We start from the raw sequence: 57,671 nt of genomic DNA on the forward strand, positions 1-57,671 counted from the left end.
ACCACGGGAATTTCTGCGCAGTCGGGTATCACAACCCTAAGCGGGAAAAAGTGTCTGGACCTATGGGGTCAAATCCACAGGGACTTGTTCGCACCTTCCCTAAATACTAGCGAGAGATGTGTATTTACATCAAATTATACAGCGTTCTATCGTGATGATCTTGATGGAGTATTCGCAGTGCTTGATGAACTGGCTGCTGAATGTTCTATGTCATGATTGATTACTCGTTACAGTACCGTAGGGTGCAATGAAATTGCACCCTACGTGTCTCTTTGTCAATTCGATGGGAGTGACATAGCTGAGCGCCATGCCTTGCCAAAGCAATAAAAGGGGGTGATCTGCACCCCGATTCTTCTTATGTCCCCGTTTTATATCGCCACACGCTTATCTGGCGCAGTCGGATTGTCTGCTGACTCACTACCAAGATTCCTGTTCTCCTCATCAGGCCGGGCAGAAAAGGCCGAGTTCACTCATACCTTGCCGCTTCCCAGGCGTGTATCGCCTGTTTGCGGGTCTCGCCCCAGTGATAGCCGCCGAGCCTGCCGTTTTGCTGGATGACTCTGTGGCAGGGGATCATCAAGGCGACGGGGTTGGCACCCACCGCCAGCCCCACGGCGCGGGCGGCCTTGGGGTTGCCAACGGCGCTCGCCACCTGGGCGTAGCTCACCACCTTGGCGGGCGGGATCTGCAGCAGCGCCCGCCAGACGCTGATCTGGAAGTTGGTGCCGCTCACGTGCAAGGAGATGGGGCGATCCGGCGCCTTGCTGCCATCGAACATGGTGTGGATGACCCCCTGGGTGCGTGATGGCGCTTCTCGCAGTTCTGCCTCAGGCCAACGCTGGGCGAGGGCACTCAGCGGCGTTTGTGGGGCCTGCTCATCGAGAAACGAGAAGTTGCATATTCCCCGTGGGGTCAGGGCGACAAACGCCTGGCCGAAGGGGGTGTCGTGCACCCCGTGCTCGATAACCAGACCGGCCCCGCGCTGCTTGTATTCGCCCGGCGTCACCGCTTCGAGCTGTACGAAGTGATCGTAGAGCCGCGAGCCGCTGCTAAGGCCCAGGGTATCGGCCACCTCCAGCAGCGGGCGAGACTCCTGCAGCAGCGCCTTGGCCCGCTCCAGGGTCAGCACCTGCAAATAGCGTTTGGGCGTCACCCCGGCCCAGCGGCTGAACAGCCGCTGGAAGTGAAAGGGGCTTAAGTGCACGTGCGCCGCTATCTCGTCCAGGGTGGGCTGGTGCGCCACCTGGCTTGCGATAAAACGGATGGCATCGGCGATGCGGGCGTAATCAGACATAAGGCGCTCTCACGATAAGGTTGCGGTCGCAGGATCTTGGGGCGACAAGGTCATGTGCGACAAATAGATACCCCACCATCGGCCAGCAGAGCAATGCCGGTGGTAAAGCTGGATGCATCGGACGCCAGATAGAGGGCCGAGCGGGCGATCTCCTCCGGTTGGGCCAGCCGTTTGAGGGCGTGGAGTTGTTGCACAAAGGCGAGACTCTCCGGTGTATCGGTAAAGGCCCGCCCCATGGGGGTGTCGGTGCCCCCCGGCAGCAGGGCGTTGACCCGCACCCCTTGTGCCCCATATTCGGCGGCCAGCACCTGGGTCAGGCCGATGAGGCCTGCCTTGCTCGCGGCATAGGCCGCCATGCCGGGCAGCCCCAGGGTATGGCCGACGAAGGTGGAGGTAAAGATAAGCGAGCCGCCCCCGCGTGCCTGCATGGCGGGGATCTGGTACTTGGCCCCCACAAAGGCGCTGGTGAGGTTGGTATCCAGGGTCTCTTGCCACTGCGCGAGTTCAAGCCCCGGCACGCTGCCCGGTGTCCCCGTGGTGCCGGCGTTGTTGAAGGCGATATCGAGTCCGCCGAAACGGGTCAGTGCGAGATCCACCAGGGCGCGGGCATAGGTTTCGCTTTTCACATCTCCCGCCAGGCTCACCGCCTGCCCCCCCTCATGGCGGATCTCCTCCACCAGCGCATCCAGCTCGGGCTGGCGGCGGGCGCCGACGACGACGCTGGCTCCTTCCCGGGCAAACAGGATGGCGCTGGCGCGACCAATACCGGAGCTGGCTCCCGTGATGATGGCGACCTTGTTGGACAGTAATGACATGGCAGTTCCCTCGCGAGATGTACATGGCGCCAGGTGGCGACGCTCATGCAGGGTTGGCAGACAAGTGGATGGGTTCAACCCCCTCCTGGTTCAAACCTCCTTTGGTTCAACCCTCCTTTGGTTCAAAGCTTTGGGGGGGGTCGAAAGCACTGTTGGTTTGAAAGCACTATGGCGGCGAACCTTTGTCACGACGACCCGGATCTTGCTCACTTGTGCCATCGGCGATGGCTCATCACGGCATCAGGAGATATCCGCGTTTTATGAAGGGAGTGGGAAGGGAGCGGGGCTGTGGCGCCGCTTTCCCAGGTGGTGGTGACCTAGGTTTGCAAGGGCAGGGTATGGAAAACAGTGCCACCGGTGTCGGCGGCACTGACGCAAAGCCTGGTGGGGTAACGCTCTTTTAGGGGTTATCAGGCCTGGGCGGGGCTGGATGTGGCGGCGCAGGGCAGGGCGGCCAACTGTGCAAGGTGCTCGCCCAGGGAGACACCGGCGCCGGTGGCGTTGACCGTCTCGAAGTAGTCGTGCCAGCCCGATGCGGCTATTCCCTGGACGAGGGCCTCGATGGCTGCGGCATCCGGCCCGCGCCAGATGGCGAAGAAGGGGTGGGGCGCACCATGGAGGGTGGTAGCATCGGTCTCGCCCAGGGCGATGGGCTCCACCCCGAGGGCGGCGAGGTTGGCCATGCCTGTGCCAATGGCCTCGAAGAACTGCTGACGGGCCGTCTGGCTCAGTGCCAGCCAGGCGGGAGTGGGGGTGTAGAGCTCTGCCAGATAGTGGGTCATAGGGGTTCCTTCGGGAGTTGGCCCTTGCGCAAGGTGCGCAAGGCGTGTTGACAAATCCGGATTGTCGCGGGACTGGGGCTTTCGCGAGACCAGCGCGCGCAGAGGTCAGTGACCCACTGTGGCCTGTCTTTGCTCGCATCGTTCAGCCAGTTGGCAACGGAGTCCTGCACATAGGGGGCGGGATCGGCCTTGAGGGGCTCGAGCAGCATCAGGGCCTGCTCCGGTGCTTGTCGCAGGGACGCAAGATGGGTACACCAGACGCCGCGGGGCCGGGTCGCTTCGCTGGCAAAGCGTCGCAGTCGCTCGGACGGCTCCGCCGTCCAGGGCACCAGGGCGGCAATGGCCACCTCCAGCTGCGCAGCAATGGTCGTTCGCATTGCGAGCCAGGCCCACTCGCGCACCCCAAAGTGCAGGTCATCGGCGAGGGGGCGAATGAGGGCCAGGCGGTCGCTGAGCGACAGCCCCTCGCTCGCGCCCACCATGAAACAGGCCCAGCCCCGCACGGTATCGGAGGGATGACGGCTGAGCGCCGCAAGATCCCTCATGCCGTTCTCGGTCAGGAGCAGCCTGGCGGCCAGGGCCATGCGCCGGGTAATGCCCTCCCCGGATGCGGCGTGCATCGACGCCAGCGCCTGGGGCTCGAGCGAAGGCAGGGTGCACTGCATCAGGGCGGCAAAATCCACCGCCAGGCATTCGGTCAGGTTGCTTGCCTCTATCTCTCCCCGGTTGAGCTGGGCGAGGCGCGAGGGGGCGATATCCGTGATGCGGCTGCGTGTCATGGGTGCTCCTCTGTGGCGGCCTCTGTGCAGCCTGCCCGGGATGAGATGACGTTGAGCCAGGCCCGCTTGAGCAGGGTACTCAGGGTCTCTCGCTCTGCCTGATCGAACCCGGCAAACAGGGAGCCTATCCACTGGCTGTGCTCATCGAGCAGGTGCTGCGCCAGGGCCTGGCCCTGCTCTGTCAGGCGCACCGAGATCTTTCGCCTGTCCTGGCTGTCGCTGTGGCGAGCCAGCAGGCCGTCCCGTTGCAGCCCGTCGAGCAGGCCGGTGATGGTGGCCCGTGTGACCCCCGCCTTGTCGGCAAGCTCGTGGGGGGCCAGCCCTTGTGGCAGGTCGCGCAGCAAAAACAGCAGCACGAACTTGCCTTCGGAGAGGCGGTGAGGGGCCAGGCGCGCCGCGCACGCCTGATCGATGGCAGCGGCGAGGGTCAACACCTCAAAGCAGACGCGTATGTTTTGGGTGTCCGCGTGTCCGCGGCGCTCTGCATCCTCGAGCAGGGCGAGGTGTTTCTGTTCCAACGTGATCATGATAGTGAGTCTCGAATGACTTTGTATGGCGCCATACTATATGGCGCCAACCAAATGTTCAACCACCCAAGCGCGACCGGGATGGTTCATGGCAACGGAGAGCGGGAATGTGGCGATGGGGGGCCTTTGCAAGAGAAGGCGTTGCAAGAAAATCGGCCATCTTTGGCCGTCATTCCCTATAATGCCCCTCCTTTGTGGTCTGGGGGGAGTGCCCCGCAGTGAGCCACCGCAAGCCCGAATGTTGATAGAGACGATCCCATGCATACCCTGGAACAGCTTCGCGCAGGCGAACTCTGCGGCGCCCGCCACCTCAAACTTGCTGAAAACCTCGCGGTGTTCCCTCCCGAGATCCTGAGCCTCAAGGAGACCCTGGAGGTGCTGGATCTCACCGGCAACCAGCTGAGCGAGTTGCCTGACACGCTGGCCGAATGCAAGAAGCTGCGCATCCTCTTCTGCTCCGAGAACAACTTCACCGAACTGCCCGAGGTGCTGGGGCGCTGCCCAGCGCTCACCATGGTGGGCTTCAAGGCCAACCGCATCGCGACCGTCCCGGCCGCCTCCCTGCCCGCCAGATTGCGCTGGCTGATCCTGACCGACAATGCCATTGAACGACTGCCGGACGAGCTGGGGCAGTGCGACGCCCTGCAAAAGCTGATGCTCTCTGGCAACCGGCTACATGAGCTTCCCGAGACGCTTGCCGGTTGCCACCGTTTGGAGCTTTTGCGCATCGCCGCCAACCGCCTGCCAGCGCTGCCGAGCTGGCTGCCCTCGATGCCGCGTCTGTCCTGGCTGGCCTTTGCGGGCAACCCATTCTGTGATGAGCAGGCGTGTCTGAACGGCACATCGGAGCTCACTACCGAGATCCCCTGGCAGGCGCTCTCACTGGGGGATGTGCTCGGGGAGGGAGCATCCGGCGTCATCTATCGCGCCGAGTGGGCGGGTGCCGAAGGGCCCGGGGCGGTGGCGGTCAAGCTCTTCAAGGGGGCCGTCACCAGCGATGGCTTGCCCCTGAGCGAGATGACTGCGTCCCTGGCCGCCGGTCGTCATCCAAACCTGGTCGGTGTGATGGGGAGAGTGAGCGATCATCCCTCCGGCATCCCGGCACTGGTGATGCCCCTGATAGACCCCGCCTTCGCCACCCTGGCGGGCCCCCCGAGCCTGGACTCCTGCACCCGGGATGTCTATGGGGAGGATCTGAACTTCACCCCGGCCCAGGTGATGGCCATGGTGCAGGGGGTGGCTGCGGCCGCCCGGCACCTGCACGAGCGGGGCATCCTCCACGGCGATCTCTACGCACACAACCTGCTGTACTCCTTGCAGCCCGCGATGCCTCACTCGTCGCAGGAGGCGCCGGGCCGGGTGCTGCTCGGGGACTTTGGTGCCGCCTCCTGTTACGACCGCGCCGATGAGGTGCTGGCCGGGCGGCTGGAGCGCCTGGAAGTGCGGGCCTTTGGCTGCCTGCTGGCCGAGCTGCTGGCGCGCTGTAATGGGGGCGACGCCGACCTTGACCCCCTTCATCGACTGGCCAGAGAGTGCGGCTTTGAGGTGCCTTCCCGGCGACCCACCTTCGCGCAGATCCTGACCCGGCTGGCAGCGATGGCGACAAGCCTGCCTGGGGTCGTGGCCTGAGGCCTGCCCATCGTGGGCGTTCTCTTGCACAGGGGCGGGATCATGGGGCTTGCGCCACTTCGGTGAAGTTGTGATAGTGATGCACCATTGCAGATGACGAGAGGAAGATGATGGAAGCGGCATTTTGGCACCAGAAGTGGAAAGAGAACCGGATTGGCTTTCATCAGGCAGATTTCAACCGCTGGCTGCAATCCTGGTGGTCGGCCCAGCAAGGGAGCGACCCCGTGCTGGTGCCCCTTTGCGGCAAGTCCCGGGACATGCTCTGGCTGCGTGAGCAGGGGCATCCGGTGGATGGCTTCGAGCTCTCCGAGCTCGCCATTACCCAGTTTTTTGACGAGAACAACCTGAGTGCAGAGAGAAGCGAGGTGGGTCCCTATCAGTGCCACCGGCACGAGGATCTGCGCATCTATCAGGGGGACTTCTTCGCCGCTCCGGAGCTTGGTCAGCGTTATCGCCTGGTCTATGACAGGGCGGCCCTCATCGCCTTGCCGGGCGCCATGCGCCGCCAGTATGCCGCCCTGATGAGCCGCCTGGTGGAGGCGGGAGGGCAGGTGTTGCTGGTGACCCTCGAGTATCAGCCCGAGCAGCAGCTACAGCCGCCGTTCTCGGTGGGGGAGATGGAGGTGCGCACCCTGTTTGAGCGCGACTTTGGTGTCGAGGTGCTGGGCCGGGGGGCTGAGCTGGATCACCCCAGGGTGCTCTCGGGGCAGCTCTCCTATTTCGACGAGGTGGCTTACCGGCTTATCCGCCGGGGCTGAGGAGGGCGCGAGGCCGCTGCCAACGAGGGAAGTGGCGCTTGTTTTACCTCCTTTGACATAGATCAACGTGGAAAATCAGGGAAATGCCTAAGATGAGGCTGTTTCTCAATCACTGCTGGTGCCGACCGATGAGCTCTGGTTTGAACGCCGGTCGAACATCAACCCAGTGTCTGATTTTCACGCTCATGTTCACTTTTGGCGGCTCTGGTCGCAATTGATTATGGTTTTTCCAGCCGACCCCACAGGGTCGGCTTTTTATTGCCTGCGCGTTGCCAACAGGGGAGGTCAGCCTTCGAAGGTGGCGGCGTTGAGCCGAAATGCCCGTGGATCGTCGATAAACTGGCCGGTGATCCGCTCGTCATGTTCGTGCCCCTGACCATAGCTGCAGAGGATCAGCCGATCGGAGGTGCGCGATCGCAGCTGGGTGATAAAGCGCACCAGATCGGCGCGGCTCAACTTGCCCACCTCGTCGCAGACCCGTTCCCGCTGATCAAACCCCAGATCCTTGTTGCCGATGCTGACCCAGAGCCGCTGGCCGCGGCTGCGCAGGTTGGCATCCCGCTCGCTCAACTGGGCTTGCAGCCCCGCCTTGCTCTCTTGCCACTGTTGCTCGGTAAATTCGAGCATGGCGAGCGGGAAGAGGTCGATAAACTCCTCCACCGCATCGAGCAGGATCTGCGGTCCCGCCACCGGCGACTGGATATAGAAGATCAGCCCCGGATGGCGATTGAGAGGCAGGTTGCCGGCGCCCACCACATACCCCAGTTGCTGGCGGGTGCGCAGCTCGTGAAAGAAGGTAGAGGACATGATGTGGTTCGCCAGGGTAAAGCAGGCGAGATCCCGCGCCCGGGTGGTGCGGGACTGGTAGTAGACCAGCAGCGCCGAGTCCTCGTGATCGCACCCCTGCTCGCGAATGAGGGTGCCTCTGTCCTGGATGGAGATGAGGGGGCGGCGGGTCTCGGCGCTGGGCTGGCTGTTGGCACCGAGGTGGCGCTCCAGCAGGGCCGCGAGTTCGAGGGCCTCGGCGGCCGTCCAGTCTCCGTGTACCAGGGCCTCCAGATGCACCCTGGCAAAGAGCTCGGAGACGAAGCCGGGCATCTCCCCGAGTTCGACGGTGCGCAGGTGGCGCAACAGCTGCTCGAAGGGCGGGTTGTTGGGTTGCAGCAAACTGGTGAGCTGGTTGAACAACTGGGAGATGGGGCGGGTCTTGGACTGGTTCTCCCAGTTGCGGATAAGCTGCTCCTTGATCTCGCTAAAGCGGGCCGGATCCGGATACCCCAGGGTGCGGTTGCCGAGGATCATGTCGAGCAGCAGCGGTTGCTTGTCGGCAAAGCCGCTGAGGTTGATGGTAAAGCCCCCCTGATGGGCATAAATCTGGTAGCCAAGGCCCGCGAGCTCCGCCGGGTAGGTGAGGGCGTTGAGGTGATCCGTGAGCAGTTCCACGGCCAGACGCGCCATGGCGATGTGACGCGGGCTCTTGACCGCATGTTCGCTGTCGACGGAGATATAAAGGCTGCCCTTGGGCACGCTGAACTGATGCTCATGCAGGTGCCAGAGCCGGAAACCGGGCCTGTCGATGAGGCAGGACGGCATGTCGGCGGGCAGCGCCGGCAGACGGGCGTCGAGGCGGGTGCTGATGAAGGGGTTGGGCGCCGGCAGGTGCAGGGCGGGATCCGGTTCACTCTGCTGCCAGCGGATCTTCTCGGCCTCGCTGATGCTCTGGACGCTGTAGGGTGTCTGGTACCAGCGGGCGAGGCGATCCGTGCTCGCTTCCGGGGCCTGGATGGTCACCCGCAGGTTGTGGGGGGTCAGCTTGGCGAGGAAGCGCCGGATCAGCGGCTCATCGAACTCGCGCATCATGTAGTCGCCGTAGAGCAGATCGTCCGGCCCGTAGCTGAACAGGTTGAGCACGAGGCCGGAGACGGTGTCGAGGGCCCGGCCCCGCTCCTGGAAGCGGAAGGCGGATTCCAGCACGCTGCGCTTCTCCTCATAGCGCCAGGCCTGCACCCCGCCCCGCTCGATGAGCTTCAGATAGCCAAACAGGGCGGCGATGATCTCGTCTACATGCTCAAGCCCAAGGGGGGTGAGGCCAAAGCTCACGCCAAAGTCCTTGAAGTTGGCGCCGCTGATGCCGCCGCCGGCGGCGAGCTGATTGACCCAGCCCCGCCCCTTGAGCAGGGAGAGCAGGCTGCCTTCCCCCTCATAGCCGATGAGGTGGCTCAGGAAGGTGAGGGGTTTTTTGTCGTAATACTCATCCACGCACGGCAGCGGGAAGGTCAGCGCCAGCTTGCGGGTCTCCTTGACCGGGGTCAGCTGGATGCGAATGCCGAGATCATCGAGCCGATAGAGAGGATGGCTCAGTACCGGAGGGCCGAGGCGGCGATCCGGAATGGCACCAAAGAAGCGATCACACCAGGCCAGCTGGGTCTCGATGGGTGCCGGTGAAAGCATGACCAGCGCCATGCGATCCGCACTGTAGTGGGTTTCGTAGAACGCAATGAGATCCGAACGCAGATCCCGGCCGGGGAGATCCGCCAGGGTGTCGAGGTTGCCCACCGAGAATTTGGAGAAGGGGTGGTCCGGATTGACCGTCTCCTTGTGCACCTGGTAGCTGCGGCGCACGTCGTCCTGCAGCTTGAGGCGGTACTCGGAGTCCACCGCGTTGCGCTCCTTGTCGACCCACTCCGGTGCAAAGGTGGGGCAGATGAAGAACTGGGAGAACCGGTCGAGCCCCGCCTCGAAGAAGCCGTTGTCGATGTCGAAGAAGAAGTTGGTGAACTCGGTACCGGTCCAGGCGTTGTTGCTGCCCCCGTGACGGCTCATGAATTGCTGGTACTCACCGGGTTTGGGGTAGGTGCGGGTACCGAGAAACAGCATATGCTCGAGGAAATGGGCCATGCCCTGGCGATCGGCAGGATCGTCGAAGTGGCCGGTATTCACCGCCAGGGAGGCGGCGGATTTGTCGGTCTCGGGATCACAGATCAGCAAGACCCTGAGCCGATTTGCCAGCTCCAGATAGTGATACCGCCGATGGTCATTGGGACTGGCATATGGGCTCATTGGGGAGGGGCTCGCGGTGAATTTATTTGAATTTAAACATGATTATCGACCCCGCTATCTTGCGAGGCAAACCCTTTTCTGAGAGGTGGCGCAATTGTTTCCCCCGGCATGGCGGGGTAAGATCCCCCCGCTATTTAAACAGGCCCCCTGGGCGAGGTTGTAATGAAAATCTACATCATGCGTCATGGCCAGGCTGGCATGAACGCAAAGACTGATGAACAGCGTCCACTGACCGAGCAAGGCATCGAAGAGTCCATCCACATGGCGGGCTGGCTGGCTCCCCAATTGGCAGGCTCCCTGAACCTGGTGATCCACAGCAACTATCTGCGTGCCAGACAGACCTGGCAGGCCATCGCCCCCGTGTTGCCCAAGGCCCTCAAGGTCGAGGAGAGCGGCGACATCACCCCCTACGGGGATCCGGCTTTCGTGGCAAGCTACCTCACGGAGCTGGCGGCGGAGCATGACAACATCCTTATGGTCAGCCACCTGCCGCTGGTGGGGTATCTGGTCCAGAGTCTCTGCCCGGCGGCAGGGGCCCCCATGTTCGCGACGTCCGGGCTGGCCTGCATAGAATGGCAAGATGGCAAAGGAGTCTTGCTCTGGCTGGAAGGACCGCATACAATACGGTAAAAGTTAATAATAAGTTACAGTTTGGTTTTTTGGGGAAGAGAGAGTCGAATTTTCCGGTTTTTTATATAAATTTAACGGAATTATTTCGCATAAGCTGCTGTCATACGGATACAACTTCAAGAGGTTGCAAACGATGAGAGTGTTCAAGAAGTACCTGCCACTGATGGTGGCAAAACATGTCAAAACCTTCTTCAAGGGGCGGATTTACATCCACGGCAGGGGGCGCTTCGATTTCCAGTCGGGCTTGCTGATGATGCCATTGCAAGCCGACATTCCCCATCGCCAGACGGTGCTCGAGGTCAATGAACTGATTTCAAGGCTCCACATGGATGCCGCCTGAGGCGCCTCAGGCTGACCCTGGTCCCCCTCATGCCCGCCCCTGTGCGGGCATGATTGTTGATGGCGCCTGGGCGCGGTGCCAACCGTTCGCGTCATGGCGCTTCTTCCTGCGTTGGCAGGCTTGCTTATCCTGATTGCCTCTCTATACTCGCGCGCAATACCCGCCTTTTTATTCTGGATATCGCAATGCCCCTTGCCTTCCTGTTTCCCTTCTCCTGCATGGCCATCTGGGCCGGCAATGGCATCGTCAGCAAGCTGGCGGTCGGGGTGTTGTCTCCTGCGGCGCTCGCCTGGTCGCGCTGGATGGTGGCGGCCCTGGTGCTGACCCCGTTTCTGGCTCACCGGGCCTGGCGCGAGCGTCGCAAGCTGCGGGCCGGTTTCTCGAAGCTGGCGGTGCTGGCCCTGCTCGGCATGGTCTTGAACCAGACCTTTGGCTATTACGCGGCCCAGACCCTGGGGGCTACCGAGATTGGCCTGATGATGGGGCTGACCCCCTTGATGACAGTGCTGCTCAGCATCTGGTTGCTGCGCGAGCGGCCCACCTGGGGGGCGCTGCTGGGAGGCGCCATCTCCATTCTGGGGCTGGCGATTTTGTTGGGGCAGGGGGATCCGGCCCGGCTGCTGACCCAGGGCATCCATATCGGTTCCGTTTACATGCTGCTCTCGGCGGCCACCTATGCGCTCTACAGCGTGCTGCTCAAGCGCTGGGATCTGGGGCTGGACAACTGGTCCATGCTCTACGGTCAGGTGCTGTGCAGCCTCCTGTTCCTCACCCCCTTCTATCTGCTGGTGGACGGGCACTGGCCCGATGGCAGCGCCCTCTGGCTCATCTTCTATGCGGGGATCCCGACCTCGGCCCTTTCGCCCTGGCTCTGGATGCAGGGCATTGCCCTGCTCGGGGCGAGCCGCACCGCCATCTTCATGAACCTGTTGCCGGTCATGACGGCAGCCCTTGCCATCAGCTGGCTCGGGGAGCGGCTCACCAGCTATCACCTCATCGGTGGCGGCATGACCCTGATGGGGGTGCTGCTGGCGCAGTTGCTGGTCAGGCCCGTGACGGTGCGAAGGGGCGCCCGGCTTGCAGTGGCGGGCTGTCAGGAAAAGTAGGAGAAAAAGACCGCCCTCGAGGCGGTCTTTTGGTTCGGTGCCCAGCGTCACTGCGCCGTCAGATAGAGATCCTTGGCATAGACAAGGTCTTGCGGGTTCTGGTAGGGGTAGCCCTTGACGTTGGGTTTGAGCAGCCGTGATTTCACGTAGAAGTAGACAGGGGCGATGGGGGCCTCCTCGTCGATCAGCACCTCGGCCTGCTGATAGAGGCGGTTGCGCTCGGCGGGGTCCTTGGCGTCATGGGCCTTGGCCAGGAGGGCGTCGTATTCCTTGTTGAACCACTTGCCGCTGTTGGCGCTGCTGCTGGAGGTCATGATGTCGAGGAAGGTGGAGGCATCGTTGTAGTCTCCGTTCCAGGAGTAGCGGCTCACCCCGAAGTCACCCTCGTTCAGGGCCGACACCATGGTCTTCCACTCCATGTTGTTGAGCTCCGCCTTGACCCCCAGGTTGTGCTTCCACATGGAGGAGATGGCGAGCGCTATCTTCTTGTGCCCCTCGTTGGTGTTGTAGAGGATGTCCACCGTCAGCGGCTTGTCCGGGCCGTAACCCGCCTCGCCGAGCAGCGCCTTGGCCTGCTTGATGCGCGCTTCCTTGCTCATCAGCTCGCTGGCGGGGCGTTTGAGCTCGAAGCCGTCCACGCTCGGCGGGGTCAGGCTGAAGGCGGAAAGCTGCCCCTGTCCCAGGATCTTCTCCGTGATGGTGTCCCGGTCGATGGCAAGAGAGAGTGCCTTGCGCACCCTGACGTCGTCAAAGGGTTTGCGCTGGGTGTTGAACACGTAGTAGTAGGTGGCGAGCATGGGGGCGCTCACCAGCTCCTCCGGGCTCTGGCGCTTGATCTGCTGATACTGCTCCAGGGGATAGGTAGTGTAGTGCAGCTCGCTCGCACGATAGCGGTTGTAGGCCGCGGTATCGGAGACGATCTCTAGATATATCACCTTGTTCAGCACGGTGTGCTCGTTGTCCCAGTAGTGGGGGTTGCGCTCGGCGATGAGGCGCTCGTTCGGGGTCCACTCCTTGAGGGCGAAGGCGCCGTTGGAGACGATGTTGGCCGGTTTGACCCACTCATGACCGAACTTCTCGATGGTGGCCTTGGGCGCCGGGAAGGTGGTGTAGTGGGAGAGGGTCTTGAGGAAGAAGGGGACCGGATTTTTCAGGGTGATCTGCAGGGTGTAGTCATCGAGCGCCTTGATCCCCAGGGCATCCGGGCTCTGCTTGCCCTGCACCACGTCGCTGGCATTGGCGACGCCGGTCAGCTCGATGAACCAGGCGTAGTTGGAGGCGTTCTTGGGATCCGCCGCCCGCTGCCAGCCATAGACGTAGTCCGCCGCCGTCACCGGCTCGCCGTTGGACCATTTGGCATCGGGTCTGAGCTTGAAGGTGTAGACGGTGCCCGTGGCATCGAGCTCGTAGCCAAGGGCGCCCGCCGCCTGCAGCTTGCCGTTGCCATCCAGGGTATAGAGCCCCTCGAACAGATCGTTGACGACGTCGCTGCCCGCGCTCTCTTCCACCATCTGGGGATCGATGGAGGCAGGCTCGGTGCCGATGTTGCGCACGAACACTTGCTGGGCGGCTGGCAGAAGCTGGGTGCCTTCAGGCACCTGGGCGGCGAGGGCGGGGAGGGTGAGCAGAGCGGCAACCGCCCCGGCGATAAGCGACTTTTTCATTGAATATCCTTATGTTTTTTTGCTTCCAAAGCGCAGCCAGTGTGCGGGATTGGGGGGCAGATCTCAAGAGGGGCGCCTCTGGCGCAACATTGCCGGGCGCCAGGGGGAGCAAGGCGGGCAGCCGCGTCGGCCCGGATGCATTCTTGTCACGAATTAACCCCCCAAAAGATGCCGGATGGCCCCCTTGTTTCACGGCGAAAGCCCGTGGTGGCGCGGCTTTCTGGCGATTTAAAGAACGGCTTAATTCGCTGCAAAAACAAAAAACAGGCGTTACATTGGGTTACAAAACAACGCTGCCGGGGATCGGCACTTTTTTTGCCGACACTTGCAAACGTTTTCAACGGCCAACGGAAACGATCTTAAAGGAACAAGAATGCGAAACATGATCACCATGGGCGAGTTCATCGTCAAAAAGCAGGCGGACTACCCGACCGCGACCGGCGAGCTGACCTCCTTGCTCAGCTCCATCCGCCTGGCCGCCAAGGTGGTGAACCGGGAGATCAACAAGGCGGGTCTGGCGGACATCATCGGTTCCATCGGCGCCGAAAACGTGCAGGGCGAGGTGCAGCAGAAGCTGGACGTCTATGCCAACGAGCGCTTCAAGGCGGCGCTGGAGGCCCGTGGCGAGGTGTGCGGCATGGCCTCTGAGGAGGAGGAGGACTTCGTCTCCTTCGATTCCGAGCTCTCCCGTCACTCCAAGTACGTGGTGCTGATAGACCCCCTCGACGGCTCCTCCAACATCGACGTCAACGTCTCGGTCGGGACCATCTTCTCCATCTATCGCCGGGTCAGCAAACCGGGCGCCGGGGTCACTCTGGAGGACTTCCTGCAGCCGGGTCACCGTCAGGTCGCGGCGGGCTACGTGGTCTATGGCTCCTCCACCATGCTGGTCTACACCACCGGCTTTGGGGTCAACGGCTTCACCTATGACCCCTCCATCGGCTGCTTCTGTCTCTCCCATGAGAACATCCGCATTCCGGAGGAGGGCAAGATCTACTCCATCAACGAGGGCAACTACATCAAGTTCCCGGACGGGGTGAAGAAGTACCTCAAATACTGCCAGGAGCGTGACGAGGCGACTCACAGGCCCTATACCTCCCGCTACATCGGCTCCCTGGTGTCGGATTTCCACCGCAACCTGCTCAAGGGGGGCATCTACATCTACCCGTCCGGCACCAACTCCCCGAACGGCAAGCTGCGCCTGCTCTATGAGTGCAACCCCATGGCCTTCCTGGTGGAGCAGGCCGGTGGCAAGGCGTCCGACGGCTTTGGCCGCATCATGGACATCCAGCCTACCGCTCTGCACCAGCGGACCCCCTACTTCGTCGGGTCCACCAGGATGGTGGAGCGGGCCGAGGCCTTCATGCGGGAGTTCTCCGCCCACGAGGATCCGGCCAACCAGGGCTGAGCCCGGGCCAGCGTCCCTTCGTCACGGGAGCCGTCAAGGCTCCCGTTTTTATTGGCGTGCAGGCGGGTGTAGCCAGGTTGATATGCTGACGGACTGACGGACTGACGGACTGACGGACTGACGGACTGACGGACTGACGGACTGACGGACTGACGGGCTGACGGACTGACGGACTGACGGACTGACGGACTGACGGACTGACTCGACGCCTCGGCGGTCGCGGTGCAATGGCTGGTGGCCCCCTTGCCGGGATACCTGGGCGGGATATCTGGTCTGGATACCTGGGCGGGCTAAATACGGCACGGGCCATCTGCGGGGCTATCGAGGCGCGATGAGCCCGTGTGTTTCCCACAATCATCCCCACATCCATCTGTTTTTCAGATGGGTTGTGACTCAATACATCGCATCAGTGGATGGATTCGGCGGCAAAACGGTGCTGCCAGGAGGGCGAACCGAGGCATCGGGGGCAAGAAGGGGGGCCGGGGGCGAGATGGCGCCCCTTGCCAGCAACGAAACGGGAGCCCTGGGGCTCCCGTTGTTATAGGCGGCAGGTCGCGCCCTGCTGACGTCATGCTTCCCCTCAGGGGGTGGCATGGCGGGCGAGATCTGCCAGCAGGCCATCCACCAGTTTGAGGCGCATGGCCCTGTCCTGGGTCGGCACCTGGAAGCGCAGCCGGGTCGGTCCGTCCATCTTGTAGATGCGCGGCTGCTCGGAGAGCAGCTTGACCAGATAGGCCGGGTTGACGCGGGTTTCCTGGGTAAAGTCCAGATAGCCGCCGCGCTCGCTCATCTCCACCCGGCGAATGCCCAGCGCCGTGGCGCGCTGGCGGAAGGCGGCCAGCTCCATCAGCGTCTTGGTCGGCTCCGGCAAGAGACCGAAGCGATCGATGAGCTCCACTTTGAGCTCCCGCAGCTCCTGCTCGTCGGCGGCACTGGCGATGCGCTTGTACATGGAGAGGCGCATGTTGACGTCCGGGATGTAGTCGTCCGGGAGCAAGGCGGGCAGGCGCAGCTCCACCTCGGTGTGCTGGCTCATGAGCTGCTCCAGCGACGGCTCCTTGCCATGTTTGAGCGCCTCCACCGCCTGCTCCAGCATCTCCATATAGAGGGTGAAGCCCACCGATTCAATCTGGCCGCTCTGATCGTCGCCGAGCAGCTCGCCCGCGCCCCGGATCTCCAGATCGTGGGTGGCGAGCGCAAAGCCGGCGCCGAGATCTTCGAGGGATGCGATGGCCTCCAGCCGCTTGGCCGCATCCTTGGTCATCAGCTTGGGATGGGGGGTGAGCAGGTAGGCATAGGCCTGGTGGTGGGAGCGCCCCACCCGGCCCCGCAGTTGGTGCAGCTGGGCCAGACCGAGATGATCCGCCCGGTCCATGATGATGGTGTTGGCGCTCGGCACGTCGATGCCGGTCTCGATGATGGTGGTGCACACCAGCAGGTTGAAGCGCTGGTGGTAGAAGTCCGACATCACCCGCTCGAGCTCCCGCTCGCGCATCTGGCCGTGGGCGATGCCGATGCGCGCCTCCGGCACCAGCTCGGCAAGATCGGCGGCGCACTTCTCGATGCTCTCCACGTCGTTGTGCAGGTAGTAGACCTGGCCGCCACGCTTCAATTCCCGAAGTACCGCCTCGCGCACCACCGCAGGTTCGTGCTGGCGCACGAAGGTCTTGATGGCGAGCCGCTTGGCGGGCGGGGTGGCGATGATGGAGAGATCCCGCATGCCGGACATGGCCATGTTGAGGGTGCGGGGAATGGGGGTCGCGGTGAGGGTGAGGATATCCACGTCGGCGCGCAGCGCCTTGATCTTCTCTTTCTGGCGCACCCCGAAGCGGTGCTCCTCGTCGACGATGAGCAGGCCCAGATCCTTGAAGGTGAGCTCGGCGCCCAGCAGCTTGTGGGTGCCGATGATGATGTCCACCTTGCCCTCGGCCATCTCCTTCATCACGGCGCTCTGCTCCTTGGCGGAGCGGAAGCGGCTCAGTACCTCCACCCGCACCGGCCAGTTGGCGAATCGGTCGCGGAAGTTGTCGTAGTGTTGCTGGGCCAGGAGGGTGGTGGGCACCAGCACGGCCACCTGCTTGCCGCCGTGCACGGCCACAAAGGCCGCCCGCATCGCCACTTCGGTCTTGCCAAAGCCCACGTCGCCGCACACCAGGCGGTCCATGCTCTTGGCCTGGCACATGTCGCCGAGCACAGCGTTGATGGCATTGAGCTGATCCTCGGTCTCCTCGAAGGGGAAGCTCGCGGCAAACTGGCGGTAGGCCTCCCGGTCGTGTTTGAAGGCAAAGCCGTGACGGGCTGCCCGCATGGCATAGACATCCAGCAGCTCGGCCGCCACGTCCCGCACCTTCTCCGCCGCCTTGCGCCGCGCCTTGACCCAGGCCTCGCCGCCGAGCTTGTGGCTGGGCGGGTTGTCCGAGCCGGTGTAGCGGCTGATCAGGTGCAAACTGGTGACCGGCACGAACAGCTTGTCGCCGCCGGCGTATTCGAGGGTCAGAAACTCGGTGGGCAGGCCGCCTGCGTCTATGGTCTCGAGCCCCAGGTAGCGACCGACCCCGTGATCCAGGTGCACCACCGGCTGGCCCTGGGTCAGCTCGCCCAGGTTTCGGATCACCGCATCGGAGCTCAGGTTCTTGCTCTTGTCCCGCTGGCGCTTGCTGCGGATCTTGCCGCCCAGCAGTTCGGCCTCGGTGATGAGGGCAAGGGGCGTCTGGCCGGGCTCTTGCAGCAGGAAGCCCCGCTCCAGGGGACAGACCAGCAGCCCGTGGCGCGCATCGCTCGAGAGGAAGGCGTCGAGGGAGGCAAACTCCCGGGGTTGCAGGTTGATCCGTGCGAGCAGATCCCCGAGCCCCTCGCGCCGCCCCTCGGACTCCACCGCAAACAGGGTGCGCCCGGCAAAGCCTTGCAGGAAGCCGTCAAGAGCCAGCAGGGGTTGCTCCTTGCTGTGGTCGAGCTGCAGATCCGGCAGGGGGGCGAGGGGCAGATCCTGCTGACCCGCTCCGCCGTCAACGGTCGCCTCCTGCAGACGCACGGCGCCATAGTCCCCGAGGGCGGCGAAGAGCAGCTCCACCGGCAGATAGATCTGCTGGGGCGGCAGCAGGGGACGGGTGTTGTCCCAGCGCCTGTCCTCATAGCGCTGGCCGATGTCGTTCCAGAAGCGCTGGGCCGCGGGGTAGATCTCCCCCACGGTGAGCAGCAGGGTGTTGCCTGGCAGGTAGTCAAACAGGCTGGCGGTCTGGTTGAAGAAGAGCGGCAGGTAGTATTCGATGCCGGCGGGCCAGCGCCCCTTGCTCACCTCCTGATAGACGGAGCCCTCGGCGCGGGAGATCTCGAACTGTTCGCGATACTGGCCACGAAACAGCTCGATGGCCCCCTCGTCGGTGGGAAATTCCCGGGCGGGCAGGAGGCTCACCGACTTCACCGGCTCGCTGGAGCGCTGGGTCTCGGGGTCGAACGGGCGGATGGAGTCCACCTCGTCGTCAAAAAAATCAATGCGATAGGGGCGGCTGCTCCCCATGGGGAAGAGATCCAGCAGGGAGCCGCGGGCGGCGAATTCGCCATGCTCCAGCACCTGTTCCACCGCCACGTAGCCCGCCTCGGCGAGGCGCCCGCGCAGCTGCTGCAGGTTGAGGCGCTGGCCGCTTGTGACCATCAGGCTGTATTTGTCGAGATAAGCCTGGGGCGCCGTGCGCAGCATCAGGGTGGAGATGGGCACGATGAGCACGCCGTGGCGCATCTGCGGCAACTGGTAGAGGGTCTCGAGGCGCTGGGAGATGATGTCCTGGTGGGGAGAGAAGCTGTCGTAGGGGAGGGTCTCCCAGTCCGGGAACAGCAGCACCGGGCAATCCTGATCCGCCAGCAGGAACCCCAGTTCCTGTTCAAGGCGCAGGGCGCTCGGGGTATCGGCGGTGACCAGCAGGACGGGTCTTCGGGCTTCCCGGGTGAGGCGGGCGGCAACCAGCGCCAGGCTGCTGCCGACCAGCTGGCCGAACGTTGTCTTCTGGCCCGCTTTGGCGGGCAAGGCGGGGAGGGTCATTGGCATCATCGGAGTCTTTTACTGTTGGCGTTCTTTTGACATGGACCTGGGTTAGCGCTGACGTTCCTGGGCACGCAGCTTGAGCTGTTTCGACTGCACATGCAGGCTGGCGCGCACCAGCAGCTCCCGGTCATCCTCGCGGATGCGCACGTAGTCGAGCACCACGTGGGTGCCGTGCTCTCCGGCGTCCCGCTGCACGACCTCGCCGTAGCAGTAGACGGCGGAGGCCTCTTCCCGCAGGAAGATCTTGAGCCGCACGATCTGGTGCAGGGCGGGGACCTCCCCGTGCCCCTGGTGGGGGTGCAGGTAGGTGAGCTGCCCGGCGCCAAAGCGCAGGGTGTGGAAGCGGTGCTCGGGGTGATCCTGGGCCGCCAGCACATAGCCCATGATCATGTCGATCTTGCGGGACTGCTGGTTGATGATCTCCACCAGATCGTGCATGGACTCGTTCTGGCTGCGCAGCAGCCGGCTGCTCACCAGATCGATGGAGGTGATGGCGGAGGCGATGCGAAACGGCTCGGGCAACTCGGCCTCCAGGGCCTCCAGCGTCGGCAGACGAAAGTCGGCCGGCATGGGGATCACATTGACCGGCGTGGCATGGGTGACGCTGAAGAACTGTTCCTGCATGGAGGCTATCCCTTGTTGTCATAGACGGTTTCCCTTTATTATCCGGTATCTTATTTCGTTGGCAACGTAGATATCCTTGAAGACCGGACTTTTTCAGCCACTGTCGCTGGCCATCGGCCTGCGTTATGCAGGCTCGCGACGCAGTAACCGCTTCGTCTCCTTTATCTCCCTGTTCTCCACCTTTGGCATCGCCATCGGGGTCGCCGCCCTGATGGTGGTGATCTCGGTGATGAACGGGTTCGAAGGACAGCTCAAGGGGCGCATCCTCGGAGTGATCCCCCATGTGGTGGTGACCAATCAGGCTGGACGCATCGAGGCCGAGCCCGAAGGTCTGCCCGATCTGGCCCGCCTGCCCCACGTGGTGGCCACGGCCCCCATGCTCGACAGCGAAGGCATGCTGCAAAGCCCGGGTCAGCTCACCGGTGTGAGCGTGCAGGGGATTGATCCCGCCCGCTGGCCCAAGGATGACATCCTGCACGCCCAGATGCTGGGTGGGCGCCTTGACAGCCTGCAGGCCGGTGAATACCACATCGTGCTGGGGCAGGGGGTGGCCAGCCGCCTCAAGGTCTCCATCGGCGACCAGGTGCGTCTCATCCTGACCGAAGGTACCCGCTTCACCCCCTTTGGCCGGGTGCCGGCCCAGCGTCTTTTCACCGTCTCCGGCATCTTCGGGGTCGGCGCCGACGTGGACAGCCAGGTGGCCCTGATTGCCCTGGGGGATGCCCAGCGCATGCTGCGCCTGCCCGCAGACAAGGTGGGCGGCATCCGCCTCTGGCTGGACGATCCCTTCGCCGCCGACGAGGTGGTGAAGACCGCGTTGCCGGACGGGCTGGAGTGGCAGGACTGGCGCCGCGAGCGCGGCGAGCTGTTCCAGGCGGTGGCCATGGAAAAACGGATGATGGGGCTGATGCTGGTGCTGATCATCGCGGTCGCCACCTTCAACATCCTCTCCGCCCTGGTGATGGTGGTCACCGACAAGGAAGGGGAGGTGGCCATCCTGCGTACCATGGGCATGAGCGAATCCGGCATCGTCAAGATCTTCATGGTGCTGGGGGCGTCGAGCGGCGTCATCGGCGCCCTGTTCGGGGGGCTGGCGGGGCTGGCGCTCTGCTTCGGCCTCAATCCTCTGCTCAATGCCCTTGGGCTCAACCTCTATATGGCGGCGGGGGGCAGCGGTCTACCGGTCATCGTCGAGCCGGCCCAGGTCATGACCATTTTGCTGGGCGCCGTGCTGCTCAGCTTCAGTGCCACCCTCTACCCGGCCTCCCGCGCGGCCCGGGTCAAACCGGCGGAGGCGCTGCGTTATGAATAATTCATCTTCTGTTGTTACTGGTGCAAGTGGAGCCCCCGTTATGAATCAATCCGTCTCCTGCGAGCCGCTGCTGCGCTGCCAGGCCCTCAATCATGTCTACAAAGAGGGCAATCTGGAGACCCAGGTACTCAAGGGGATCGAGCTGGACGTTGCCCCCGGGGAGATGCTGGCGGTGGTGGGGAGCTCGGGCTCCGGCAAGACCACCCTGCTGCACCTGATGGGGGCGCTGGACAACCCCTCCAGCGGCGCCGTGCTGTTCAAGGGGCAGGACATCCATGGCTGGGACAGCCGCACCCAGGCGAGGTTTCGCAACCAGGAGCTGGGTTTCGTTTACCAGTTCCACCACCTGCTCTCGGAATTCAGCGCACTGGAAAATGCGGCCATGCCGCTGCTGATCGCCGGTGAGTCGGTGGCCAGCGCCACCGAGAAGGCGAGCAAGATGCTGGGGCGGGTGGGGCTCTCCCACCGTCTCAACCACAGACCGTCCGAGCTCTCCGGTGGCGAGCGCCAGCGGGTGGCCATCGCCCGAGCCCTGGTCAACGAACCCAGCCTGGTGCTGGCGGATGAGCCCACCGGCAACCTGGATCACGCCAGCGCCACCGCCGTCTATGAGCTCTTGTGCGAGCTCAATCGCGAGCTTGGCACCGCGTTCGTGGTGGTGACCCATGACTTGAGCCTGGCGGCCAAGCTCCACCGCCGGGTCACCCTGGTGAGCGGCATCATGGCGGAGGTCGCCTGATGTTCAAGCCGCTGCCCCTGTTCCTGGGCCTGCGTTACAGCCGCTCCCGCCGTCGCAACGGCTTCATCGCCTTCATTTCGGCCTCCTCCCTCATCGGCATCGCCCTCGGGGTGATGGCCCTCATTCTTGGCCTCTCCGCCATGAACGGGTTCGAGCGGGAGCTCAAGAACCGGGTGCTCTCCGTGGTCCCCCACGGCGAGCTCATCGGCATGGAGGCGCCACTGCCTGACTGGCCGCGGCTCAGGGACTACCTGCTGGCTCAGCCCGGGGTGGAGGCGGCTGCCCCCGTCATTCGCCTGGACGGCCTGCTGGAGCACGGCTCCGCCCTCAAGGGGGTCCAGCTGCGTGCGGTGCTGCCGGAGCTGGAAGCCAATCTCTCCGATGCGGGCAACTTCATGACGGGTCGGGGCCTTCGCGAGCTGCAGGCGGGTGAACACGGGGTCATCCTCGGCAAGATCATCGCCGACAAGCTGGGGGTCAAGACAGGGGACACCGTCACCCTGCTGCTGCCCCAGGCGGGTGATGCCGCCGGCATCAAGAACCCGAAACGGGAGGCGCTCACCGTGGTGGGGCTGCTCGAGATCGGCGGCCAGCTCGACGGCCTGCTCGGCTTCATGCACCTGGCGGACGCCCAGGCCATCACCGGCATGGGCAGCGCGGTGGAGGGGTTCAGCCTCAAGGTGAACGACGTGCTCAAGGCCCAGTCCATCACGGTGGCGGCGGCCCAGAAATTCCCGCACTACGTCTATATCAGTAGCTGGATGAGCCGTCAGGGTTATCTCTATCAGGACATCCAGATGGTGCGCACCGTGATGTACGTGGTGATGCTGATGGTGGTGGCGGTGGCCTGCTTCAACATCGTCTCTACTCTGGTGATGGCGGTGAATGAGAAGCGCAGCGAGATTGCCATCTTGAAGACCATGGGGGCGAGCCCGGGCCAGATCCGGCTTACCTTCGTCATCCAGGGGATGGTGAACGGGGTGGCGGGAGCCTTGCTCGGCGCCCTGCTTGGCGGTCTGCTCTCCAGCAAGCTGACCCAGATCCTGAGCGCCATCGAAGGGGTTATCGGGCACCGTTTCCTGAATCCCGACATCTACTTCATCGACTTCCTGCCGACCGAGCTGCACATGCAGGACTTGCTCATCGTGACCGGCGCCGCCATCCTGATGAGCCTGGTGGCGACCCTCTATCCTGCCTGGCGGGCGAGCGGCCTGGTGCCGTCCCGGGAACTGGGGCATTGATGCCCATGGATGTGATAAAGGGCCCTGCGGGGCCCTTTTTATTGTCACTCTTTTGTGGGGAAACCCCCGACGTGGCGGTTATCGGGGCAATACGCAGGAGGAGATGATGCCCGGTGCCGTGTTGATGGCATCAATGGGCATTCAACTCATCGAGAGGCAGTGAAAAACTCCCCACGAAGACATCGATGAAGTAGCGCATGGCGGGGTTCATCCTGGCGTCCAGCATCTGCTCGAGGCGCTTTCGCGCGGGCTCGAACTCCCGGTTGCCGACGCTCAGCTCCTCCAGACACTTGGTGTAGGCGCAGAGGGTGTCTGCATCCTTCACCAGGCTGGTGAGGGCCTCGTCCTGGGCGCCGGAGTCGAGCAGGGGGCGAAAGTCCTCTACCAGCTCAGGCGGCAACATGCCCAGCAGGCGCTGCTCGGCGGCAAGCTCAATCTTCTTGTATTCGCGGGCGATTTCGGGATTGAAGTACTTGACCGGGGTGGGCAGATCCCCGGTCAGCACCTCGCTGCTGTCGTGGTAGAGGGCCATGACGGCGGCCCGGTCTGCATCCACCTGAGCGCCGAACAGGCGATTGCTGATAAGACCGAGGGCGTGGGCCACCATGGCGACCTGCAGGCTGTGCTCGGCGATGTTTTCGGGCTGGATGTTGCGCATCAGGGGCCAGCGGTAGATGAGGCGCATACGGGCGAGGTTGGCAAAAAAATGGCTGGGCAGCATGGAAGACCTCGAATGGGGCAATGAAAAAGGGCAGACCCTAGTCTGCCCTTTTTTCCACCCGCAAGGATAGCCTGAGATGGGCCCTCAGCGGATGTAGCGACCCGATTCGGCCTCGTGGTTGGTCACTATCATCTGGCCGATGGGGGCCAGGCTGATGAGGGCCAGCTTGAGGTGCTGGATGCCGAACGGGATGCCGACGATGGTGACGAAACAGGCCAGCGCCGAGGCAATGTGGCCGATGGCCAGCCAGACCCCGATGAGCACAAACCAGAGAATGTTGCCAATCAGCCCCAGGGCGCCGGTGCCGATGTCGCTCTGGCCCGTCATGCTCTTGCGGCTCACCGCCTGCTTGCCAAACGGGAAGAAGGTGAAGGTGCCGATGACGAAGCAGGCGCGTCCCCAGGGGATCCCGATGAGGGAGACGAAGCAGAGCAGCCCCGCCAGCCACCAGGCCAGCCCCATGAAGACGCCTCCCAGCACGAACCAGAGCAGATTGAACAAGAAGCGGAAAAAGGACATGTGGGTGACTCCAGCAGCACGTGAATTGGCTGTCACCATAGCGAGCCCTGCCGGGGGACGCAATGGCACAGGCGAGAAGGTGGACAATTTGGGTCGCAGCACGCCATTTTTGTGCCTGATTGGCGGCGGATGGCGATCAAAATGGCCCGTTCGCCGTGAAAAAGAGTGAGCCAGTGCAAATTATTGCGGATGGAATGCTTGAACTCGGTGCAAGGCTTCCCCATATAGGAGAAAGTCTTGCGCAAATTGTGCTGTCTGTGCCCCGGATGGGGGATGTGCGGCTCGACGCGACCACTGCACGCCGCTATAATGTCGCGTCATATTTTCTCATCACAAAGACAGTCGTTGTCTTTATAAACAGGAAGACTCCGGGCTTGCCCGGGGGCAATAAAGGGTCAGCACGCAGTGCTGAGTTGAACGAGGTAAAAGAATGCAAGTTTCTGTAGAGACAACCCAGGGTCTGGAACGCCGTCTTACCATCACTGTACCGGCCGCTACCGTTGACGCCGCCGTGCGCAAAGAATTGAATGGCCTGGCCAAAACCCGTCGCATCGACGGTTTCCGTCCTGGCAAGGCTCCGGTTGCCATCATCAAGAAGATGTTCGGTGCCATGGCTCACGCCCGCGTTGCCGATGAAATGATGCAGAACAACTTCATCAAGGCCATCATCGAGAACAAACTGAGCCCGGCTGGCGCCCCGACCATGGATCCGAAAGAGATCAAAGAAGGTCAGGATTTCGAATTCACCGCCACTTTCGAAGTGTATCCGGAGTTCGAAGTTGCCGGTCTGGAGAGCATCAAGGTCGAGAAGCCGGTTGCCACCGTGAAGGACAGCGACCTGGAAAACATGATCGACACCCTGCGCAAGCAGCACGCCACCTGGACTGAAGCCGCTGTGGCTGCCGCCAACGGCATGCGTGTGACCATGGACTTCGTCGGTTCCATCGACGGTGAAGAGTTCGACGGTGGCAAGGCTGAAGGCTTCACCCTGGAACTGGGCGCTGGCCGCATGATCCCGGGCTTCGAAGACGCCATCCTGGGCAAGAAAGCGGGCGACGAGTTCACCATCGAGGTGACTTTCCCGGCTGACTACCACGCCGAAGCCCTGAAGGGCAAGGCTGCCAAATTTGCTTCCAAGCTGCACAAGGTTGAAGAGCAAGTGCTGCCCGAGCTGACCGAAGAGTTCGTCAAGCGTTTCGGCATCGAGAGCGGCAGCGTTGAAGAGCTGAAGGCAGAAGTGCGCAAGAACATGGAGCGCGAACTGGTCCAGGCCCTGAAAAACAGCGTGAAAGAGCAGGTACTGAACGGCCTGGTTGAAGCCAACCAGATCGATCTGCCGAAGGCTGCCGTTGCCCAGGAAATCGACACCCTGCGTCAGCAGGCTCTGCAGCGCTTCGGTGGCTTCCAGGGCGGCAACGCCCCCGAGCTGCCGGCCGAGCTGTTCCAGGCCCAGGCCGAGCGCCGTGTCCGCGTTGGTCTGCTGCTGGGTGACGTCATCCGCACCAACGAGATCAAGGCTGACGACGCCCGTGTGACCAGCATCATCGAGTCCATGGCCACTGCCTACGAAGATCCGAAAGAAGTGATCGAGTACTATCAGCAGAACGAGCAGATGCTGAACGGCGTGCGCAACCTGGCCATTGAAGATCAAGCCATCGATCTGATCCTGTCCAAGGCGCAAGTCACCGAGAAAGAAGTTGCCTTCGACGAAGTGATCAACAAGTCCGGTGCCGCTGCCTAAGAACATTTGACTTAAGGTCAAAACTGTTAAGTATAATGGCTCGTGTGATCTCCACTCGGGCCATTTTATTTTAGGGACAATGCCTTATGTACAAGAACTATAACGATGTGACTGAATCCCCACGCAATGCGCTCATCCCGATGGTGGTAGAGCAAACCGCGAAAGGGGAGCGTTCCTACGACATCTATTCCCGTCTGCTGAAAGAGCGGGTGATCTTCCTGACCGGTCAGGTCGAGGATCACATGGCGAACCTGGTGGTGGCCCAACTGCTGTTCCTGGAGTCCGAGAACCCGGATCAGGACATCAGCATCTACATCAACTCGCCGGGTGGTGCCGTCACTGCGGGTATGTCCATCTATGACACCATGCAGTTCATCAAGCCGGACGTGAGCACCGTCTGCATGGGGCAGGCCTGCTCCATGGGGGCCTTCCTGCTGGCCGGTGGCGCCAAGGGCAAGCGTTTCTGCCTGCCCAATGCCCGAGTGATGATCCACCAGCCGCTGGGCGGCTTCCAGGGGCAGGCTTCTGACATCCAGATCCATGCCCAGGAGATCCTGAAAATCAAGAATACCCTGAACGATCGTCTGGCGTTCCATACCGGTCAGGACATGGCCACCATCGAGCGCGACACCGACCGTGACAATTTCATGTCTGCCGAGCAGGCCGTTGCCTATGGTCTGGTTGACGGCATCCTGAGCCAGCGCGGCTGAGCAGGGTACCCCGTCCTGTTGTAAACTCAACAGGACGATCCATCCTCTATTGATAAAACGAGGTCGCTGAATGACAGAGAAACGCAAGGGTGAGGGCGACAAGCTGCTGTATTGCTCTTTCTGCGGCAAAAGCCAGCATGAAGTGCGCAAGCTGATCGCTGGCCCTTCCGTCTACGTATGTGATGAGTGTGTCGAGCTGTGCAACGACATCATCCGCGAAGAGATCCGCGAGATCTCTCCCAAGCGCGATGGTAGCGAGCTGCCGACCCCTCATGAAATCCGCGCCCATCTGGACGACTACGTGATCGGTCAGGAGTACGCCAAGAAGGTGCTGGCAGTGGCTGTCTACAACCACTACAAGCGTCTTCGCAGCGGCAGCGAGTCCGGTGGCGTGGAGCTGGGCAAATCCAACATCCTGCTGATTGGCCCCACCGGCAGCGGCAAGACTCTGCTGGCCGAGACCCTGGCTCGTCTGCTGGATGTGCCCTTCACTATGGCCGATGCCACCACCCTGACCGAAGCCGGTTACGTGGGCGAGGACGTGGAGAACATCATCCAGAAGTTGCTGCAAAAGTGCGACTACGACGTGGAGAAGGCCCAGCGTGGCATCGTCTACATCGACGAGATCGACAAGATCTCCCGCAAGTCGGACAACCCCTCCATCACCCGCGACGTCTCCGGGGAAGGGGTGCAGCAGGCACTGCTGAAACTGATCGAAGGCACCATCGCCTCCGTGCCGCCCCAGGGCGGTCGCAAGCACCCGCAGCAGGAGTTTTTGCAGGTCGACACCTCCAAGATCCTCTTCATCTGTGGTGGTGCTTTCGCGGGGCTGGACAAGGTGATCGAGCAGCGCTCCGTCAAGGGCACCGGCATCGGTTTTGGCGCCGAGGTGAAATCCAAGAATGCCAAGGCAACCCTGAGCGAGAACTTTGCCAAGGTGGAGCCGGAAGATCTCATCAAGTACGGTCTCATCCCCGAGTTCATCGGCCGTCTGCCGGTGGTCGCGACCCTGACCGAGCTTGACGAGGCTGCCCTCATCCAGATCCTGAAAGAGCCGAAAAACGCGCTGACCAAGCAGTATGCCGCGCTGTTCGCCCTGGAAGAGGTGGAGCTGGAGTTTCGTGACGACGCGCTCAATGCCATTGCCCGCAAGGCCATGGAGCGCAAAACCGGTGCCCGGGGTCTGCGTTCCATTGTCGAGGCCGTACTGCTCGACACCATGTATGACCTGCCCTCCCTGAAAGGGGTCAGCAAGGTGGTGATCGACGAGACGGTGATCAAGGGAGACTCCGCGCCCCTGATGATCTACGACAATCCCGAGACTCAGGCCGCAGCCTCAGAGTAACTGTCTGATTTTTAATCACATAAAGGGGCTTTTTGCCCCTTTCATGCTTTTTACGGCCAAGGCGATTGAATCTCATCTTTGCGCCCCCATATACTCAGCCAAGCCTTTGCCAACGGTATAACAAGCCGAGAGGACATATATGAACCTAGAGCGTTCAGAACGCATCGAGATTCCCGTCCTGCCTCTTCGTGACGTGGTGGTCTATCCCCACATGGTCATTCCACTCTTTGTGGGGCGGGAAAAATCCATTCGCTGTCTGGAAGCGGCCATGGAGCAGGACAAGAAAGTCCTGCTGGTGGCCCAGAAGGATGCGTCGACTGACGAACCGACGGTGGAGGAAATTTTCTCCGTCGGGACAGTGGCCAATATTCTGCAGATGCTCAAGCTTCCGGACGGCACCGTCAAGGTGCTGGTGGAGGGGGGCCAGCGTGCCCGCCTTGAGCGGATGATCGACGATCGCGACTTCTTTGTCGGGGAGGCCCAGTACATCGCGTCCGCCCCCATCGAGGAGAAGGATCAGGACGTGCTGGTGCGCTCTGCCATCGGCCAGTTCGAAGGTTACATCAAGCTCAACAAGAAGATCCCGCCCGAGGTACTCACCTCGATTTCGGCGATTGACGATGCGGCGCGCCTGGCCGATACCATGGCTGCCCACATGCCGCTCAAGCTCGAAGACAAGCAGAAGGTGCTGGAAATCGCCTCCGTGTCCGAGCGCATCGAGTTTCTGATGGCCATGATGGAGTCGGAGATCGACCTGTTGCAGGTCGAGAAACGCATCCGCTCTCGGGTCAAGAAGCAGATGGAGAAGAGCCAGCGGGAGTATTACCTCAACGAGCAGATGAAGGCCATCCAGAAAGAGCTGGGTGAGCTGGAAGACAGCCCGGATGAATTCGAAGCCCTCAATCGCAAGATTGAAGAGGCCGGGATGCCGGAGGATGCCCGCGAGAAGGCCCAGGCCGAGCTCGCCAAGCTCAAGATGATGTCCCCCATGTCGGCGGAAGCCACCGTGGTGCGCAGCTATGTGGACTGGATGGTGCAGGTGCCCTGGAAGGCCCGCTCCAAGGTCAAGAAAGACCTAGGCAAGGCCCAGGAGGTGCTGGATGCGGATCACTATGGCCTGGACAAGGTCAAGGATCGCATCCTCGAATACCTGGCAGTGCAGGCGCGTGTGAACAAGCTTAAGGGCCCCATCCTCTGCCTGGTCGGGCCTCCCGGGGTGGGCAAGACTTCCCTGGGCCAGTCCATCGCTAAGGCCACCGGCCGCAAGTATGTGCGCATGGCCCTGGGTGGGGTGCGTGACGAGGCGGAGATCCGTGGTCACCGCCGTACCTACATCGGCTCCATGCCCGGCAAGCTCATCCAGAAGATGGCGAAAGTCGGCGTGAAGAACCCGCTGTTCCTGCTCGACGAAATCGACAAGATGAGCTCGGACATGCGTGGCGATCCCGCTTCCGCCCTGCTGGAGGTGCTGGATCCCGAGCAGAACAGCAGCTTCAACGATCACTATCTGGAAGTGGATTATGACCTGTCGGACGTGATGTTCGTGGCCACCTCCAACTCCATGAACATACCGGGTCCGCTGCTGGACCGGATGGAAGTGATCCGTCTGTCCGGTTACACCGAGGACGAGAAGCTCAACATTGCCAAGCAGCACCTGGTGGCCAAGCAGATCCAGCGCAACGGCCTGAAGCCATCCGAGATCACCATTGAGGATTCGGCGCTGATCGGGGTGATTCGCTACTACACCCGCGAGGCGGGTGTGCGCAGCCTGGAGCGTGAAATCTCCAAAATCTGTCGCAAGGCAGTCAAACGCATCCTGCTGGACAAGAGCATCAAGCATGTTCAGGTCAACCAGGAGAACCTCAAGGAGTTCCTGGGGGTACAGCGCTTTGACTATGGCAAGGCCACCGACCAGAACCAGATTGGTCAGGTGTGCGGGCTGGCGTGGACCGAAGTGGGGGGCGATCTGCTCACCATCGAGACCACCAACATGCCGGGCAAGGGCAAGCTCACTTACACCGGTTCCCTCGGTGACGTGATGCAGGAGTCCATCCAGGCGGCCATGACGGTGGTGCGGGCCCGTGCCGAGAAGCTGCGTATCAACGGCGACTTCTACGAGAAGCGCGACATCCACGTGCACGTGCCGGAAGGGGCGACCCCGAAAGACGGCCCGAGCGCCGGTATCGCCATGTGTACCGCCCTGGTCTCCAGCCTCACCGGCAACCCGGTGCGTGCCGACGTGGCCATGACGGGTGAAATCACCCTGCGTGGCGAGGTGCTGCCCATCGGTGGTCTCAAGGAGAAACTGCTGGCGGCCCACCGTGGTGGCATCAAGCGTGTGCTGATCCCGAAAGAGAACGAACGTGACCTCGAGGAGATCCCGGCCAACGTCAAACAAGATCTTGAAATCTATCCGGTTCGCTGGATTGATGAGGTGCTTGCACTGGCGTTGCAGGACAATCCGCAAGGTTTCGAACGCGTTTCTGTCGTGTAAATGTTGATGCGCCGCAAATTTGGCGCATTCGGGGGGTGGTTAAGGCTTGCATGCACCGGACAACGGAAGTAGCCTTGACCACCGATCGGGTACTCATGATGAGTCGCAATGCGTGATGTGGCGCGGGTTTGCGCCAGATTGTCACTTGCAACTGATCAGGAGGCTTGTTATAAAACCTCCACTTGTTGTGGCCAGGGAAATCAGCGCCGCAGCGATGTTCGATAAAAGGGGAATATAAGAGTGAATAAATCTCAACTGATTGACAAGATTGCAGACGGTGCTGATATCTCCAAAGCTGCCGCTGGCCGTGCGCTGGATGCCTTCATCGATGCCGTGGGCGAAGCCCTGAAAGAGGGTGACCAGGTTGCTCTGGTTGGTTTCGGTACTTTCGCCGTTCGCGAGCGTGCAGCCCGTTCCGGCCGCAACCCGCAAACTGGTGCGACCATCGAAATCGCTGCCGGTAAAGTTCCTGCCTTCAAAGCCGGCAAGGCCCTGAAAGACGCGGTCAACTAAGCCGGTCGCTGATATCTATCGGCACCGTCCTTGGTCTCTGACCAGACAAGTGAGAGGGCTCTCCCTCATACTGCTTGACCAAGGCGCATCGCAATCGGTGCGCCTTTTCATTATTTACGCCCATCGAGTTCGGGAGCATAAGTACAAACATGATGTTGGATAAACTACGCGAAGGGGCGCAGGGCAAGGTAGCCAAGGTTATCTTGGGCCTGATCATCCTCTCCTTTGCCTTGGCCGGGGTAGGCAGCTACCTCAATGGCCCGGCACGTACCGCCCCCGCCACCGTCAACGGCAATGACATCAGTGCCCCCGCACTGGAGAATGCCTACCGCAATGAGCGGGCCCGTATGGAATCCCAAATGGGTGAGGCCTTCAACCAGCTGGCCGCCAATCCCGATTACATGAAACAGTTCCGCCGTGGCGTGCTGGACCGTCTGATCGATCAGGCGCTGATCGATGACAAGGCCCGCTCCCTGGGTCTGCGCGTCAGCGATGAGCAGATCAAGCAGGCCATCGTCGCCATGCCCGAGTTTGCCGAGAACGGCAAGTTCAGCAATGACCGCTACCTGCAGCTCATTCGCCGTGCCGGCATGACCCCCGAGATGTTCCGCGACTCCCTGCGCCAGGACATGGTGCGCCAGCAATTGATGGGCGCCGTGCTGGGATCGGAGTTCGCCCTCAAGGGTGAAGCCGAGCAACTGGATCGTCTCTACAACCAGACCCGTGACCTGCGCCTGATCCGTCTGGCCGCTTCCGCCTATGTGGACGGGATCGAGGTGAGCGATGCCGAGGTGGAGCAGTTCTACAAGGCCAACAGCGCTCGCTTCATGAACGACGAGACGGTCAAGGTCGACTATCTGCTGCTCGATGCCGCGAACCTTGGCAAGAACATCAAGGTCACCGAGCAGGATGCCCAGGATTACTACGACCAGCATCAGGATCTGTTCCAGCGTCCCGAGCGCCGTCAGGTGGCGCACATCCTGATCCCGTTTGGCAAGGATGAAAAGGCCGCCGAGCAGAAAGCCGAGGCCGTGCTGGCCAAGGCCAAGGCAGGTGACGATTTCGCCGCGCTGGCCAAGGCCGACTCCTCCGATACCTTCTCTGCGAAGAAGGGCGGGGAGCTCGACTGGTTCGAGAAAGGGGTGATGGATCCTGCCTTCGAGAAAGCCGCGTTCGCGCTGGCCAAGGCTGGCGATCTCTCCGCCGTGGTGAAGAGCCCGTTCGGCTTCCACATCATCAAGCTGCTGGGAGTCGAGCCTGCCAAGACCAAGCCCTTCGTGGACGTGATGAGCGATACCATCGCCCGTCTGCAATCTGAGAAGGCCAAGGAGCAGTTCTTCGCCGAGCAGCAGAAGATGGCCGACAGCAGCTTCGAGAACCCGGACTCCCTGGACTTGACCGCCGAAGCTATGGGTCTCCAGGTGCAGTCCACCGGCTATTTCAGCCAGGCCGATGCGCCGGCACCGCTCAATGATCCCAAGGTGCTCTCCGTGGCATTCTCCGAACAGCTGCGCGATGACAACACCAACTCCGACGTGATCGAGCTGGCTGACGGCAAGGCGCTGGTGCTGCACATCATGGGTCACCAGCCGAAGGCGGCCAAGCCGCTTGCCGAGGTGAAAGAGCAGGTGATCACCGCCATCAAGCACGACAAGGCCAGTGAAGTGGCCCGTGGCAAGGCCCAGGGTCTGCTGGACAAGCTCAAGGCCGGTGAGAACGTTCAGGCCGACCTGACCGCGCTGGGTCTGAAAGTGGATACCCATACCGGCGTATCCCGTTTCGCCCAGGAGATGGATCAGAACCTGGTGACCCAGGCGTTCCGCATGCCCCATCCGACCGATGGCAAGCCGAGCGTCGAGCTGGTGACCGAAGCCAACGGTGATCGTGTGGTGGTGGCGCTGGACAAGGTCAACGTCATCAAGGAGCCGTCCCAGATGGTGAGCCTGCTGCAAGGTCAGCTGGGTCAGGGCAAGGCACAGGCCGACTACAAGTCGCTGATCGACGAGCTGCGCAAGGCGGCCAAGATCGAATACTTCACCGACGTGGAAGCCACTGTCGAGTAAGTCAGCCTCACGGCCCCAAGTGTGAAAACGGCTCCATGATGGAGCCGTTTTTTTATCTGCACGCGGCACAAGGGAGAGCTGCTGCCCGCTCGCAGGGGGGATACGTCGTCCTAGTTTGCATCCCGCTCGGCGTTGCCAGCAGGCATAAAAAAACCGGCGCACGAGGCGCCGGTTCTGATCACTTTGCTTGAAGGCGGGGGATTACACCACACCCTGGGTGCGCAGGTAATCCTCGTAGGTGCCGCCGAAGTCGCGGATGCCGTCTTCGGTCAGCTCCAGGATGCGGGTCGCCAGGGAGGAGACGAACTCGCGGTCGTGGGAGACGAAGATCAGGGTGCCCTTGTACATCTCCAGCGCCAGGTTCAAGGATTCGATGGATTCCATGTCCAGGTGGTTGGTCGGTTCATCCATGATCAGGATGTTGGGGCGCTGCATCATCAGCTTGCCGAACAGCATCCGGCCCTGTTCACCACCGGAGAGCACCTTGACCGGCTTCTTGATGTCGTCCTGGGAGAAGAGCAGACGACCCAGCACGGAGCGCACCGCCTGCTCGTCTTCGTTCTCCTGCTTCCACTGGGCCATCCAGTCGAACACATTGAGATCGGTGTCGAAGTCTTCGGCGTGATCCTGGGCGTAGTAGCCGATCTGGGCGTTCTCGGACCACTTGATGGTGCCGGTATCCGGTGCCAGGGCACCGACCAGCGTCTTGATCAGGGTGGACTTACCGATCCCGTTGGTACCCAGGATGGCGACCTTCTCGCCCACTTCCAGCATCATGTTGAGCCCCTTGAACAGGGGACCGTCGCCATAACCCTTGGAGACGCCTTCGATCTCCAGGATGTTGCGGTAGAGCTTCTTGTCCTGCTCGAAGCGGATGAAGGGGTTCTGACGGCTGGATACCTTCACTTCCTCAATCTTGATCTTGTCGATCTGCTTGAGGCGGGAGGTAGCCTGGCTGGACTTGGAGGCGTTGGCGCTGAAGCGGGAGACGAAGGATTGCAGATCGGCGATCTGGGCCTTCTTCTTGGCGTTGTCGGCCAGCAGGCGCTCGCGGGCCTGGGTGGCAGCCAGCATGTACTCGTCGTAGTTGCCCGGGTAGACCCGCAGCTCGCCGTAGTCCAGATCCGCCATGTGGGTGCAGACGGAGTTCAGGAAGTGACGGTCGTGAGAGATGATGATCATGGTGCTTTCACGATCGTTGAGCACCTGCTCCAGCCAGCGAATGGTGTTGATGTCCAGGTTGTTGGTCGGTTCGTCCAGCAACAGGATGTCGGGGTTGGAGAAGAGCGCCTGCGCCAGCAGTACCCGCAGTTTCCAGCCCGGGGCCACTTCGCTCATCGGGCCGTTGTGCTGCTCGATGGGAATACCGGCACCCAGCAGCAGTTCGCCTGCGCGGGATTCGGCGGTGTAGCCATCATATTCGGCGACCAGGCCTTCCAGCTCGGCGGCCTTCATGTAGTCGTCGTCGGTGGCCTCCAGGTTGGCGTAGATGGCATCGCGTTCGGCGATGGCGGCCCACAGCTCGGTGTGGCCCATCATGACCACGTCCAGTACGCGCATCTCTTCGTAGGCGAACTGATCCTGGCGCAGCTTACCGATGCGCTCGTTGACATCCAGGCTCACATTGCCGCCGGTGGGTTCGAGATCGCCGCCGAGGATCTTCATGAAGGTGGACTTGCCACAGCCGTTGGCACCGATGAGGCCGTAGCGGTTGCCGCCGCCAAACTTGACGCTGATGTTCTCAAACAGCGGCTTGGCGCCGAACTGCATGGTGATGTTGTTGCTTGAAAGCACTGGAATGTCCCGGTTGGTCTGTCAAATGGCGCGCATTATGGCACAGATCCCCCGAAAGTTTTAGCAGGAACTGTGATCTGGCCCCATTGCAGGGGGGAAGATTTCACGACCAGGCCGGCAACGGGCTCCGGCCTCTCTTGCAGAGGGGAGGCGAGGGGGCGGTCATGAAAAAAGCCGGCACTGGGCCGGCTTGGATGCGTGGGATGCCACTTAGTGGGCGGAGGCGCCGGAGGCACCGAGCCCGGTCTGGGAGCGGACGAACTGCGGGAAGAACTTCGCATGCTCGTCGGAGGCTGCCTGGGACTTGTCGGTGACCGAGAAGAACCAGATCCCGATGAAGGCCAGCCCCATGGAGAAGAGCGCCGGGTATTCGTAGGGGAAGATGGCCTGGGCATGACCCAGCACCTTCACCCAGACGGTGGGGCCCAGGATCATCAGGGTCACGGCGCTGATGAGACCGAGCCAGCCGCCATAGACGGCGCCACGGGTGGTCAGGCGGGACCAGAACATGGAGAGGAAGAGCACCGGGAAGTTGCAGCTCGCCGCGATGGAGAAGGCCAGGCCCACCATGAAGGCGATGTTCTGCTTCTCGAACAGGATGCCAAGGCCGATGGCGACCACACCCAGCACCAGGGTGGTCATCTTGGAGACACGCAGCTCGTCGGCCTCGTTGGCCTTGCCTTCCTTGATGACGCAGGCATAGAGGTCGTGAGAGACCGCTGAGGCCCCCGCCAGGGTCAGCCCGGCCACGACCGCCAGTATGGTGGCAAACGCCACGGCGGAGATGAAGCCCAGGAACAGGCTGCCACCCACGGCGTCGGCCAGATGGACGGCCGCCATGTTGGTGCCCCCCAGCAGGGCGCCGGTGGCGTCCTTGAAGTCCGGGTTGGTGCTGACCAGCAGGATGGCGCCAAAGCCGATGATGAAGGTGAGGATGTAGAAGTAGCCGATGAAGCCGGTGGCATAGAACACCGATTTACGGGCTTCCTTGGCATCGCTCACGGTAAAGAAGCGCATCAGGATGTGGGGCAGACCGGCGGTACCGAACATCAGGGCCAGCCCAAGGGAGATGGCGGAGATGGGGTCGGCGACTAGGCCGCCCGGGCTCATGATGGCCGCACCATTGGCATGCACCTTGACCGCTTCGCTGAACAGGGTACCGACGTCGAAGTTGACGGACTTCATCACCATGATGGCCATGAAGGAGGCACCGGAGAGCAGCATCACCGCCTTGATGATCTGTACCCAGGTGGTGGCCAGCATGCCGCCGAACAGCACGTAGAGCACCATCAGGATGCCGACCAGCACCACGGCCACATGGTATTGGAGGCCGAACAGCAGCTCGATGAGCTTGCCGGCACCGACCATCTGGGCGATGAGGTAGAGGGCGACCACCACCAGGGAGCCGCTGGCGGAGAGGCTGCGCACCGAGGTCTGCTTGAGGCGGTAGGAGGCCACGTCGGCAAAGGTGTACTTGCCGAGGTTGCGCAGCCGCTCCGCGATCAGGAACAGGATGATGGGCCAGCCCACCAGGAAGCCGATGGAGTAGATGAGACCGTCGTAGCCCGAGGTGTAGACCAGGGCAGAGATGCCGAGGAAGGAGGCGGCGGACATGTAGTCACCGGCGATGGCCAGACCGTTTTGGAAGCCGGTGATGCGCCCGCCGGCGGCGTAGTAGTCGGAAGCCGAGCGGTTGCGCTTGGAGGCCCAGTAGGTGATGAACAGGGTCGCGGCCACGAAGATCACGAACATCACGATGGCCGAGATATTGAGGGGTTGGCGTTGCACCTCGCCGCTGATGGCGTCGGCCGCCAGCAAGGGGGTGGAGATCAGACCTGCCAGCGGCAGCAGAAACTTGCCTTTCATGATTGCGCTCCCTTGAGGATCTTCTGGTTCAGTTCGTCGAACTCGCCGTTGGCACGAAATACGTAGATACCGGTCAGCACGAAGGCCGATACGATGAGACCAATCCCGACCGGGATGCCACGGGTGATGCTGGAGCCTTCGCTCAAGGGGGTGCCAAGCCAGCCCGGTGCAAAGGCGATGAGCAGGATGAACGCCAGGTAGAGCCCCAGCATCAGGATGGAGAGGGTCCAGGCAAAACGCTGGCGTTTGGCGACCAGTGTCTGGAAGTTGGGATCTTGCTGGATCCGAAGATACGGTTGCTGTTCCATTGCAGTTCTCCATGACAGTGAATGTCAGCGGTGGATGAGGGGTTCCCTACCGGACAGCACGGCTGTCCATGTAAGCAAAATGTGAATTAAATGTTATTTCCGAACAATTAGACTTTGGGATAAGCCAGCGGGCCGCCCTGATGCAGGCGTACAAAGACAAGGGCGGCGGTGACAGCATCGCTCAGGGCGTCGTGGGGGGGCAGGGCTGGCAGCGCCAGATGGCGACAGATCGCGGCCAGGTGCAGATCGATGGCGGCGTCGGGATAGCGGCGATAGAGGTGATCGTGATAGAGGCGGCTCACCTCGATGCCGCGCTGGGGCAGGGTGAGCCCCCACAGCCGTTGGCAGGCGAGGTTGAGAATGCGCAGGTCATAGGCGATGTGATACCCCACCAGCTCACGGGGGCCGATGAACTCCAGCAGCGCGCGCAGCGCGGGCTCCAGTGCCATTCCCTGTTGCAGATCCTGATGGCGCAGGCCGTGGATCACCACGGACCCGGCGCTCAGGCTGGCGGGAGCCTGGACCCGGATGGCAAGGGCATCGCCCGTCTCTATCCGGTTGCCCCGGATGCGCACCGCCCCGATGGAGACGATCTCCGCCAGCGCCGGATCCAGGCTGGTGGTCTCGAAGTCCAGCGCCACCCACTCGTCGCCAGCAGGGCGGGCAAAGAGCGGGGCAAACTCCCCCTCCCGAAACGTCCTGCCAAGCCAGCGGCGGCGCCAGTGCATCCACATCGCTATTGCCTAAGACGAAAGTGCAAGGTGAGCCATTGCTGGAACTTCTTCACCTGGTGCAGGGCATGGCGCAGCAGATCCCGCTCTGCGGGGCCGAGGTCGGCCACCCGCACCCGTCCGTCTCCCTCCTGCAACTGGCTGCGCAGCCGAAGCCGCATGAACAGCCGGAAGGCCTCCGCCAGATTGGTGCCATAGTCCCGGCTGAGGCGTCCCTGGCCCACCAGGGCCTCGATGCGCCCCGTGGTCGAGGTCTCCAGGATCCCCGCCTCCAGGGAGAGTACCCGGACGCCGTGGACCAGAGGGAAGAGGCCGCCCCGCTTGAGATCCAGCCCCTCCGGGGCTTGCTCCAGCCTGCCAAAGAGGGTGAGGGGGGCGTGAAAGGCGACGGCGGCCCTTGCCATCTCCGCCAGCAGATCCGGCCGGTCGGCGAGGCAGGCCCGCAGGTGACGGGCGACGGGGGCGAGCCGGGCGCGATCTCCCGTGATGGCCTGGGCATCTGCCAGGGTGGCGAGCCAGAGCAGATCCGCTTCGCTGGCGCGCACACAGGCCTGCTCTATCCCTTGCAGCCAGCCGCCAAGCGGCTTCACCCAGGCCGGGTTGTTGACCATCACCCTGCCCGGGCAAGGGGGATAACCCAGGCGCGCCAGCAGGGCGCTGAAGGCGGCCAGATCCGCCGACTGGGTGGGCCACGGCAGGCCATCCGGCAGGATCAGGGCATTGTCCTGATCGGTTTTCTGGATCTGTTCGCCACGCCCCTCCGACCCCAGCATCAGCAGGCACACCTGCTCTTGCTGCGCCGCGGGGATCACCAGGGAAAAGGCCTTGGCGATCAACTGCTCGTTGATGGTGGCGATGAGCTTCATCAGGAACAGGGTGTGGATCCCCTGGGCAAACAGGGAGCGAATGAGCTGCTGCTGCTCCCGGGCGACCGCCTCGAGGGCGGCCGGGGAGTCGGCGCGGGCGATGCGCAGGGTCAACACATGGGAGTGGGTGGAGAAGAGCCCGAGCACCTGGGTCAAATGCAGGATGCCTGCCACCTCCTGCCCCTGCCAGATGACCAGGCGCTTGATGCGGTGGCGGGTCATCAGCAGCAGGGCATCGAACAGATAGCTCCCCAGTGGCAGACCCGTCAGCGGGGTGGGGGTCAGCACCGCCAGCGGCGCACTGAGCGGCAATCCCTTGAGGGTGAGGGCGTGGAGCAGGGTCTTGCGGGTGGCCAGGCTCAGGCTGCCGTCTGCTCCGGGATAGAGCAGGCAGTCGGTGCCCCTGGCCACCATGGCCTCGGTGGCGGCCAGGAGCGAGAGGCTGCTTTCCACGATGAGCGGCGCCTGCAGATGGTCGGGAGCGATGCGGGTCAGGATGAACTCCGCCAGGTTCTGCTGCCCGAGCTGGCTGCGCCGCTCCTGCTCCCGCTGGCGCTCCGCCAGGGTGGCGGTGAAGTAGCGGGCGATATGGGGGTGCGCGTCGCACAGGGCCAGAAAGACGGGGCGGGGAATGAGCTGGCAGAGGGTATCTTCCAGGGCGGCGAAACGGTGGCGGCAGTGCCCGTCAAACTGGGCACGGACGTCGAACATGTCCCCCTCGCCATAGTCGCCAAAGGATTGATGGGGGGCAGACTCTTCCACGGCCCCCTTGATGATGAGGTAGAGCCCGGCGGGCTCCTCCCCGGCGTGCTGCACCGTCTGGCCCGCGCGAAAGTAGCAGATGCTGAGGTGCTGACCGAGCCGCTGGCGTGCCTCCTCGTCCAGGCCGTCGAACGGTGGACGGGCAAAATTGAACAGAAGTGACATGAGAGGCTCCACCGTGACCATGGGGCCAGTCTGACAAAGGCTCTACCACCGGGCCAGCCGACTTTAGTCGCAGGCCCGGGGCGGCCTCCCTGTACCTGCCCATAACACTCTGGTAACGTTGTGGTATGACCAGTTGAATCAAAAGGACGAAGACGGAGATGGAAAAGCCAAGGGTCAAATGGGTGTTTCAGGAGGGGATCGCCGAGGTGATGCTCTGCCGGGGGGACAAGCTCAACGCGCTGGATCGGGCCATGTTCGACGCCATCGACGAGACGCTGAACGCGCTATCCCGGCAAAAAGGGCTGCGGGCCGTGATCCTGCACGGGGAGGGGCGGGCGTTCTGCGCCGGGCTGGATGTGAAATCCATGCTGAGGCAGCCTGTGGCGGCGCTGGAGATCCTCAAGCGCGAGGCGGACGAGGCGACCAACCTGGCCCAGCGGGTGGCCTATGGCTGGCATCAACTGCCGGTGCCCGTGATTGCGGTGACCCAGGGGGTCTGTTTTGGCGGCGGCCTGCAAATAGCGCTCGGCGCCGATTTTCGCTTCAGCACCCCGGATTGCCGCTTCTCGGTGATGGAGATCAAGTGGGGCATCATCCCCGACATGAGCGGCAGCGTCACCCTGCGCAACCTGATGGGGATGGATACCGCCATGGAGCTTGCCATGAGCGGGCGCGAGCTGGAAGCCAGCGAAGCCAAGTCCCTCGGCCTGGTGAGCCGGGTGTGCGCGGATCCCCTGGAAGAGGCGCGGGCCTTTGCCCGGACCCTGATCACCAAGTCGCCGGATGCGCTGGCGGGGATCAAGCAGCTCTACACCCAGGCCTGGGCTCGCAGTGAGGAGGCCATGCTCAAGGAAGAGACCCGGTTGCAGAGGCAGATCCTGGGGCGCCCCAACCAGTGGCGGGCGACCCTCAACAGCCTGTTTCGCTGGCGCCTGCCATTCGGACCGCGCCGCAACGCGCTTTGAACCCCTCACCCATCCAACACAAATGAAAATGGCAGCCGAAGCTGCCATTTTGCATTGTGCCGTCTGATTACTTGGCAACGGTATCCGGGTCCGCCTCGAAGGGGTGGCCGGTTTGCTCGCGCATCAGGTTTACTTCGGCGCGGTTTTCAATCCAGTAGTCCGCGTTCTTGATGCCGAGCTTTTCCGGGTGGAACACGGGATCCAGACCCTTGGCCAGCTGTGCCTCGTAGTCTTTCAGACAGGCGAAAGCCGGCTTTTGCAGCATCAGGATGGCACCGATGTTGAGCCAGGCCATCAGGCCGACCCCGATGTCACCCAGGCCCCAGGCCAGATCGGCGGTCTTGACGGTGCCGTAGACGGTGGCAGCCATCAGCGCAATCTTCAGCAGGAAGGTGAGCCAGGGGCGGTTAATCTTGCGGTTGACAAAAGCGATGTTGGTTTCGGCGATGTAGTAGTAGGCCACGATGGTGGTGAAGGCGAAGAAGAACAGGGCGATGGCGACGAAGTAGTTGCCAAAGCCTGGCATCATGCTCTCCATGGCGGTCTGCACATAGCCGGGGCCTGCCGCGATGCCGGCGATGCCGGTGTAGAGGGCGGCACCGTCCGGCCCCTGCACGTTGTACAGGCCAGTGATGAGCAGCATGAAGCCGGTGGCGGAGCAGACGAACAGGGTGTCGATATAGACGGAGAACGCCTGCACCAGGCCCTGCTTGGCCGGGTGGCTCACCGCCGCGGCGGAGGAGGCGTGGGGGCCAGTCCCCTGGGCGGCTTCGTTGGAGTAGACCCCGCGCTTGACACCCCACATGATGGCCAGACCCAGAATGGCGCCGAAGCCGGCTTCCATCCCGAAGGCACTCTTCCAGATGAGCAGGATCACGCCCGGCAGTTGGCCGATGTTCAGGGCGATGATGACGCAGGCCACGATGATGTAACCCAGCGCCATGAAGGGCACCACGGTACTGGCGAAATTGGCGATGCGTTTGACGCCGCCGAAGATGATGAAACCGAGCAGCAGCGCCAGACCGGCGGCGGTCACGTTGGGGTCGATGGCAAAGGCGGTCTGCAGGCTGGAGCCGATGGAGTTTGCCTGCACGCCCGGCAGCAGTACGCCGCAGGCGAAGATGGTGGCGATGGCGAAGGTCCAGGCATACCACTTCATGCCCAGGCCCTTCTCGATGTAGAAGGCCGGACCGCCGCGATATTCACCGTTGATCTTCTCCTTGTAGACCTGGCCCAGGGTGGACTCCACGAAGGCGGAGCTGGCGCCAAGGAAGGCGACCATCCACATCCAGAACAGGGCGCCCGGGCCGCCGAAGGTGATGGCAGTGGCCACACCGGCGATGTTGCCGGTACCGACGCGACCGGCCAGGGTCATGGAGAGTGCCTGGAAGGAGGAGACACCGGCATCGTTGCCCTTGCCCTGAAACATCAGGCGTATCATGCCTTTCAAGTGGCGCAGTTGCAGGAAACGGCTGCGCAGGGAGAAGTAGAGGCCTACCCCCAGACACAGATAGATGAGCGCTGGGCTCCAAATCACGCCATTGATGGCATTGACGATCTCATTCATGTACAACAACTCCTTTGTTGCGCTGTCTTGGCGAGGTCTATATGCCTCGCTCCCTTAACATTGAAATATGCGGTGACCAAGGGGGTCACTCAGGATTGTGCGGGACTTTCGACTGGTTAGTCCGCGGGATTTAACATATCGGTTTGTTCAGGGCCTTCCTAGTGAAAAGTGTTGTGGCTTTGTTAATTTGTGAATTGACATTAACAAATGGTGAATGGAACTGGACAAGATTCGGTACATACCCATCATCTGCCGCTTTGCCATGCCCAGAGGGCTGATTGAGGTAATGCAAATAGGAGGCCAGGAGTGGCAACAAGGGAAAACAGATACATCATTCGCCTCGCCGGGGAGGCGGATGGGGCCGGATTGACGGGGTTGTTTGCCCAGTTGGGCTACCCCAACCCTGACGGGGCGGTCAGCGCCAGGCTGGCCCAGCCCGATCCGGCGCGGGAGGTACTGGTAGCCCTGTGCGAGGGGATCCCGGTGGGGGTGCTGGTGTGGCACCACTTGCAACCCATGCACCTTGCACCAGCCTGGGGCCTGATCTCGGCGCTGGTTGTCGATGAGGGTGCAAGGGGCGGGGGCATCGGGGCCCTGCTGCTGGCGGCGGCAGAGCAGCGGGCGGCAGCCCTGGGGTGCGGCCAGCTGGAGCTCTCCAGCAGCCTCAAGCGCGAAGGGGCGCACCGATTTTATCTGGCGCAAGGGTATTGCGAGCGTCCGAAACGTTTTGTGAAAGCTGTCTGATTGGCAAGAGGAGTCTGTGTGTTCTGGTCCAGGTTGAAAGAGGTATTGGGTGGTGCATCTCCCCGGGAGCCTCGTCTCCCAGAAGAGCAGGAGTGGCGCGAGGCGCTGGCGGCGGTGCCCATCTTGCAGGGGCTTGAAGAAGAAGAGGCGCAGAGGCTGATGGAGCTGGCGCGCCATTTTCTCTCGCGCAAGACCCTCACCCAGATCGGGGTGGAACTGACGCCCCACCAGCAGGGGGTGCTGGCCCTGCAGGCAGTGCTGCCCATCCTGCACCTGGGGTTCGATTGGTATCGAGGTTTCCACGAGGTGATCATCATCCCCGAGCCCGTGACCCGTCGTCAGGAGGTGCAGGACGAGTTCGGGCTGGTGAGCGAATTTGAAGAGGAGAACGCCGGTGAATCCTGGCCCCAGGGGCCACTGGTGCTGGCCTGGAGCGAATTGCAGCAGGACGGGGACTGGGACGGATTCAACCTGGTGATCCATGAGCTTGCCCACAAGCTCGACATGCTGGGAGGGGATGCGGACGGTGCACCGCCCCTGCCGCGGGGCATGGATCCCCAGCAATGGACCCGGGCGCTGCAAGGTGCGTTTGACGAGATGAACGATCAGTTGACCAGAGAGGAGGTGACCGAGATAGACCCCTACGCCGCCTCGCACCCCGCCGAATTCTTCGCGGTGTGCAGCGAGAGCTTCTTCACCGATCCGTTGCGTCTGCGTGCCGTCTACCCTGCGGTCTATGACCAGTTCGCCCGCTTCTACGGTCAGGATCCCGCTGCCCGCTACCCGGCCACCCGGTTGCTGGCCGGAGATCCCGGAGCGCAGGGCTGACCGGCACTGCGTCCGGGCGGCAGAAACACAAAAGGCACCCCTGAGGGTGCCTTTTTCGTGACAGCGATGTCGCCGGGTGCTTAGGCAGCGGCTTTGAGCTGGGCGGGAGCGGCTTTCTTCTGCTCGCCGATGGGCAGCACGGTGCGACCGAACTGCTCGTTGATCACGGTGGCCATGGCCAGGTAGATGGCGCTGGCGCCGCAGATGATGCCTTCGAAACCGGCGATGGTGCCGATCAGGGTACTGCCGGTGAAGTCACGGGCAGCCAGCAGGAAGAACAGCACGGTCAGGGAGGCGAACACGAACTGCTTCACGCGGGGGAAGTTGACGGTCCCGATCAGCATGAACAGGGTGAACATGCCCCACATCAGCAGGTACCAGCCCATGTAGGCGTGCGGGGTGGCCTCGGCCAGACCCATGGTCGGCATCACCAGCAGGAACACCAGGCTCCACCAGAAGGTGCCGTAGGAGATGAAGGCGGTGACACCGAAGGTGTTGCCACGCTTGTACTCCATGATGCCGGCGATGATCTGGGCCAGACCGCCATAGCACAGACCCATGGCCAGGATCATGGCGCTGATGGGGAAGAAACCTGCGTTATGGATGTTCAGCAGAATGGTGGTCATACCGAAACCCATCAGACCCAGAGGGGCAGGGTTGGCCAATTTTTCGCTCACGTGGTGTTCTCCAACAATAGAGGTGGGGTTGATAAAAGACGCGCGATTTTAGGCAGGCTCAGGGTCCCGGGCAAGGGGGGGACACACAGAAATGGTAAAAAAAGAACACGAAAGTTTAAGTGGCCAACCATTCGTGCCATTCAGGTAGACGAGTGGTGAATGAAAAACGTTTTCAACGTTGCGATTTTGTATAAAAGGCAACTTGGCATGAAAGTCGGCAACGACGATGGTGACTGGGACTGGTGAGGGAAACGCGCCCCGGATGGTCGCGTCATGGCGGTTTGATTGAAAAATGAGTTCATATGCCATCAGACCAGAGTGTTTCCCTCCTGTTTGTGGCGCATGGACCTCCCGTATCGCTTGCCATCGCAGTGTCCGTTGCGCTCCCCATTTTCTCGTCAACCCCGCGCTCGCCACCGTGTTCCCTACACAAGGGCGGGGCGCCTGAGAAACCCGCAGGCGCGCTGTGTTGACTGCCACGGGCGAAAGGGGCGCAAGATTAACGGGCAGGATCAGAGGCTGCCCTTGTCAGAAAGCCAGAGGCGGGATGGGCCATGGGCCCAGTAAAGACGCTTCGAAATGGAAGGGGGGCGCGGGGTTGGCCCTTTGGCGTGCGCGAGAGGGTGTTCAGGATTGGCCCGATTAGACACTGTATATCTAATCGGGCCATCTATTTTGACATGCCGACATGCCGACATGCCGACATGCCGACATGCCGACATGCGGGATAACGGGATAACGGGATAACGGGATAACGGGATAACGAGATCTTTCGAGACGGCTAGCGAGAGATAAATCCTGATGGCAGGGGTCGGGGGAGGTTAGAGAAGGGGAGGCAAGCAGGGATAAGGCAGCTCCACCATGATGTCGCCGCCGCTAGGCACAAAGGGAACAGCAGGGGCAAAGCGCGGGACCAGCCACCGCCCGCTCGCTCCGGCGGGAAAGAAAGGGATGAGAAAGGGTCGAGCAACTGGCACCGCACGGGTATCTGGGCGGTGGGCACCTTAAATGGCCAGGAAGGCGTTATCCGGTGGGGGTCGGGGGTGGGAGCCCCTTGGGCCATATGCCGTCGGGGCAAACAAGAGGGGCATCCGGCGGGCGCCGGATCAGTTGTCCAGGGTCAGCACCACCTTGGCTTCCTTGTCCGTCTCCTTCACCTGGCTGTCGAGCACGAAGAGGCGCTCCGGCGCGATGCCCTGGGTATCCACCAGATACTCCTTGGTGTTCTGGGCGCGGCGCATGGCGAGGTTTCGCAGGGACTTGGCGGTGATGAGCTGCTGATCCCGTAGCAGGAGCACCGCCTGGGCGCGCAGGGCCTCGCTCCCTTCATCGAGTCGCAACCGGTCGGCCAGATCCCCGAGATCTTCGTTGAACTTAGCTTCATAGGCCTCTGCCAGTGCGGATTGCATGGCGGGATCCTGCTCCAGCAGCGTCAAATCCACCGGGCTGCCGGTGGTCTTGGCCAGCAGCCGCTCAAGCTTCTGGCGCTGGAGGATGGGGCGCTCTTCGTTGAAGTTGACCTTGCCGCGAATGTTCATGCTGAGCTTGGGCCTCTCCTTGAGGGCCTGCGCGAGGGTGGTCAGCTTGGTCTGCTGGGTCGGGGTCAGGGCGGGATCGCCAGGTAGGAAGGGGAGCTCGTCGAGATCCTTGGTGCCCCCCGTCAAGGACGCAAGCAGGGAGAAGGGGGAGGTGATGGCCTTGCCGAGGGTATTGCCGAGCACGTCCCAGAAGATGTTGCCCAGGCTGAAATCAGGCTGATCCAGATTGCCCTTCACCTTGAGGTTCATCTTGATGACGCCGTTCGAATCGCTCAGCAGGGCGATGGCGAGGCCGAGGGGCAGATCCTTGGCCTGCTCGCTCTTGACCTTCTCCCCGAGTTGCAGCTTCTTGATGGTGATGTCGTTGTCCCCCTCCAGCCGGTTGCCCTGCAGCTTGTAGTTGAGTTTCATGGAGAGCTGCCCCTTGTCGATGGCATAGCCTGCATAGGTGCTGGAGTAGGGGGTGAAGGTGGTGAGCTCCAGATTGTTGAAGGCCACGGCCACATCCAGCACGGGATCCTCGATGAGCAGGTTGGCGCCCCCCCGGATGGTGACGGGGGCGTAGCGGTCCACCTTGCCGTTGAAGGCGAGCTCGGAGCGCTGCCCCGGGGTGTTGCTGATATGGCGGCTCTGGCCGTCGAGGGAGGCGATGTCCACCACGAACTCCGGGCTCAGGCTGCGATCGGCGAAGCGCAGGTTGCCCTGGGCGGTACGGATCTGATCGATGACGATGTGCGGGGCGGGGGCGCTCTCCCTGGCGTTCGCGGCGGGTTGCGGCAGCAGCAGTTGCTGCACGTTGGTGATCCCCTCTTCGTTGATCTCGATGCGGGCATAGGGTTTGCTCAGCAGGATGTCGGCGATGCGCAGTTGCTGGCTCAGGCCATCATAGTGCAGGCCGCTCAATTGCAGATTCTCTATCTGGAGCAGGCGCTGGTTGTCGGCCCGATCCAACACGTTGAGCCCCGCGACCTCGAGTCCACCGCTTATCTCCAGCTTGCTGATGGCCCCCTGGCGGTCGGTGGCCAGGTCCAGCCTGGTGCGGCTGGCAAGCTCGCCGTCCCGTACGCTGATGCGCAGCAGATCCTGCAGGTAGGGTTGAGCCAGGGTCAGCGGCAGCCCCTGCTGGCGGATGGCGCCGTTCAGGGTGAAGGGGGTCAGCCCCAGGGTGCCGTCAAACGCCACCGTCGTCCTGGTGTCGAGGGTTGCGTTGAGGGTGAGGGGGCTGGGTTGGGCGGTCTGGCTGCCAAGGGGCCCCAGGGTGAGGGCGAGGGCGGAGATGGCCCGTTTCAGGGGCTTGCCGCTGGTGGCTTCGGTCAGAGTGAGGCTGCCCTGGTCGATGCGGGTCTGCTTGAGGGCCCATTGCCAGGGCTTGGCGGGGGTGGCCGGTTGTTTGCCCCCCTTGGGGGTCTTCTGGGGGATCAACAGGTCCGCGAGATCCAGTTGTTGCTGTTGGTCGAGGACGGCGGTGATGGCCGGGCTCTTGAGGGTGGCGGCATCGAGCTCAAGGCGCTGCTTGTTGCCATCGATGCGGATCCCGGTCAGCGCCAACTGCTTGAAGCGGGCAAATTCCTCCCCCTTGTTGCGTGTGAGCTGCCAGTTGGCCAGGGTCAGCTTGCCCTTTGACAACTGCCAGTCCAGTCCCTGCTTGCCCTGGGTGAGGCGATAGGCGAGCTCGGCGCTGGCCTCCCCTTTGGCGAGGGTCGCCTTGAGATAGGGGGCCCAGAGGGGGGCGAAGGGGGCGATGGCCACCTTGCCAAGGCTGAGGTTGCCCTTGCCGGCGCCGCTCATCATGTCGAATTCCCCTTCGGCCTTGAGGGGGCTCTTCTCGTTGACGGTGGCGCTCAGGCGATAGGGGTTGAGCACCCCCTCTGCGCTGGAAAAGCCGGGCAGGTGCAGGGCGAGCTTGTCCAGGGTGAGGGGCGGGACCCACCCCGGGCTGCTCTGCTTGCGGCTGTCCCGGTAGCTGAGCCGGCCCTGCTCGACGGACAGCTTGCCGATGGTCACCAGCACGGGCTCGGCGCTAGCTGGCGGTGTTTGCTCCGGCGCAGGGGCGAGCAGGGAGGCCAGTGCATCGGTCAGGTTGAAGCGTGCCTCCCCCTTGAGATCCTCGAGGCGCACCAGATCTGCCCTGGGGGCGGTCAGGGTGGCCTCTTCCAGTACCAGGGCGCGCTGCTGCCAGCTCGCTTTCAAGGCGGGAATGAGCTTCAGCTCTTCAAATGACACCAGTGCTTGCTGCTTGTCATCGAGCAGGGCGCTGGGCCCCAGCACGAGGGAGGGGGAGCGGATCCCCACCTCTATCTTGCCAAGGGAGAGGTGCAGACCGTAATGGGTGGCAAGCCAGCCGGGGAGATGGCGCTGGATGAGGGTCGGCGCCTGCCAGAGCAGGATGGTGATGCCGATGAGCAGGAGCGCGAGAAGATAGAGGGCATAGCGCAGCAGACGAGCGGGCAGAGGCTTGAGCATGATGGTCTCCATTTGATGCGCATATGGTAGCAATTAATCGTGCCCGGTTCATGGGAAGGACTCATGAGGTGCGCCGCACTCTGACCGGGCTGGGGAATTATTGTGCGACCAAGGCCGGATTTCCCCCGTTTGCCCCACCTCGCCGCTTGCCCAAACCGCCCAGTCTGTCCGGCATGCCGTGACGGGCGATGTGGGGAACAAGGGGGTTGCCGGGTCAGGGCCTGCCACTGCGAATATCCACTGGAAAACCGGGATACCGGGGGCGAGATACCCCCAGAGTCTGTCAATCCCCGTCGGTTTTCAAGCCGCCGAGGGAGTGGATGCAGCGCTGCTCGGCGGCATCGAGCTCGGCCATCACCATCTGGATGTCCTCCAGTTGCTGGCGCAGGGAGTGGCGTCTGGCCTCGATGAGCTGGATCATGGAGTGAAGCTGCATCCGGCTGGAGCGGTCGGTGTCGTACATGTCGAACAGCTCGCGGATCTCCGCCAGGCTGAACCCGAGGCGCTTGCCGCGCAGGGTCAGTTTCAGGCGGATCCTGTCCTTGTGGCTGTAGATACGGGTCTGCCCCTCCCGGGTCGGGGTGATGAGCCCCTCGTCCTCGTAATAGCGGATGGTGCGGGGGGTGATGTCGAACTCCTGGGCCAGCTCCGAGATGCTGTAGGTCCTCTCCTTGCCACTGGCGTGTCTGGCTCTCATGGTGCGCCCTCCTGATGAGCTGGCGGGGTCCTGGCCCCGCGGCAAGGGCCGGGTTCATGATGCATGATGGCCTCCCGGGGGGCGCTGCTCACGCTCTTGTGCGAAGCGCCGCCCCCTCCCGTGCAGGGCCTGGCCGACCCGGGAGCCGTTGGGGCGCCCCAGCAGCTCGCTCACCCACTGGCCGGTGGCGGCCAGCTGGTCGAGGTCGACGCCGGTGCTCATGCCAAGGCCGTGCAGCAGATAGACCACCTCTTCCGACGCCACATTGCCGGAGGCACCGGGGGCATAGGGGCAGCCGCCGAGCCCGGCCACCGAGCAGTCGATGGTGCGGATCCCGCGCTCGAGCGCCGGCAGCAGGTTGGCCAGCCCCTGGCCGTAGGTGTCGTGAAAATGAACCGCAAGCCGGCCCGCCGGGATCTCGTGCAGCACCGCATCCAGCATGGGAGCCACGGTGCCCGGGGTGCCGACGCCGATGGTGTCGCCGAGGGATATCTCATGGCAGCCCAGATCCAGCAGCCGCTCGGCAAGGGCGGCGACCCGTTTCGGGCGGGTCGGGCCGTCGAACGGGCAGGCGATGACGGTGGAGAGGTAGCCGCGCACCTTGATGCCGAGGCTGCGCGCCTCCTGCACCAGGGGAGCGAAGCGCACCAGGGACTCCTCCACGCTGATGCCGATGTTGGCTCGGGTGAAGCCGTCCGAGCAGGCGGTGAAGAGACCTATCTCGTCGGCGCGTGCGGCGACGGCGGCCTGCAGACCCTGCAGATTGGGCACCAGGGCGCCATAGCGGGTCGGCCCCCTGCGCGGCAGGGCATTAAAGAGTGCGGCGGAATCCGCCATCTGCGGCACCTTCTTGGGCGACACGAAGGCCCCCACCTCGATGCGCTGCAACCCGCTCTCGGCCAGGTGGGCGATGAGCGCCAGCCGCTGCGCCAGGGAGAGGGTGGCGGTCTCATTTTGCAGGCCGTCCCGCGGCCCCATCTCCACCAGGCTGACCTTGTCGTCCCGGTTCTCGTGCGTGTGGCTCATGAGCGCTCCTCCTGCGCGGTATGGTCCTCGGCAAAGCGCACCAGCACGGCGCCCTGGCTCACCTGTTCGCCCTGGCGGCACTGCAGGGCCTCAATCACCCCGTCCCGGTCAGCTTTGAGGACGTGCTCCATCTTCATTGCCTCCAGCACCAGCAGGGGTTGCCCCTTGCTGACCGGCTGGCCGGCCTCGACCTGCAGCGCCACCACGATGCCGTGCATGGGGGCCAGGATGCCCGGGACATGGCTCGTGTCGTGATCATGGTGGAGCTGATGATGCTGATCATCGAGCGAGAAGCGGATGCGCCTGCCCGCCAGGTGCAGCAAATAGGCGTCCTCGCCGAGGGGCTGCACCGGATAGCGCTGCCAATGTCCACCCTGGCACAGGCGGATCTGTTCTGACCCGAGTTCAAACGGGATCTGCTCGCCTTGCCAGAGTAGGCTGCCTGCCCGCTCGGCGAGGGTGAGAGTGCGGGTCTCCTCGCCGATGCGCACCGTGGCGCAAAAGCGGCGGGTGGGGCCCAGCCGAAAGCCTGCGGCCTGCTGCCAGGGGGAGGCATCGCGCTCGCAAGTGGCGAGCCAGAGGGTGGCGAGGGGCCAGGCGAGCGCAGGAACGGGCAGGGTGTCGGTGGGAATGGGCCACTGGGTGTGGTGGCGCATCGCCAGCACCTCTGGCGCTTCGCACAGGCGCTGCAGGAGCGGGCCGTTGTGCACCAGAGGGCCGAGATCCAGGGCTGCCAGGGCATCGGCCAGGGTGGCAAAGGCTTCGCTGCGGCTCGGTGCGTGGGCGACGAGCTTGGCGATCATGGGGTCGTAATAGGGGCTCACCTCATCGCCAGCGGTGACGCCGGTGTCGATGCGCACCCCCTTGGGCCAGGTGAGCCAGTGGATGGGGCCGCTCGCTGGCAGAAAACCGGCGGCCACGTCTTCGGCGTAGAGGCGCGCCTCCACCGCGTGGCCACGCAGCACCACCTGTTCCTGGGTGAGGGGCAGCGGTTTGCCCTCGGCCACCGCCAGCTGCCAGGCCACCAGATCCTGGCCTGTGATGGCCTCGGTAACCGGGTGCTCCACCTGCAACCGGGTGTTCATCTCCATGAAGAAGAACTCCTCCCCGCAGAGCAAAAACTCGATGGTGCCCGCCCCCCGATAGGCGATGGCCTTGGCCGCCGCCACGGCCGCCTCGCCCATGGCGCGGCGCAGGGCAGGGGAGATGTCGGGGGCGGGGGCCTCCTCGATCACCTTCTGGTGGCGGCGCTGCAAGGAGCAGTCCCGATCCCCCAGATAGATGGCGTTGCCAAGGGCATCGGCAAAGACCTGCACCTCCACGTGACGGGCGCGGGGGAGATAGCGCTCCAGCAGCACATGGTCGTCGCCAAAGGCGGCACTCGCCTCCCGCTTGACCGCCGCCAGGGCGTCGTCAAAGTCGGCCAGCTGATCGACCCGCCGCATCCCCTTGCCACCGCCGCCGCTGGCCGCCTTGATAAGGAGCGGGAAGCCCACCTGGCTCGCCTGATCGCGCAAAAAGTCGGGATGCTGATCCGCGCCGTGATAACCGGGCAGCACGGGGACGCCGGCTGCCTGCATCAGCCCTTTGGCCCCCGACTTGTCCCCCATGGCGAGGATGGCGGCGCCGCTTGGGCCGACAAAGCGCACGCCCCGCTGCTCGCAGGCGGTGGCAAAGTCGCTGTTCTCGGAGAGGAAACCGTAGCCCGGGTGGATGGCGTCGGCATTCGCTTCTTTGGCAATCTTGAGCACCTTGCCGGTGTCGAGGTAGCTCTCCCGGGCGGGGGCCGGCCCCAGATGCCAGGCTTCGTCGGCTTCGCGCACGTGCATGGCGCGGGCATCGGCGTCCGAGTAGAGGGCGATGGTGTGAATGCCGAGGCGCCGTGCTGTCTTGATGATGCGCACGGCGATTTCACCGCGATTGGCGATCAGCAGGCGCTTGATGGGAGTGTGATGGGTCATGCTGCCTCCCTGTTGTTCAAGGCGCACAAGTGCGAAGCGTGTTGATCCACACTCCCGTTATATTGACCACAGTTGGCGATCAGCAGGTGCTTGATGAGGTGGTATTGAGTCATGCTTCGTCCTTGAAACGGGGGCGCCAGGTTGGGGGGCGTTTGTCGAAGAAGGCCTGGATCCCCTCCTGGGCCTCGAGACCGACCCGTACCCGGGCGATGGTCTCGACGGTCTGCTCTTCGTGCTGGTGGCCTGGGCGCCCTTCGAGGGCGGCCAGCAGCCGCTTGGTCTCCTTCATCGCCTGGGGGCCGTTGCGACACAACCGCAGGGCCATGGCGCGTCCCTCCGCCAGCAACTGATCAGGCTGGCTGAGCCTGTGCACCACGTTGAGTCGGCAGGCGGTGATGGCATCGAAAGGCTCTGCGCTCAGCATGTAGCGGCGGGCCTGGCGCATCCCCATGGCGCGCACCACGTAGGGGCTGATCACCGCAGGCACCAGTCCCAGGGTCACCTCGGAGAGGCAGAAGCGGGCATTTTCGCTGGCCAGCACGATGTCGCAGGCGCAGACAAGGCCTAAGGCGCCGCCGTAGGCGGCCCCCTGCACCAGGGCTACCGTGGGGAAGGGCAGCTCGTCCAGTGCCTGCATCAGGTGGGCCAGCACCCGGGCGTCCTCGCGATTCTTGTCAAAGGCGCGGGGGTCGAACGCTTCCCCTGCCATCTTGCGCATCCACTCGAGATCGGCGCCCGCGCAAAAATGCGGCCCCTCGGCGCGCAGCAGCAGCACGTGGGGGCGGTCGGCGAGGGGCTGGCCGTGGGTCAGCTCGTCGAGGCAGTCGAGCAGCCCTTGCATCAGGTCGGCATCGAGGGCGTTGTGACGGGCCGGGCGGGCGAGCACCAGCTCGATCACCGGGCCGTGGCGCTCCAGGCGAAAATGGGCAAGGGGATCGTTGAAGAGCGGGTCTGACATATGAACTCCTTACATCCGGAAGATGCCGTACTGCCCGGGGCCCGGCTCGGCCCCCTGGCAGGCCGCCAGCGCCAGGGCGAGCACGGTGCGGCTCTGGGCCGGGTCGATGACGCCGTCATCCCACAGGCGAGCACTGGCGTAATAGGGGTGACCCTGGCGCTCGTACTGCGCGATCACCGGGGCGCGAATGGCGGCCGCCTCCGGCTCGCCCAGAGTCTTGCCCTCGGCGGCCAGCTTGTCCCGGCGCACCTGCACCAGCACCCCGGCCGCCTGCTCGCCCCCCATGACGGAGATGCGGCTGTTGGGCCAGCTGAAGAGAAAATCCGGTTCATAGGCGCGCCCGCACATGCCGTAGTTGCCGGCACCGAAGCTGCCGCCGACGATCAGAGTGATCTTGGGCACCCGGCTGCAGGCCACGGCGGTCACCAGCTTGGCGCCGTGCTTGGCGATCCCCTCTTTCTCCGCCGTACTCCCCACCATAAAGCCGGTGATGTTTTGCAGAAACAGCAGCGGGATCCCCCGCTGGTTGCAGAGCTGGATGAAGTGGGCCCCCTTCTGGGCGCTGTCGCTGTGCAGCACGCCGTTGTTGGCGAGGATCCCCACCTGCATGCCCTCAATGCGGGAAAAACCCGTCACCAAGGTAGTGCCGAACAACGCCTTGAATTCGTCAAACACAGAGCCATCCACTAGTCGGGCGATCAATTCTCGTGCGTCATAGGGGCGCTTGAGACTGGTGCCCACCAGGCCGTAGAGCTCCTCGATGGGGTAGTGCGGCTCATCATAGGAGGGAGCGGATGGGGCGGGTGACGCCGCCGTCTGGTTGTCACCCAGGTTGCTTACCAGGGTGCGGGTGATGGCCAGGGCATGGGCATCGTCCCTGGCCATGTGATCCGCCACCCCGGAGTGGACGCAGTGCACCTCGGCGCCGCCCAAGGCTTCTGCGCTGATCTCCTCACCGGTGGCGGCCTTGACCAGGGGCGGGCCCGCCAGAAAGAGGGTGGCCTGTTCCCTGACCATGATCGACTCGTCCGCCATGGCGGGCACGTAGGCACCCCCGGCGGTACAGAGTCCCATCACCACCGCCAGCTGGGGGATGCTCTGGGCCGACATGCGAGCCTGGTTGTAGAAGATGCGGCCAAAATGCTCCCGGTCGGGGAACACCTCGTCCTGCATGGGCAGGAAGGCACCGCCGGAATCCAGCAGATAGAGGCATGGGAGGCGCAGTCGCTCGGCAATGGCCTGGGCGCGCAGGTGCTTTTTCACCGTGAGGGGGTAGTAGGTGCCGCCCTTCACGGTGGCGTCATTCACCACCAGCATGCACAGGCGCCCCGAGACCCGTCCGATGCCGGTGAGGATGCCGGCAGCGGGCACCGGTTCGTCATAGACCTGCCAGCCAGCCAGCGCCGACAGTTCGAGAAAGGGGGAACCCGGGTCCAGCAGCTGGTCGATGCGCTCCCGGGGCAGCAGCTTGCCACGGGCCTGGTGGCGGGCCTTGTTGGCAGCACCGCCGCCCAAGGCTATCTCCTCCAGGCGGGCATTGAGATCGTCGACCAGTGCCTGCATGGCGGCACGATTGGCCTCATAGTCGGGGCTCGCGGTGTCGAGACGGGAGTGGATCCTGCTCATGCATTATCCCCCATCAGCTCGCGGCCGATGAGCCAGCGGCGGATCTCCGAGGTGCCGGCGCCGATTTCGTAGAGTTTGGCGTCCCGCAGCAGGCGGCCTGTGGGGTATTCGTTGATGTAGCCGTTGCCGCCGAGCAGCTGGATGGCATCGAGGGCCATCTGGGTGGCATTTTCGGCGGCAAACAGGATGGCGGCGGCGCAATCCTTGCGGCTGGTGCGGCCCTGATCGCAGGCGCTCGCCACCGAATAGACCAGCGCCCGGCTGCTGGCGAGACGGGTATACATGTCGGCGAGCTTGCCCTGCACCAGCTGGAACTCGCCGATGGCCTGGCCGAACTGCTTGCGCTCGCGCACATAGGGAAGCACCACGTCCATGCAGGCCTGCATGATGCCAAGGGGGCCTGCTGCCAGCACCACCCGCTCGTAGTCGAGCCCGCTCATCAGTACCTTGACCCCGCCGTGCAGGGGACCCAGCAGGTTCTCCTGCGGCACCCGGCAGTTGTCGAACACCAGCTCGCAGGTACTGGATCCGCGCATGCCGAGCTTGTCGAGCTTCTGGGCGGTGGAAAAACCGGGAGTTCCCGCCTCGACGATAAAGGCGGAAATACCTTTGGGCCCTGCAGCGGCATCGGTCTTGGCATAGATGACGAAGGTGTCGGCATCGGGCCCGTTTGTGATCCACATCTTGTTGCCGTTCAGCACGAAGTGATCCCCCTCGCGCACCGCGGTGAGGCGCATGCTCACCACATCGGAGCCGGCACCCGGCTCGCTCATGGCCAGCGCCCCCACGTGTTTGCCGCTGACGAGGGAGGGCAGATATTTCGCCTTCTGATCAGGGGTGCCGTGGCGGTGGATCTGGTTGATGCAGAGGTTGGAGTGAGCGCCGTAGGAGAGGCCGACCGAGGCGCTGGCGCGGCTCACCTGCTCCATCACCAGCACATGGGCCAGATAGCCGAGGTTCACCCCGTCATACTCCTCCGCCACCGTGATGCCGTGCAGCCCCAGCTCACCCATGCGGGGCCAGAGATCCCGGGGAAAAGCGTTGCTCTGATCGATCTCGCTGGCGCGCGGTGCGATCACTTTCTGGCAGAAAGCCTCGACCTGTTCGGTCAGGGCCTGGAGGGTTTCATCCATCAGGGCATGCATCCGTGCTCTCCTTGGTGCAGTGGACTGCCGATTTCCCCTGCCATCAGGGTGATGACTGGTCAGTCCATTCGTGATTCAAGTTTACGTTAGCGTAAACGTAAATTGATTGTTAGTCTAAGGTAAATTCGATGGCAGCCCGCCGCAAGGGGCTACCCGGGCAGAGGAGCGCAAGGAGTGAACAGGATGTGCAACAGCAACATGGATGTGGCCGGCCTGCAGTGGCCTGCCATCGCCAGCCAACGGGCTAGGAGGGGGGCATGAGCCAGCATCACACCCAGTACGGGGATCTGCCGCTCTACATCGGTGGCGAGGCGTGTCCGTCCGCAAGCGACGAGTGGATAGAGGTGACCGACCCGGCGGACCAGCATCTGCTGGCGCGTGTGCCGAAAGCTACCTCTGCGGAAATTGAGCTGGCGGTGCGCGCCGCCCACGACGCCTACCTGCTGTGGCGGGAGGTGCCGGCCCCCGAGCGGGCCCGGGTCATGTTCAACTACCAGCATCTGTTGAAAGTGCATCACGACGAGCTGGCGACCCTGCTGGCCCAGGAAACCGGCAAGAACCTGGCGGATGCCAAGGGGGATGTGTGGCGCGGCATCGAGGTGGTGGAGCAGGCCTGCGGTATTGCCAGTCAGACCCTGGGGGAGACCATGGGCAACGTGGCGCGCCGGGTGGATGGCCACTCCTGGGTGCAGCCCCTCGGGGTCTGCGTCGGCATCACGCCGTTCAACTTCCCAGCCATGATACCGCTGTGGATGTTCCCGCTGGCGGTGGCCTGCGGCAACGGCTTTGTGCTCAAGCCCTCCGAGCAGGATCCCCTCACCCCCATGCGCCTGGCCGAGCTGTTTACCGAGGCGGGGGCCCCCAGGGGCATTCTGTCGGTGGTGCACGGCGGCGCCGAGCAGGTGGATGCGCTGCTGGCCCATCCCGATGTCAAGGCAGTCAGTTTCGTGGGCTCGGCCCGGGTCGGCGGCCACGTCTATCGCAGCGCCACGTCGCAGCTCAAGCGCGCCCAGTGTTTTGTCGGCGCCAAGAATCACATGGTGATCATGCCGGATGCCAACAAGGCGCAGGTGCTCGGCAACTTGGTGGGAGCCGGAGTCGGCGCCGCCGGTCAGCGCTGCATGGCCATCAGCGTGGCGGTGTTCGTGGGGAGCGCCAGGGAGTGGATCCCCGAGCTCGCCGCCGAGTTCGCCAAGGTGAAACCCGGTGTCTGGCACGATCCCGAGGCCGCCTACGGCCCCCTCATCAGCCCGGAGGCGAAAGTCAGGGTGGAGGGGCTTATCGAGGCGGGGATTGCCGAGGGAGCCGAGTGCCTGCTGGACGGCCGTTTTTGCGACGTCCCCGGCTACCCGGTGGGCAACTGGGTGGGGCCGACCCTGTTTCGCGGCGTGACCCCCGAGATGCGCATCTACAAGGAGGAGATCTTCGGGCCCGTGCTGGCCTGCCTCGAGGTGGGGAGCCTGGATGAGGCGCTTGCCCTCATCAACGCCAACCCCTATGGCAACGGCACCTCCCTCTTCACCGGCTGTGGCGCCGCCGCCCGCAAGTTTCGCCACGAGGTGGCGGTGGGCCAGGTGGGGATCAACGTGCCCATCCCGGTGCCGCTGCCGTTCTTCTCCTTTACCGGCTGGCGCGGCTCCTTCTACGGGGATCTGCACGCCTACGGCAAGCAGGCGGTGCGTTTTTACACCGAGACCAAGACGGTGACGGAGCGCTGGTTCGACGAAGACATTCCCAGCGGCCCCAATATGACCATTCAGCTGCGCTGACGGCAGGGGTTGCCCACTTTGCCCGGGTGCCCCCATTGACAGCAACGGATCGACGGAACAAGTACAAAGGAAGCGAACAAGATGGATTTTACCCTGACCGAATCCCAACGGGCCTGTGTCGAGTCGGCCGGCGCCTTCGCCGATCTGGCGCTCAAACCCCATGCCGCGCACTGGGACAGGGAGCACGAGTTCCCCATCCCCACCATCAAGCAGGCGGCGGCGCTGGGCCTGTGCGGCCTCTATACCCCGGAGCAGTATGACGGTCTGGGCCTGAGCCGGCTCGATGCCAGCCTCATCTTCGAGCGCCTCGCCATGGGCTGCACCTCCACCACCGCCTATCTCACCATCCACAACATGGTGAG

At 63.1% G+C, this 57,671-nt stretch carries 46 protein-coding genes (1 of these 46 running past the window's edge); 21 read left to right on the forward strand and 25 right to left on the reverse strand.

From position 1 onward, the window contains the following. Positions 1–466 precede the first annotated feature (466 nt). From PG879_RS07570 to PG879_RS07590, 5 genes are all read right to left on the reverse strand, one after another. Entirely contained in the window at positions 467–1,294 is an 828-nt protein-coding gene (locus PG879_RS07570; RefSeq protein ID WP_010674552.1) for a bifunctional transcriptional activator/DNA repair enzyme AdaA, read from the reverse strand. A gap of 50 nt (positions 1,295–1,344) precedes the next feature. Next, on the reverse strand, positions 1,345–2,109 hold the full coding sequence (locus tag PG879_RS07575; protein WP_010674553.1) for an SDR family oxidoreductase: 765 nt from the start codon (positions 2,107–2,109) through the stop codon (positions 1,345–1,347). Positions 2,110–2,519: 410 nt separating this feature from the next. After that, entirely contained in the window at positions 2,520–2,891 is a 372-nt protein-coding gene (locus PG879_RS07580) for a DUF6616 family protein (RefSeq protein ID WP_010674554.1), read from the reverse strand. Continuing rightward, positions 2,888–3,670 carry a DNA alkylation repair protein gene (locus PG879_RS07585; RefSeq protein WP_010674555.1) on the reverse strand — a complete coding sequence of 261 codons (783 nt, stop codon included), beginning with the start codon at positions 3,668–3,670 and terminating at the stop codon, positions 2,888–2,890. The genes PG879_RS07580 and PG879_RS07585 overlap by 4 nt, the downstream gene beginning before the upstream one ends. Then, a complete protein-coding gene (locus PG879_RS07590; protein ID WP_029314450.1) occupies positions 3,667–4,197 on the reverse strand; it encodes a MarR family winged helix-turn-helix transcriptional regulator in 531 nt (176 codons plus the stop codon). The genes PG879_RS07585 and PG879_RS07590 overlap by 4 nt, the downstream gene beginning before the upstream one ends. A gap of 258 nt (positions 4,198–4,455) precedes the next feature. Between PG879_RS07590 and PG879_RS07595 the strand changes: the two genes are divergently transcribed. Both PG879_RS07595 and PG879_RS07600 read left to right on the forward strand, forming a co-directional pair. After that, complete coding sequence (locus PG879_RS07595) at positions 4,456–5,826, forward strand: leucine-rich repeat-containing protein kinase family protein (protein WP_041211371.1); 1,371 nt, start codon at positions 4,456–4,458, stop codon at positions 5,824–5,826. A 110-nt stretch (positions 5,827–5,936) separates the two neighbouring features. Next, the gene (locus tag PG879_RS07600; RefSeq protein WP_010674558.1) at positions 5,937–6,584 is read left to right on the forward strand and encodes a thiopurine S-methyltransferase; all 648 of its coding nucleotides are present in this window, start codon (positions 5,937–5,939) and stop codon (positions 6,582–6,584) included. Between the two features lie 285 nt (positions 6,585–6,869). Here the strand turns inward: PG879_RS07600 and PG879_RS07605 are convergent, their stop codons facing one another. Then, positions 6,870–9,644 carry an insulinase family protein gene (locus tag PG879_RS07605; protein ID WP_010674559.1) on the reverse strand — a complete coding sequence of 925 codons (2,775 nt, stop codon included), beginning with the start codon at positions 9,642–9,644 and terminating at the stop codon, positions 6,870–6,872. Positions 9,645–9,806: 162 nt separating this feature from the next. Between PG879_RS07605 and sixA the strand changes: the two genes are divergently transcribed. The 3 genes from sixA to PG879_RS07620 all read left to right on the forward strand — a co-directional run bounded on the left by sixA (position 9,807) and on the right by PG879_RS07620 (position 11,720). Further along, positions 9,807–10,274, forward strand: a complete 468-nt coding sequence (sixA, locus tag PG879_RS07610; RefSeq protein WP_010674560.1) for a phosphohistidine phosphatase SixA — start codon at positions 9,807–9,809, stop codon at positions 10,272–10,274. A gap of 133 nt (positions 10,275–10,407) precedes the next feature. Then, entirely contained in the window at positions 10,408–10,614 is a 207-nt protein-coding gene (locus PG879_RS07615) for a DUF1107 domain-containing protein (RefSeq protein WP_005324080.1), read from the forward strand. Between the two features lie 185 nt (positions 10,615–10,799). Beyond that, the gene (locus PG879_RS07620; protein WP_010674561.1) at positions 10,800–11,720 is read left to right on the forward strand and encodes a DMT family transporter; all 921 of its coding nucleotides are present in this window, start codon (positions 10,800–10,802) and stop codon (positions 11,718–11,720) included. A gap of 47 nt (positions 11,721–11,767) precedes the next feature. On the opposite strand, the gene PG879_RS07625 is transcribed toward PG879_RS07620, so the two are convergent. Further along, positions 11,768–13,384: a peptide ABC transporter substrate-binding protein gene (locus PG879_RS07625; RefSeq protein WP_049636822.1), complete on the reverse strand. Its 1,617-nt coding sequence runs from the start codon at positions 13,382–13,384 to the stop codon at positions 11,768–11,770. 143 nt (positions 13,385–13,527) lie between these two features. Between PG879_RS07625 and PG879_RS07630 the strand changes: the two genes are divergently transcribed. Both PG879_RS07630 and fbp read left to right on the forward strand, forming a co-directional pair. Continuing rightward, the gene (locus PG879_RS07630) at positions 13,528–13,770 is read left to right on the forward strand and encodes a hypothetical protein (RefSeq protein ID WP_270829985.1); all 243 of its coding nucleotides are present in this window, start codon (positions 13,528–13,530) and stop codon (positions 13,768–13,770) included. Continuing rightward, on the forward strand, positions 13,758–14,792 hold the full coding sequence (gene fbp, locus PG879_RS07635; protein ID WP_029314452.1) for a class 1 fructose-bisphosphatase: 1,035 nt from the start codon (positions 13,758–13,760) through the stop codon (positions 14,790–14,792). Before PG879_RS07630 ends, fbp begins: the two co-directional genes overlap by 13 nt. Before the next feature lie 580 nt (positions 14,793–15,372). On the opposite strand, the gene mfd is transcribed toward fbp, so the two are convergent. Both mfd and PG879_RS07645 read right to left on the reverse strand, forming a co-directional pair. Beyond that, a complete protein-coding gene (gene mfd / locus PG879_RS07640) occupies positions 15,373–18,837 on the reverse strand; it encodes a transcription-repair coupling factor (protein ID WP_270829986.1) in 3,465 nt (1,154 codons plus the stop codon). A gap of 42 nt (positions 18,838–18,879) precedes the next feature. Next, on the reverse strand, positions 18,880–19,455 hold the full coding sequence (locus tag PG879_RS07645) for a PilZ domain-containing protein (protein WP_270822392.1): 576 nt from the start codon (positions 19,453–19,455) through the stop codon (positions 18,880–18,882). A 76-nt stretch (positions 19,456–19,531) separates the two neighbouring features. Here PG879_RS07645 and PG879_RS07650 point away from each other — a divergent pair, with 76 nt between their 5' ends. The 3 genes from PG879_RS07650 to lolE are packed head-to-tail and all read left to right on the forward strand — an operon-like array spanning position 19,532 to position 22,747. Next, positions 19,532–20,767 (forward strand): lipoprotein-releasing ABC transporter permease subunit, encoded by a 1,236-nt coding sequence (locus PG879_RS07650; RefSeq protein WP_010674566.1) that lies wholly within the window; start codon positions 19,532–19,534, stop codon positions 20,765–20,767. 40 nt (positions 20,768–20,807) lie between these two features. Further along, on the forward strand, positions 20,808–21,506 hold the full coding sequence (gene lolD / locus PG879_RS07655; protein WP_010674567.1) for a lipoprotein-releasing ABC transporter ATP-binding protein LolD: 699 nt from the start codon (positions 20,808–20,810) through the stop codon (positions 21,504–21,506). Continuing rightward, complete coding sequence (gene lolE, locus PG879_RS07660; RefSeq protein ID WP_010674568.1) at positions 21,506–22,747, forward strand: lipoprotein-releasing ABC transporter permease subunit LolE; 1,242 nt, start codon at positions 21,506–21,508, stop codon at positions 22,745–22,747. Before lolD ends, lolE begins: the two co-directional genes overlap by 1 nt. Positions 22,748–22,877: 130 nt before the next feature. Here lolE and yfbR read toward each other — a convergent pair whose 3' ends face one another. Together yfbR and PG879_RS07670 are read right to left on the reverse strand one after the other, a co-directional pair. Continuing rightward, on the reverse strand, positions 22,878–23,468 hold the full coding sequence (gene yfbR / locus PG879_RS07665) for a 5'-deoxynucleotidase (protein WP_010674569.1): 591 nt from the start codon (positions 23,466–23,468) through the stop codon (positions 22,878–22,880). 84 nt (positions 23,469–23,552) lie between these two features. Further along, positions 23,553–23,987, reverse strand: a complete 435-nt coding sequence (locus PG879_RS07670) for a YccF domain-containing protein (protein ID WP_039039046.1) — start codon at positions 23,985–23,987, stop codon at positions 23,553–23,555. Positions 23,988–24,417: 430 nt separating this feature from the next. On the opposite strand from PG879_RS07670, the gene tig reads away from it, so the two are divergent. From tig to ppiD, 6 genes are all read left to right on the forward strand, one after another. Then, positions 24,418–25,728 carry a trigger factor gene (gene tig / locus PG879_RS07675; protein ID WP_270829987.1) on the forward strand — a complete coding sequence of 437 codons (1,311 nt, stop codon included), beginning with the start codon at positions 24,418–24,420 and terminating at the stop codon, positions 25,726–25,728. Between the two features lie 86 nt (positions 25,729–25,814). Continuing rightward, the gene (gene clpP / locus PG879_RS07680; protein ID WP_005324106.1) at positions 25,815–26,438 is read left to right on the forward strand and encodes an ATP-dependent Clp endopeptidase proteolytic subunit ClpP; all 624 of its coding nucleotides are present in this window, start codon (positions 25,815–25,817) and stop codon (positions 26,436–26,438) included. Between the two features lie 70 nt (positions 26,439–26,508). Then, a complete protein-coding gene (gene clpX, locus PG879_RS07685; RefSeq protein WP_010674573.1) occupies positions 26,509–27,783 on the forward strand; it encodes an ATP-dependent protease ATP-binding subunit ClpX in 1,275 nt (424 codons plus the stop codon). Positions 27,784–27,922: 139 nt separating this feature from the next. Beyond that, positions 27,923–30,277: an endopeptidase La gene (gene lon, locus PG879_RS07690; RefSeq protein ID WP_010674574.1), complete on the forward strand. Its 2,355-nt coding sequence runs from the start codon at positions 27,923–27,925 to the stop codon at positions 30,275–30,277. Positions 30,278–30,517: 240 nt separating this feature from the next. Continuing rightward, positions 30,518–30,790 (forward strand): nucleoid-associated protein HU-beta, encoded by a 273-nt coding sequence (gene hupB, locus PG879_RS07695; protein WP_005315375.1) that lies wholly within the window; start codon positions 30,518–30,520, stop codon positions 30,788–30,790. A gap of 149 nt (positions 30,791–30,939) precedes the next feature. Next, on the forward strand, positions 30,940–32,853 hold the full coding sequence (ppiD, locus tag PG879_RS07700) for a peptidylprolyl isomerase (protein ID WP_042016078.1): 1,914 nt from the start codon (positions 30,940–30,942) through the stop codon (positions 32,851–32,853). 201 nt (positions 32,854–33,054) lie between these two features. Here the strand turns inward: ppiD and PG879_RS07705 are convergent, their stop codons facing one another. The 5 genes from PG879_RS07705 to PG879_RS07725 form a co-directional block, all read right to left on the reverse strand. Beyond that, positions 33,055–34,647 carry an ABC-F family ATPase gene (locus tag PG879_RS07705; RefSeq protein WP_010674576.1) on the reverse strand — a complete coding sequence of 531 codons (1,593 nt, stop codon included), beginning with the start codon at positions 34,645–34,647 and terminating at the stop codon, positions 33,055–33,057. A gap of 210 nt (positions 34,648–34,857) precedes the next feature. Beyond that, complete coding sequence (locus PG879_RS07710; protein WP_010674577.1) at positions 34,858–36,513, reverse strand: cation acetate symporter; 1,656 nt, start codon at positions 36,511–36,513, stop codon at positions 34,858–34,860. After that, the gene (locus PG879_RS07715; protein WP_010674578.1) at positions 36,510–36,821 is read right to left on the reverse strand and encodes a DUF485 domain-containing protein; all 312 of its coding nucleotides are present in this window, start codon (positions 36,819–36,821) and stop codon (positions 36,510–36,512) included. Before PG879_RS07715 ends, PG879_RS07710 begins: the two co-directional genes overlap by 4 nt. 107 nt (positions 36,822–36,928) lie before the next feature. After that, a complete protein-coding gene (locus PG879_RS07720) occupies positions 36,929–37,555 on the reverse strand; it encodes a 3'-5' exonuclease (protein ID WP_029314461.1) in 627 nt (208 codons plus the stop codon). A gap of 2 nt (positions 37,556–37,557) precedes the next feature. Then, positions 37,558–39,345 (reverse strand): putative nucleotidyltransferase substrate binding domain-containing protein, encoded by a 1,788-nt coding sequence (locus tag PG879_RS07725; RefSeq protein WP_041211372.1) that lies wholly within the window; start codon positions 39,343–39,345, stop codon positions 37,558–37,560. Between the two features lie 158 nt (positions 39,346–39,503). On the opposite strand from PG879_RS07725, the gene PG879_RS07730 reads away from it, so the two are divergent. Continuing rightward, entirely contained in the window at positions 39,504–40,310 is an 807-nt protein-coding gene (locus PG879_RS07730) for a crotonase/enoyl-CoA hydratase family protein (protein WP_270829989.1), read from the forward strand. 67 nt (positions 40,311–40,377) lie between these two features. Here PG879_RS07730 and PG879_RS07735 read toward each other — a convergent pair whose 3' ends face one another. Continuing rightward, positions 40,378–41,877 carry an alanine/glycine:cation symporter family protein gene (locus PG879_RS07735; protein WP_010674582.1) on the reverse strand — a complete coding sequence of 500 codons (1,500 nt, stop codon included), beginning with the start codon at positions 41,875–41,877 and terminating at the stop codon, positions 40,378–40,380. Between the two features lie 330 nt (positions 41,878–42,207). On the opposite strand from PG879_RS07735, the gene PG879_RS07740 reads away from it, so the two are divergent. Together PG879_RS07740 and PG879_RS07745 are read left to right on the forward strand one after the other, a co-directional pair. Beyond that, positions 42,208–42,621, forward strand: coding sequence for a GNAT family N-acetyltransferase (locus tag PG879_RS07740; RefSeq protein ID WP_029314462.1), 414 nt, complete (start codon positions 42,208–42,210; stop codon positions 42,619–42,621). 18 nt (positions 42,622–42,639) lie between these two features. Beyond that, a complete protein-coding gene (locus tag PG879_RS07745) occupies positions 42,640–43,449 on the forward strand; it encodes a zinc-dependent peptidase (RefSeq protein WP_201890545.1) in 810 nt (269 codons plus the stop codon). 80 nt (positions 43,450–43,529) lie between these two features. Here the strand turns inward: PG879_RS07745 and PG879_RS07750 are convergent, their stop codons facing one another. The 8 genes from PG879_RS07750 to PG879_RS07785 form a co-directional block, all read right to left on the reverse strand. Continuing rightward, complete coding sequence (locus tag PG879_RS07750) at positions 43,530–44,126, reverse strand: acetate uptake transporter (RefSeq protein ID WP_029314465.1); 597 nt, start codon at positions 44,124–44,126, stop codon at positions 43,530–43,532. 1,106 nt (positions 44,127–45,232) lie between these two features. Then, a complete protein-coding gene (locus PG879_RS07755) occupies positions 45,233–48,139 on the reverse strand; it encodes a DUF748 domain-containing protein (RefSeq protein WP_010674586.1) in 2,907 nt (968 codons plus the stop codon). Positions 48,140–48,410: 271 nt separating this feature from the next. After that, complete coding sequence (locus PG879_RS07760; RefSeq protein ID WP_010674587.1) at positions 48,411–48,824, reverse strand: MerR family transcriptional regulator; 414 nt, start codon at positions 48,822–48,824, stop codon at positions 48,411–48,413. Between the two features lie 54 nt (positions 48,825–48,878). Then, positions 48,879–49,850, reverse strand: coding sequence for a hydroxymethylglutaryl-CoA lyase (locus PG879_RS07765; RefSeq protein ID WP_010674588.1), 972 nt, complete (start codon positions 49,848–49,850; stop codon positions 48,879–48,881). Beyond that, positions 49,847–51,811, reverse strand: a complete 1,965-nt coding sequence (locus tag PG879_RS07770) for an acetyl/propionyl/methylcrotonyl-CoA carboxylase subunit alpha (RefSeq protein WP_202007296.1) — start codon at positions 51,809–51,811, stop codon at positions 49,847–49,849. Before PG879_RS07770 ends, PG879_RS07765 begins: the two co-directional genes overlap by 4 nt. A 109-nt stretch (positions 51,812–51,920) precedes the next feature. Continuing rightward, on the reverse strand, positions 51,921–52,769 hold the full coding sequence (locus PG879_RS07775) for an enoyl-CoA hydratase-related protein (RefSeq protein ID WP_010674591.1): 849 nt from the start codon (positions 52,767–52,769) through the stop codon (positions 51,921–51,923). Positions 52,770–52,778: 9 nt separating this feature from the next. Continuing rightward, entirely contained in the window at positions 52,779–54,395 is a 1,617-nt protein-coding gene (locus PG879_RS07780) for a carboxyl transferase domain-containing protein (RefSeq protein ID WP_270829991.1), read from the reverse strand. Further along, positions 54,392–55,540 carry an isovaleryl-CoA dehydrogenase gene (locus PG879_RS07785; RefSeq protein WP_010674593.1) on the reverse strand — a complete coding sequence of 383 codons (1,149 nt, stop codon included), beginning with the start codon at positions 55,538–55,540 and terminating at the stop codon, positions 54,392–54,394. The genes PG879_RS07780 and PG879_RS07785 overlap by 4 nt, the downstream gene beginning before the upstream one ends. 257 nt (positions 55,541–55,797) lie before the next feature. Between PG879_RS07785 and PG879_RS07790 the strand changes: the two genes are divergently transcribed. Together PG879_RS07790 and PG879_RS07795 are read left to right on the forward strand one after the other, a co-directional pair. Further along, positions 55,798–57,309 carry a CoA-acylating methylmalonate-semialdehyde dehydrogenase gene (locus tag PG879_RS07790; protein ID WP_010674594.1) on the forward strand — a complete coding sequence of 504 codons (1,512 nt, stop codon included), beginning with the start codon at positions 55,798–55,800 and terminating at the stop codon, positions 57,307–57,309. Positions 57,310–57,390: 81 nt separating this feature from the next. Then, positions 57,391–57,671 carry the beginning of an acyl-CoA dehydrogenase family protein gene (locus PG879_RS07795; RefSeq protein ID WP_010674595.1) on the forward strand. It continues 877 nt past the right edge of the window, so 281 of the gene's 1,158 nt are visible here — the first part of the coding sequence; its start codon is at positions 57,391–57,393; its stop codon lies beyond the right edge, outside the window.

Source organism: Aeromonas sp. QDB63, assembly GCF_027707425.1.
In the GTDB taxonomy this organism is placed as follows: Bacteria; Pseudomonadota; Gammaproteobacteria; order Enterobacterales; family Aeromonadaceae; genus Aeromonas; species Aeromonas caviae.

Coding starts and splice junctions, on each gene's coding strand:
- PG879_RS07590 (WP_029314450.1), bottom strand. CDS start 4,197: ATGATCACGTTGGAACAGAAACACCTCGCCCTGCTCGAGGATGCAGAG.
- lolD (WP_010674567.1), top strand. CDS start 20,808: ATGAATCAATCCGTCTCCTGCGAGCCGCTGCTGCGCTGCCAGGCCCTC.
- PG879_RS07605 (WP_010674559.1), bottom strand. CDS start 9,644: ATGAGCCCATATGCCAGTCCCAATGACCATCGGCGGTATCACTATCTG.
- PG879_RS07615 (WP_005324080.1), top strand. CDS start 10,408: ATGAGAGTGTTCAAGAAGTACCTGCCACTGATGGTGGCAAAACATGTC.
- tig (WP_270829987.1), top strand. CDS start 24,418: ATGCAAGTTTCTGTAGAGACAACCCAGGGTCTGGAACGCCGTCTTACC.
- PG879_RS07715 (WP_010674578.1), bottom strand. CDS start 36,821: ATGGAACAGCAACCGTATCTTCGGATCCAGCAAGATCCCAACTTCCAG.
- PG879_RS07775 (WP_010674591.1), bottom strand. CDS start 52,769: ATGTCAGACCCGCTCTTCAACGATCCCCTTGCCCATTTTCGCCTGGAG.
- PG879_RS07785 (WP_010674593.1), bottom strand. CDS start 55,540: ATGCATGCCCTGATGGATGAAACCCTCCAGGCCCTGACCGAACAGGTC.
- yfbR (WP_010674569.1), bottom strand. CDS start 23,468: ATGCTGCCCAGCCATTTTTTTGCCAACCTCGCCCGTATGCGCCTCATC.
- clpX (WP_010674573.1), top strand. CDS start 26,509: ATGACAGAGAAACGCAAGGGTGAGGGCGACAAGCTGCTGTATTGCTCT.
- fbp (WP_029314452.1), top strand. CDS start 13,758: ATGCGAAACATGATCACCATGGGCGAGTTCATCGTCAAAAAGCAGGCG.
- PG879_RS07755 (WP_010674586.1), bottom strand. CDS start 48,139: ATGGAGACCATCATGCTCAAGCCTCTGCCCGCTCGTCTGCTGCGCTAT.
- PG879_RS07720 (WP_029314461.1), bottom strand. CDS start 37,555: ATGTGGATGCACTGGCGCCGCCGCTGGCTTGGCAGGACGTTTCGGGAG.
- PG879_RS07570 (WP_010674552.1), bottom strand. CDS start 1,294: ATGTCTGATTACGCCCGCATCGCCGATGCCATCCGTTTTATCGCAAGC.
- PG879_RS07625 (WP_049636822.1), bottom strand. CDS start 13,384: ATGAAAAAGTCGCTTATCGCCGGGGCGGTTGCCGCTCTGCTCACCCTC.
- PG879_RS07600 (WP_010674558.1), top strand. CDS start 5,937: ATGGAAGCGGCATTTTGGCACCAGAAGTGGAAAGAGAACCGGATTGGC.
- PG879_RS07710 (WP_010674577.1), bottom strand. CDS start 36,513: ATGAAAGGCAAGTTTCTGCTGCCGCTGGCAGGTCTGATCTCCACCCCC.
- PG879_RS07585 (WP_010674555.1), bottom strand. CDS start 3,670: ATGACACGCAGCCGCATCACGGATATCGCCCCCTCGCGCCTCGCCCAG.
- PG879_RS07595 (WP_041211371.1), top strand. CDS start 4,456: ATGCATACCCTGGAACAGCTTCGCGCAGGCGAACTCTGCGGCGCCCGC.
- clpP (WP_005324106.1), top strand. CDS start 25,815: ATGTACAAGAACTATAACGATGTGACTGAATCCCCACGCAATGCGCTC.
- lon (WP_010674574.1), top strand. CDS start 27,923: ATGAACCTAGAGCGTTCAGAACGCATCGAGATTCCCGTCCTGCCTCTT.
- PG879_RS07620 (WP_010674561.1), top strand. CDS start 10,800: ATGCCCCTTGCCTTCCTGTTTCCCTTCTCCTGCATGGCCATCTGGGCC.
- PG879_RS07730 (WP_270829989.1), top strand. CDS start 39,504: ATGGAAAAGCCAAGGGTCAAATGGGTGTTTCAGGAGGGGATCGCCGAG.
- PG879_RS07765 (WP_010674588.1), bottom strand. CDS start 49,850: ATGAGCCACACGCACGAGAACCGGGACGACAAGGTCAGCCTGGTGGAG.
- PG879_RS07735 (WP_010674582.1), bottom strand. CDS start 41,877: ATGAATGAGATCGTCAATGCCATCAATGGCGTGATTTGGAGCCCAGCG.
- sixA (WP_010674560.1), top strand. CDS start 9,807: ATGAAAATCTACATCATGCGTCATGGCCAGGCTGGCATGAACGCAAAG.
- lolE (WP_010674568.1), top strand. CDS start 21,506: ATGTTCAAGCCGCTGCCCCTGTTCCTGGGCCTGCGTTACAGCCGCTCC.
- PG879_RS07760 (WP_010674587.1), bottom strand. CDS start 48,824: ATGAGAGCCAGACACGCCAGTGGCAAGGAGAGGACCTACAGCATCTCG.
- PG879_RS07780 (WP_270829991.1), bottom strand. CDS start 54,395: ATGAGCAGGATCCACTCCCGTCTCGACACCGCGAGCCCCGACTATGAG.
- mfd (WP_270829986.1), bottom strand. CDS start 18,837: ATGATGCCAATGACCCTCCCCGCCTTGCCCGCCAAAGCGGGCCAGAAG.
- PG879_RS07670 (WP_039039046.1), bottom strand. CDS start 23,987: ATGTCCTTTTTCCGCTTCTTGTTCAATCTGCTCTGGTTCGTGCTGGGA.
- PG879_RS07725 (WP_041211372.1), bottom strand. CDS start 39,345: ATGTCACTTCTGTTCAATTTTGCCCGTCCACCGTTCGACGGCCTGGAC.
- PG879_RS07770 (WP_202007296.1), bottom strand. CDS start 51,811: ATGACCCATCACACTCCCATCAAGCGCCTGCTGATCGCCAATCGCGGT.
- PG879_RS07575 (WP_010674553.1), bottom strand. CDS start 2,109: ATGTCATTACTGTCCAACAAGGTCGCCATCATCACGGGAGCCAGCTCC.
- ppiD (WP_042016078.1), top strand. CDS start 30,940: ATGATGTTGGATAAACTACGCGAAGGGGCGCAGGGCAAGGTAGCCAAG.
- PG879_RS07790 (WP_010674594.1), top strand. CDS start 55,798: ATGAGCCAGCATCACACCCAGTACGGGGATCTGCCGCTCTACATCGGT.
- PG879_RS07645 (WP_270822392.1), bottom strand. CDS start 19,455: ATGCAGGAACAGTTCTTCAGCGTCACCCATGCCACGCCGGTCAATGTG.
- PG879_RS07580 (WP_010674554.1), bottom strand. CDS start 2,891: ATGACCCACTATCTGGCAGAGCTCTACACCCCCACTCCCGCCTGGCTG.